The organism is Rhizobium sp. NPDC092011, assembly GCF_044756305.1.
In the GTDB taxonomy this organism is placed as follows: Bacteria; Pseudomonadota; Alphaproteobacteria; order Rhizobiales; family Rhizobiaceae; genus Rhizobium.
This window is the reverse complement of sequence record NZ_JBIVSO010000001.1, coordinates 1256900-1314184: the sequence shown is the minus strand read 5'-3', so window position 1 is coordinate 1314184 and position 57285 is coordinate 1256900. Positions and strand designations below refer to the sequence as shown.

Genomic DNA, 57285 nt, shown 5'->3' with positions numbered 1-57285 from the left:
CAGCCCGAGGATCCACCGCCGACGATGATATAGTCGTAGGTCGCCATCGCTTAGCTCAGCACCGTCTGGATTGTCGTGAATTCCTTCAGCCCCTCAGCGCCAAACTCGACCCCCATGCCGGACTGCTTCACGCCGCCGAAGGGTGCGTTGGGCTGAATGGTGCCGTGCTTGTTGATCCAGACGGAGCCGCATTCGAGCTGCATCGCATAGCGCTTCGCCTTCTGGGCATCCGCAGACCAAACGGAGCCGCCGAGGCCCGCCGGATTCTGGTTGGCGCGTGCAATCACCTCATCGATATCGCTGTATCGGATGATCGGCAGTGCCGGACCGAACTGCTCTTCATCGACCAGCCGCACGCCATGGTCGACATCGGCAACGAGCGTGATCGGATAGAAGTATCCGGGCCGGTCCATCGGCGCGCCGCCGGTCAGGATGCGGCCGCCATTGGCACGCGCATCGTCAACGAGTTCACGCACCTTATTGAACTGCATTTCGTTTTGAATGGGTCCGAGAATGCTCGTCTCATCCAGACCATCACCGACGGCGATCTTGCCTGCGTAATCGGCAAGCCCGCGGCACACATCCTCATAAATGCTGTCATGCACATAGAGGCGCTTCAGCGCTGCGCAGGTCTGGCCATTGTTGATGAATGCGCCCCAGAAAAGCCCCTCGACAATGGCTTTTGGGTCAGCATCCGGCAACACGATACCCGCATCATTGCCGCCGAGTTCCAGCGTCAGCCGCTTCAGGGTCGCGACTGCCGACGCCATGACCTTCTTGCCGGTTTCCGTCGAACCGGTGAAGGTCATCTTGGAAATCCCAGGATGGGCGGAAAGTGCCGCCCCGATGCTGTTTTCGCCGGTAATGATGTTGACGACGCCGGGCGGAAGAACCTCATTCATGATTTCGACGAGGCGAATAGTCGACAAGGGCGTCAGCGGCGACGGCTTGATGACGACGGTATTGCCTGCGCGCACAGCCGGCACGATATGCCAGCAGGCGATCATCACGGGCCAGTTCCAGGGCGTGATCGAACCGACGACGCCGATCGGCTTGCGATGCAATTCGACGCGGCCTTCATTGTCGTCCTGAAGCACCTCAACCGGCAAGTCCAGTTCGGCGGTATGCCGTGTCCAGGCAAGTGCGCCACCGATTTCGAAGCGCGAACCGAGGCCATTGAGCGGCTTGCCCTGTTCCCGAGTCAGGATCTGGGCAAGCTCTTCCGCATGTTCGTTGATCTTCTCTGCGACCGCGCGGCAAGCGCTGGCGCGCTCTTCGTTCGAAGCCTGCGACCAGGTCTTGAAGGCTTCAGTCGCTGCGGCAACCGCCCTGTCAAGATCTGCTTCGCTGCCGAGCGGCATGTAGCCGACCACATCACCGCTTGATGGATTTGCGACCGGTGCATGATGGGACGTGGCGACATGCTCGCCGCCGATAAGCAGGGTATACTGCTTCACGATATTCTCCTCCCGTGACTTTCGGGAGGACTATGGCTTTTGCCACCAGACCCGTCTTGGGGAGAAACGCGCCTCGTCTTGGACTGGAGCGCAGACTGCGTTTCAGTCCAATCTATGCACTGGTTCGGCGGACCGAAGCAGCTCGCTCGGAGCGCAATCGAACAGTTCCTTGAAGCTGCGATTGAAATATGAAATATCGTTGAAACCGGCGGAATAGGCGACTTCGGCTATCGTTGTGGGGTTGCGCCGTTCCTTGAGCTGCTCGATCTTTTCGCGGGCAAAGCGCAGGCGCTTGTCGCGAATGACGGTCGTGCAGGTCATGCCCATGCCCTGGAAATCCTGCTGAAGGGTGCGGATCGACACGCCAAGCCTCGTCGCCAGCCATTTGGCATTGAGGTCGGTATCGGTCAGGTGCTTGTCGATCAGAATATCGACCATCTGCATGCGCCTGCTGGCGCTGTCATGCAGCGAGTTCAGACTGGTCGCCTGGGCGCTCGTCGACAGAAAGGCCTGACGGGTCGTGTCGAACATCAGCTGACGCAGATGCGGAGAAGCCACGTCATTTTCCGGCGTGGTCATTATCTTGGCGATCAGCGCCCGCAGCATCATCGCCATCGGGTCGGATGCGACGAGCTTGCGGGCCACGTCGAAATCGACCTTGCTGTCGGAATACATCAATTGCCGCGGCAAATGCAGCGAGAGATGATTGGAGAAGTGTCCACGGAAATAGAAGGTTGTGGGACGGGTGGAGTCGACGAGAATGCACTCGCCGACGTCAAGAATGTTCTGCTGGCCGGAATGCTCGACGCCACAGACACCTTCAAGCTGCAGGATCAGAAAAAGATGCTCACTAGCATCGCGCCGGATATCGTCCCAATCGCGATGGACATAATCGAGATCATTGGAGACGTGTGCGAACTCCATGCCGCACACATCGATGCGGCTTGCCATGCCGACGACACTATCGCCGCGCGTCACGGTATGCGGGTTGAAATTCCCGCAAATGCTCCGCAAGCCGTCCGCCCATTGATCATAGGGCGTGGGCGACCAGCTCCGTTCGATGAGGCTGCGATTCTGCAACAGGTCCAACTCTGCCTCCCAACAGTATCAGCGCTGATGAAGACTGCTACAGTTCCTCCGGTCCGTCAATTAAATACTTAACACATTAATGAAATTGAGCATGCATTCACTCTTCGCCGACAGAGCCGTTCTCAAGCTTCAGCGACGCCAGTTCCTGCAACATGTCGAGGAGCTGCTCCACGCGCTGCACGCCGAAACGGGCATCGATGTCGGCATAGACTTTCAGGCTCTCCGGCATGACTTCCGTCACGAGGGTCTCACCCGCCGGCGTGATCTGCAAAAGCACCCTGCGGCCGTCTGCCTCGTCCTTGTGCTTGGTGATGAAGCCACGCTCCTCAAGCAGCCGTATCATCCGCGTCAGGCTCGGCGCCAGAATGGATGCCTTGTCAGCCAGCTCAGTGGCATCAAGTTTGCCGCCCTCGTAGAGGACACGAATGACGCGCCATTGCTGTTCGGTGACGTCATGCGCCGCCAGGATCGGCCGGAAATGGCTCATGACCGCTTCGCGAGCGCGCAGCAGCCCGATCGCGAGAGAACGTCGGGGTTCTCGCAGAGGCCGCCTGGGCTTTACAGCCTCGGTATCGAATGCTGATGTCTGTCCGGCGTCGCTATCTGTCTTGTTCGGCATTGTTTCCGCATATTTGCTAGCATCACATTCCCATTGATTAACATGAGAATTTTTCAAAGCAAGGTGGCCGGGAGAGCAAGCCTCATCCGACGGCAGAAACCATCATCCAGCTGCGCGCCCATCGAGGCAGGCTACGGCACCTGCACGAGGCGGCCGCTACCTCTGATCTCGGAACGCCGCAACACCGGACGCCCGTACAATTCGATATTGCCGCTTCCGCTGATCGATATGTCGGCATCGGCCGCTGCAGCGACCTGCGCGTCACCACTGCCGCGAATTCTGATCTTCACGGATTGCGCGGCCAGGTCCTTCAGGCGCGCCGTACCCGAGCCGGACACGTCCAGATCGACGGATCGAGCACTGCCGGCGGCCTTGACGCTGCCACTGCCGGAAATGCGCAGGTGCAGATCGTCCTGATCGAGTTGCGACAAGACAAGGTCTCCGCTGCCGCGAACCTTCCAATCAGTGACGAGCGGCCCGGAGAGGGTGACATCGACTTTGGACATGGACCAGCCCGGATTGCAATCGAGGCTCAGCTTGCCGTCTTCCAATCGTACATGGTCGAGAAGCGCTGAGTTGCCGCTGATGACAGCCTCGGCTTTGCCACCAGGCTGGTATCGAACGGAGGCAGGCATATCGATTGACAGGCGGCCATCCGAATTGAAAGGCAGGACGATCTGCTGCTTGCCCGATCCCGTTGAACCGCACGTGGATTGTATGCCATCCCACCAGTATCGGGCATTGGCCAGATCCGGTCCAGAAAGTCCAAAACCCACCGCAAGAAAGACAAATGCGCAAATCAATCCGGCCGTCGCGACGGTCGCCAGTTTCCGGTTCATTGTCCATTCCTCCAACAATATGCAGCGCACCGATCAAACACGATTTTCGGTTGCTTGCGCCAAGCGAAAATGCAGCCGGGCATACCGCCCGAGCATGCGGATACCGAGGCTAAGTCCCATGAGCAGCAGTGCGCCACCCCCCACGAGGACACTGACCAGCCCAGCCCCGATAAGGAGGCGTGCCAACATGCCGACACTGGGCAGGCCGATGTGAAAAAACACGGTCGTGAACACGATCTTCAGACCAACAATGCCGATCGCAAGGAGCGCGATTGCAAGACCGAACGTGACAAAGACCGCAGCGAACAACAACGGCAACAGGAAGAAGATATCGACGATGGCAAGCCCGGCCAGTGCCATCATCGCCGCCAGAAGGTTCGGCACACTCCAATGAGCCTCGAAACGGCGCAGTCCTGCATCCGCCCGCAACTCTCTGGCTATTCTGGCTGGATCGCCCAGTGCGGCCACGACGTCTTCATCACTACGACCAGAGGCCCCGGATTCGGTAAAATAGGCGGTGTAATCGGCAACGATGTCATCGATTTCGTGAGGCGGAAGCCCGGCAAGGCCCAGTCTCAGCGCACGCAAAAAAGCATCCCTGGTCATGGCTATTCCTCAAGAAGTTTGTCGACAGCGCCAGCAAGCGCGCGCCAATCGCGACGATGCGCCTCGAAAATCGAATGACCCAATGGCGTAAGCCGGTAATATTTGCGCGGCGGCCCGTTGCTGGACTCGACGATACGGGTCGCAACCAGGCCGTCATTCTGCATCCTGCGCATCAACGGATAGATCGTCCCTTCCCCCATTCCAACCGCCGCGACCAAGGTGCTGGCGATTTCATAACCATAGCTCTCGCCGCGCGAAAGCACGGCCAGGACGCATAGATCGAGAACGCCTTTTCGCAGTTGGACTTGGATCGAGTCGGTCATGAATGCCTCAGCTTTACAAGTTAGATATAACAAGCTATCTGTTTATGCAAGGTAGTGAACCAACATTCGAGGCCCTCGCCCCATGGCGGCGCCGTTGCGACAGTCCAAGCTCGCGGGCCGCGCCGTTGCCAGCGCCTGATGCAAGCCCCCCCGCCAGAAGGAATTGCGCAATGATCCACCGCAGCCTTGCCCTCGCAGCCGCCCTCTGCCTTGCTGCATCGTTGTGCCAGGCGGCGGGGTTCAAGTTCATTCGAATTCCGGCCGACGCCGGCGGCCCGGAAATCACCGGGGCAATGTGGTCACCCTGCGCTGGGGCGTCGACGTCGATGAGAATAGGAGCTTTAATATTAGCAGCGACGCCGGATTGTCCGATCATGGGCAAGGATCTGCCGCTCATCGTCATTTCACACGGTTATGGCGGCGACTCGCTCGGCCACCGGGACACCGCCCAGGCGCTGGCGGACGGAGGCTTCATCGTCGTCGCTATCAATCATCCACATGCGAACTACGCCGACATGAGTCAGGCAAACGGCATGGGCGTGCTGGTCGAACGACCGGCCGACATCAAGCGCACCATCGACTTCATGCTCGGGCCATCGCCCGACGCAGCAAGCATCGATCCGCGCCGTATCGGTTTCTACGGATTTTCCCAGGGCGGCTACACAGGACTTGTGGTTGCCGGCGCCAATCCCGACCTAAGCCAACTGCCGCCGCGCTGTGTGAACCCGAACGTTACAGACTGCCCGTCTGTCGAGCAAAGGCGGCCTTTTCAGCGAATCCAGCTACCTCGGACCTGGACACACGATGCCCGCGTTAAGGCGATGGTGATCGCCGACCCCTTGAGCACTGCTTTCTTGAACGCCGACAGCGTGAAAGACGTAAAAATTCCGCTTCAGCTCTGGGGGTCTCAACTCGGCGGCGGCCAGGATGCAGAGCCTGAGAACGTCGCAAAGCTGGCGCATGAGCTGCCGGACAAACCAGATTTCCGGGTCGTCCCTAATGCCAGGCACCTGTCGTTCCTGACGCCCTGCCCGGACGTCAAATCAGCAACGAGGCCCTCCTGCGGCGACGCTCCAGGCTTCGATCGCGCCGCGTTCCACAAAGAGTTCAATGCCGAAGTCCTCGCATTTTTCCGTCAGCATCTGACGGATCAGCGCCAGCCTTGACGAGCCGCATAGATCGGCTCTCCACCAAAAACCGGGATCATGGATCATCCGCTGATGACCCATGATCGCGCCACGAGCGGGCGTGCAGTCAGCGGCGAAACGTCAGATGGATGGTGCCACTCGGCGCCGTTTCCGATTTGACCGAGTAGCCGGCCTCCAGGCCACGCAGATCGTCCCACAGGCGGATGCCGCGTCCGAGCAGGATCGGCGTGATCGCAACATGAAGCTGATCGACAAGACCTGCCTTCAAGAACTCACGAACGACTGTTGGGCCGCCGCCAACCCGGACATCCTTTCCGCCCGCTACCTTTTCCGCCCGCTGGAGCGCGTCGATCGGCGTCGTGTTGACAAAATGAAATGTAGTGCCGCCGGCCATTTCCAGGAAGGGTCGAGCGGTATGCGTGAGTACGAAGACCGGAACCCGGAAGGGTGGCTCTTCGCCCCACCAGCCACGCCAGTTCGGGTCGTCGGGGAAGTTATGGAGCCCGAACATGCCGGCACCCATGATTTCGGCACCCACATTCTCGAAATATTCCCTTGCATAGTCGTCATCGATGCCGGTGGTCCCGGCCCCGCTCATATCCTTGAACACGCGCTCTCTGAAGGTTCGCGTTGCGGTATATGCGCCAACAAGACGCGGCCAGTCTTCGCCGAAGGGGACTTCGGGCGTCTGGTCCGTCGTTGTCGCGAAACCGTCAAGCGAGATCATGAGATCGACACGAACTGCCATTGGAGTTCTCCTTGTGAGTGGTTGCTTAGCCGCTCTCATCTTAAACGGACCGATTAGTAAGGCAAGTACCTAAGTTTCTTGACCGACGCCCCAATTCGTTTTAGGAAAACACATGCCCTATCATTCGACCCCTCTCGATCTCGCCTTTCACGCTCTCAGCGACCCGACCCGCCGTGCGGTGGTATCGCGGCTAGCCGAGGGCGAGGTTCCCGTCTCCGTCCTGGCCGAGCCCTTCGACATGGCATTGCCCTCCTTTGCGCAGCACCTGAAAGTGCTGGAGGATTGCGGGCTGATCGCCAGCGAGAAGCGCGGCCGCAGCCGCTGGTGCAGGCTGGTGCAGGCACGGTTCGACGAGGCGGCAGACTGGATGGAGGCGGAGCGCCGACGCTGGAGCGAGCGGCTGGATCGGCTGGAAGTCTATTTGGACAAGACGAGAGAGGATGACGAAAAACATGACAAATCCGTTTGATACCTGGGCGCTGGACCGCGAAATCGTGCTGGTGAAGGTGCTCAAACACCCGCGGGAGAAGGTCTTCGCCGCGTGGATGGACCCGCGAGCGCTGGCCGAATGGTATGGCCCGACCAGCCTTAAAATCGAGAACCACGAAGCCGATATCCGCGAGGGCGGGGTCTGGCGGTTCGACATGGTGGGTCTGTTCGAAGGACAAGAGCGACGCTTCGCAAATCTTGTGCGCTTTCTGGAGATCGTGCCGAACGAACGGATAGTGATGGATCATGGGACGCCCGATCCGAGCGATCCCGATCGGTTCCGGACTACGGTGACTTTCGATGAGCAGGCCGACGGCAAGACGGTTCTGACCATGCGTCAGCTCCATCCCACCCCCGCACGCCGTAAAATCGTCATTGGCTTCGGCGCGGTCGAATACGGGCTGCAAACGCTGGATGGTCTCGCAGACTGGCTGGAGGCTTGAGCATTTGGCAACGATGCCGCGCGCGACCACAGCAATCAGCAGATCACGCTGCGCTTGATCTCGTAGCGTGGATCCCGATGAAGCGGATGGCCACATGCGGACGTGATGGTGATTGAAACCGGATCGCGAATCCGATCAGATCGTGACATGACGAAAACAATAAGGATAGCTGCGGCTCTGCTATTGCGCCGCAATGGAGATACGCTGCTCGTGCGCAAGCACGGCACCACGGCTTTCATGCAGCCCGGCGGCAAGATCGAGCCGCATGAAGCGCCGGAACAGGCTCTTGCGAGAGAGCTATTCGAGGAATTGGGCCTTGAGATCGACACCAAGGCACTGACGTTCCTGGGTCAATTCCGGGCGCCAGCCGCCAATGAGCCAGGGCATATCGTCGTCGCCGACGTCTTCCGGCTTCAAGTCGGCGATACCACAATCACCGCTGCGGCAGAAATCGAGGAGATCCGCTGGGTATCGCCCGCCCATCCAGGCGCCATATCCATGGCGCCCTTGACCGAACATCACATCTTGCCGCTTCATCGGCAATGAAAACCCTCTACAGCATCGGCCTTCGAATTCAGTCACCCCCACCAAAGACTCTTTGGACTAAGGTGCCTCCGTGGTCTTGGCGTTGACGGTAATTGCGCGCCCGGCAAACCAGCCATTGATGGCGGCACAGAGGCCGAGCAGGACGAACAAGACGGAGCACCAGGCAAAGCTGCCCGTCCAGCCATGGATCATGCCGACAATAAGCGGGCCGATGGCCGCAAGCAGATAGCCGACAAATTGCGCCATGCCGGAAAGATGAGCGGCGACGTGGGCATCCGGCGAACGCAGCACGATCACCGTCATCGCCACGGCGATCAGGCCACCCTGCCCGACGCCTTGCAACACCGCCCAGAACCAGACTGTCCAAAGCGGTGCGAAGAGAAGGCCCAGCAATGCTATGACCGCGATCGCGCAAAGCGTGACGTTGATCACGCGCTGATCCCGGCCTTTGACGGCGATGTGGGGGGCAACCAGACATGATGCCGCCTGAACCATTACGGAGACGGATACGATCGCGCCCGCCGTCACGCCATCAAGACCACGTTCGCGCAGGATCGGAACGAGCCAGCCGAAGACGCAATAGGCGAGCGCCGACTGCAAGCCCATGAACAGCGTCACCTGCCAGGCGATGGGATCTGTCCACAGACCGGTAACGCGAAAGCCGGTGCGACGGGCCTGGTTGCGCGTTCCTATGACCTGCGGCAGCCAGAGGAGCGCGACGGCCAAGGCCGGCAAGGCCCAGGCGGAAAGCGCGCCCCCGAGCGACCCGCCAAGCGCGTGCTCGATGGGGAGTGTCAGCCCTGCAGCACTTGCCGCTCCGGCACATAGCGCCATCGTGTAGCAGCCCGTCATCAGTGCTGCCTTGTCTGGAAAGTCGCGCTTGACGACGCCAGGCAAGAGCACATTACCGATAGCGATGCACGCGCCAGCAAGCGCAGTCCCGAAGAACAGCATGGGAATAGAGGGCAGGCCGCGCAGCGCAGTGCCAAGGGCGAGCAACAGGATCATGCCCAGCAGGACGCGTTCCGTCCCCAGTCGCTGTGCAAGCCTTGGTGCAAGCGGTGAAAACAATCCCAGGCAGACTACGGGCAAGGTCGTCAGAACACTCGTCCCGAAAGAAGACAGGCCAAGCCCGGTTCTGATCTCTGGCAGAAGCGCCGATGCGCTGGAAAAGACCGGCCTGAGATTGAAGGCAATCAGGACAAGGCTCGCGCCCAGAATGAATCTGCCGATCGGCGTTTTCCCCTTATGGGCTTCCGGTGGCGGAATTTCATCGGCCTCGGCGTCGATAAGATCGACGGAGGCTGGGTTTTGCAACGAGGAGGTCATGATAGCAACAACCGATCAAGAGTAGCGATAACGGGCGCCATGAAGCGACGCACAGCGGCATCGGCCGCCTCGGGATCGCCGGCTTCGATGGCGTCGACGACCTCGATATGCGCCTGCATGTCAGGCTCGGGAATTTCTGCGTCGAGCGTCGCCTCGATAGTCTCAGCAATCGACATCGAGAAGAAGTCGTAGAGCTCGACCATCGCCATATTGCGCGATGCGGCAACGACGGCTTTATGGAAAGCAAGATCGCGCTCGATGAAGCCCAGCTTGTCTGCCCCGCCATAGTTTCCGCGCGCAGCGAGCAGCGCGCGCAACTGCGCAATCACCTCGGGAGTGTGACGCAAGGCGGTCAGCCGCGCGGCTTCGACCTCAAGCGCCAACCGCGCTTCGAATTGATCCCGCAGTCCGGCGCGACGCGCCATATCCAGCGGCCGGCCGAAATCAGTGGTGGAGCGGACGTAGGTGCCGGATCCCTGGCGTGTCTCCAGATAGCCTTGCGAGGCCAGCACGCGCACCGCTTCGCGGATGGTGCCGCGGCTGACCGAAAGCATCGAGGAAAGGGAGGCTTCATTCGGCAACTTCTCGCCGACGCTCCAGCGCTGGGCAATGATTTCGCTGCGGATTGCCTCCACGGCAGTTTCCGCCAGCGTCGTTTTGGTGAGGGCGCGCATGGTTCAATTTCATCAAGTCATCAGATGACTTTACAACTATCCGAGCAGCGCCCGTTCGTCAACAGGCAGCCGCGTGGCGCATGATTGGAAAAAATGCCGATAACGTCCATCTGCGCCGCCACAGGCCGTCGCAATGGAGCAGCATGCAAAGCCCTATCAACCCCGCGAAGGGTTTGCAGCAGGTTTAGGATCGCTCGGAACCTGCCATGGCGAAATAAAAGCTGAGCCCGGGGAAGTAGCCATTTTACTCGATAACGCCGCGCCGTGCCATCAGCGCCAAGCCGATCATCGCCAGCAGGGAGAAAATCGCTGGAAGGTAGAAGACATTCGGAAGGCCGAGATAGGCGACACCAAGGCCACCGACACCGCCGCCAAGCGCCATCGCCAGCGCCGAAGAACTCATGAAGATTGCGGAGGCGGTTGCGACGGCATTCGGAAGAAGGCGCTGGGCGACGATCAGCCCCAGCACCATGTAAAGTCCCCAGACGCCACCCATCAGCGTCTGTCCGGCAAACATGCCGACAGCCGTTGGCCAGGCCGCGAAGCATAGATTGGCAATGACACCGCACGCCGCTGCGATGCACATCAGCCAGAGCGTGCCGATCCGCCGCGCCAGCATGACGCTGAACGGCATGAGCAGCAACTCGATCAACGGCTGGGTTCCAATGACCGCGCCGCGCACTCCAGGATCGATCCCGAGATTTTCCTCCATGTAAAGCAGGAGAAAGCCGTATTTGATAGGCTCGCCGGCATAGACAAGCACGTAGAGGCCGGTAAAGGCCAGAAGCGGCGCCATATCCGACCAGCTGAGCGAACTGGCCGTATTGGTCGCATGCGTCACTTTTTGCTTGGGGCTCGACGAAACGTTCAAGGTTCCCAAGGGGACGACCTGCGCCACGAAACAGATAGCCGTCGCCCAGAACATGGTGCGCAACCCTGTTTCAGCCGCCAACCACGCGCCGATAAACGGACCGACGATCCAGCCGGCCGTCAACGCCATCCGGATAAGTGCAACCACACTTTCGTTCGCACCCGCCGGATTTCTCTTCAGATCGTCATGGATGGCAGTAAAAAGCTGGGAGGTAGCGGAGCCGGAGAACGCCAGGACGACAGCGCCGATCACGAACGGCATCCAGGGCGCGTTCGAAAGTGCGAAACCCACCCATCCAAGAAAACCCGCCATGGCACATAGCCGGAACAGGCTGAGGCGCTTGCCTGTCCTGTCAGAATAGCGGCCGACCAGATAGCCGGCAACCGGCGCCGTCAGGCCCGTCAGATAATAGAGCCCGGCCACGGGCATGGATGTTCCGAGTACCTTGACCAAGAAGACGACGATCTGAGGCAATGAAGCCGAGGTCCCCACCCCCGAGAGGAAGAGGGCTAGCGTCGCACCGCGATAGAGCGGAGATGCCCATACCTGCTGAATTGCCGTGGCTCTCCCAGAGCCTTTCAAGGATTGCGCGTCCATTCCATTTCGATCCGTGGTAGCCGGTTGCGTATTTAACCCAGAGCCTTATGCCTCTCTTCGGAGGCCTAAGGCTCTAAGTCTTTGAATCTACGCATCAGGCTTTCCGAAAACCGATTCCGATTTTCGGGCCGATGCTGCAGTCCGGTTCGACGCGCATGACCACCCTGATCGCCAACGACCAGGATCAGCCTTTTTGGACAAACGGAATCACGATTTCGTCCCGGATAACGGGTATCCTTCCGCCAAAGCAGCTGCCATGGCAAATGTTTGCTTCAAGCCACAGCCTTTCATATGATGATTTCCACAGCGATCGCCGTTCAGGCTTCAGCCGGGTATGGCCCTCGAATATGCGGCCAGAATAAACCGCTCGGCCTGATACAGATATTTCTCCAGCGCCTCGGCGGCATTCGCGGTCGCTCCCTCCTCGAGATGAGCGAGAATCGTCGCATTCTGCCCGACATAGGGAGCATGCAGATATTCCGGGTCACGTATCAGGCCGAACACCAGACGCAATTCCAGCGAGATCTGGGCATAGAACGCCGAGAGCCTGGGACTGTCGGCCAACTCGACGATAGCGGCATGAAAGGCGATATCGGCGCTGCCGACATCGAGCCATTCGCTGCGGTCACGGTGCTTTATCGCCGCGTCCACGGCGGCCCGCATCTTGCTGATGCTCGGATGACGATGATGCGCGCCGGAAACCGCCGAACACTCTATGAGCCGGCGGATGTGGAAGATATCCATAATGGTGGAGATGCTCGGCGTGGTAACGAACACGCCTCGATTGGCTTCATGGCGCAGCACGCCTTCCGTGGTCAGCAGGCGAAAAACCTCCCGCAGCGTATTGCGCGAAACCTGCAGCTCCTCGCACAAGGTCGCCTCGGAAAGGTGGCTTCCAGGCGATAGTGTGCCGCTGATGACCCGCTCCCGGATCCGCGCCGCCGTTATCTCCGTCACGGTCTGTCCGGTTTCCGCTGCGGTTGTCGTCGGCTCGATACTCGCAAGCTTCGTCTGCTTCATTTGCTCTCCTGGCGCTTGCGGTTGATGGAGCTGCGACGCCTGTCCATCTCTGCACTCCCCGCCAAACTATGCATCGCTGCGAAGGCTCGCAAGCAATCGGATTTCTGATAACAATTCATTGGGTTAAGCGTCCGGCGAAGCCGCCACGTTGGACGATTCCATGCAAACTCCTCCCAGTTTCCGGCGAACAGCACGAAAATTGTTGAACAATATAGACCAGATTGTTGTTTGATGCTATCTCATGGCCTAAGAAATATATTGGGAACATAGATACGGATGATCGCGGGGCGCCCGATTTGGAGGAAAATGTCGCTTGTTTTCCAGAATCAAATGGTTGCGGGCGCCAACACGCCATCCTCCGATTCTAGCGGCGATCTCGACGAGGGCTCCGGCGTGTTCACACCAAAAGGCGATGTCGTTGCCGTCGGGAACACAATGAAAATGGAAGTGCAGATCGTGTGTATCAAGCCGCCAAATTCCAAAAGCACCTGGAACGACCTGCACAATGCCGAGGTGGGCGCATGACGAAGGCGATGGACACCAACAAACCGCTTCTGTCGATCGCGGATCTGACCGTAAGCTTCGGCCAAAGCCGCGTGGTGGAGGGTCTTTCCTTTTCCGTAGAGCCCGGCCGGACGCTTGCGGTCGTCGGGGAGTCCGGATCCGGAAAATCGGTGACGTCACTTTCGATCATGCGGCTTGCCGATATGATGGGCGCACGCTTCGAGACCGGCAGCATCACCTTCAACGGCAAGGACCTTCTCAGGCTCCCGCAGAAAGAGATGCGCTCTATCCGCGGCAAGGAGATCGCCATGATCTTCCAGGAGCCAATGACCTCGCTCAACCCGGTCTTTACGATCGGCGACCAAATCTGCGAAGTTCTTTTGCTGCATGAAGATATCGGCAAATCCACCGCGATGACAGAAGCCCGCCGGCTTCTTGAAATGGTGCGCCTCCCCGATGCGGAAGCGCTGCTGAAGCGCTATCCGCACCAGCTCTCCGGAGGCATGCGCCAGCGCGTCATGATCGCCATGGCGCTTGCCTGCCGCCCCAAGCTTTTGATCGCCGACGAGCCGACGACAGCGCTCGACGTCACCATCCAGGCGCAGATTCTCAACATCATGCGGGACCTCCAGAAAGATCTCGGCATGGGCATGATCTTCATCACCCATGACATGGGTGTCGTCGCCGAAATGGCAGACGATGTGGTCGTCATGTGGAAAGGCAAGAAGGTCGAAGAAGGGCCGGTTCGCGACATATTCGCCAATCCGAAGCACCCTTACACCCGCACCTTGCTTGCGGCCGTCCCGAAGCTCGGCAGCATGGCTGGCGAAGACTTTCCGAAGCGCTCGCCCCTTATCGTTCTTGAGGGCGGCGAGCCGAAAATCGTCGGTGAGGAGCGGGTTCAAAATACCGCCCGTTACGATCAGCCACCATTATTGTCCGTGCGCGACCTCTTCGTACGTTTCGACATAAAGAAGAACATATTCGGCCAGGCCACACATCGTTGCAGTGCCGTCCAGCAAGTCGGCTTCGACATCCACCCCGGCGAAACGCTTGCCTTGGTCGGTGAATCCGGCTCCGGCAAGTCGACCATCGGCCGCACCATCCAGCAATTGCAGAAGGCCCGAGCTGGCGAAATCACTTTCAACGGCAAGAGTTTTGCTGCGATGTCGGCGGCGGAACGCTTCCGCATGCGTCGGGATGTGCAGTATATTTTCCAGGATCCATTTGCCTCGCTCGATCCGCGCAAGACGGTCGGCTTCTCGATTGCCGAGCCGATCAATACCCATGGCATCATCCTGGGCTCGAAGGAGGTTCGTCGCCGCGTGGACGAGCTTCTGGAACGCGTCGGCCTGACATCGGCCCATGCGGAGCGTTATCCGCACGAATTCTCCGGCGGTCAGCGCCAGCGCGTCTGCATTGCCCGCGCGCTTGCCTCGGACCCCAAGCTCATCATCGCCGACGAGGCGCTTTCGGCGCTCGACGTGTCGATCCAGGCGCAGATCATCAACCTGTTCATGGATCTTCAGGCCGAACGCGAACTTGCCTACCTCTTCATCAGCCATGACATGGCGGTTGTGGAAAAGATAAGCCACAGGGTCGCGGTTCTCTATCTCGGCCAGATCATGGAGATGGGCAGCCGCCGGCAAGTTTTTGAGACGCCGATGCATGATTACACCCGCCGCCTTCTGTCCGCCGTTCCGGTCGCCGACCCAACGGTCGAGCGCAAGACCGCGCTGCTCGAGGGCGAAATTCCAAATCCCGTTCGCCGGGTCGGTGATGAACCGCCCATCCTCGCCCGCGAGGAAATCGGCGCCGGTCATTTCATCGCCAAAAGCGCATAAACGACCACCATCCATGCAACGATCTGAAGAGGAAACAGGTTCGATGAAAAAAATCAAATTGGGGCTGAGAACCGCTCTTGCGGTGCTCGCCCTCTCCGGTGTCACCGTCAATGCCGCCCCGGCGCTCGCAGCCGGAAAGATGACGATCGCTTCGTCGCAGGACCCGGGCAGCTGGGATCCGATCGATACGTTCCTGGTGGCTTGGGCCGCCGTGTCGACCAATATTTTCGATGGCCTGACCTATCGCGGTCCCGACCTCAAACTGGTGCCCGGCCTTGCTGAATCCTGGGAAGAGCTCGACCAGGGCAAGCGCATCCGCTTCAAGTTGCGCCACAACGTCAAGTTCCACGATGGCGAGGCCTTCAATGCCGAAGCGGTGAAATTCACCTTCGATCGCCTGTTGGGCGATGAGGGCGCAAAGGGCCCGCAGCGCTCGAACTACACCGCGATCGAAAGCGTCGACATCATCGACGATTATACGGTCGACATGAAGCTGAAGGCGCCTGATCCGGTGCTGCTCACCAAGCTTGCCGGCTATGGCGCAATGATCGTCCCGCCGAAGTACATCAAGGAAAAGGGCGAGGACTACTTCAACCTCAATCCGGTCGGCACCGGCGCCTTCAAGTTCGTTTCCTATACGCCGAAGGTGAATATCAAGCTCGCAGCCAATCCTGATTACTGGGGTGGCGCGCCAAAGCTTTCCGAACTCGAATATCGCTTCATCAGCGAGCCCGCGACCGCCGTTGCCGAGCTTCAGGCAGGCCGTGTCGATCTCGTCATCCCGCCGATCATCCCGATCGGCATGCTCCCTGTTATCCAGAACGATTCCAAGCTGGAGATTGCCAGCGTTCCCGGCCCGACGGTCGACGCGCTGCGCTTCAATACCCGGGACGGCATCACGGCTGATCCGCGCGTGCGCAAGGCCATCATTATGGCGATCGACCGCGCAACCATCATCAAGTCGATCCTCGTCGGTCAGGCCGTCGAGATCACCAGCTTCCAGGGTGCATCGTCCTTCGGCTACGATCCAGAACTGAAGGCTCTTCCCTACGATCCGGAAGGCGCCAAGAAGCTGCTCGCCGAAGCAGGCGTCAAACCCGGCGCGACAATCCAGATCGACATTCGCGGCAACGACACGACCATGAACGAGGTGTCGCAGGTCATTGCAAGCTACCTGCAAATGGTCGGCATCACCGCGACCCTCAAGCCCTATGAGACCAACGTTCTGCTGAACGACATCATTCCACAGGGCAAGACCGGCGCGATGTTCGAGCAAAAATGGGGCGGCTGGACCTTCGACTTCGACAATACCGCCTATGCGATGTACCACTCCGGCGAAAAGTGGAATCCCTACGAAAAGGATGCGACGCTGGACAAGCTGCTGGAATCCCAGCGTCCGCTCACCGATCGCGCGGAGCGTGAGAAGATCCTCAAGGAGATCGGCAAGTACGTCGCCGACAAGGCGCTGGAGCTGCCGCTCTATAACTCCAACGCGATCTACGGCATCAGCAAGCGCGTGAAGGGCTTCGTGCCCGCGCCGGATAACCGCATCAAGCTGAATGAAGTCACCGTCGAATAATCGTCAATCGTGGCGCCGCCGGACTGTCCGGCGGCGTCCTACTGCAAATTTCGGGAAAAGAACGTGGCCGGTTTTCTCATCAAGCGATTGTTGCAGGCGATTTTCGTCGTCATCGCCATCACACTTCTCGTCTCCTTCGCCATTCGTCTGACAGGCGATCCCGCCATGATGATGTTTCAGGGCGGCGGCAGCATGACGGAAGAGGATCTGGTGCGCATTCGCGCAGCGCTCGGTACGGACCAGCCGTTCATCATCCAGTATCTGACCTTCCTGAAGGGCTTGCTGACACTGGATTTCGGACGCAGCTTCACGGGCGGCACCCCCGTCTCTCAATTGATCGCCGGCGCCCTACCCGCCACCTTGCTGCTCGCCTTCATTGCCATGGCGATATCGATCGTGCTCTCCATCCCGCTCGGGATCAAGGCTGCGACCGCGCGCGGCAGGACGGCGGACCAGATTATCCGCGTTCTCTCTCTGCTCGGGCTTTCCTTCCCGAATTTCTGGCTGGCACTGATGATGGTGCTACTGTTCTCGATCACGCTTGGCTGGTTGCCACCGAGCGGCATGGTCGGGATAGCCAGCTACGTCATGCCGGCCCTGACCATGGGCGTCATCCTGACGGCGACGAATGTGCGCCTGGTGCGCACCGCCATGCTGGAAACGCTGCAGTCGCAATATATCATGGTCGCACGCGCCAAAGGCCTCAGCGAGAGCAAGGTGCTTTACAAGCATGCCCTTCGCAACTGCGCCATTCCGCTGATCACCTATTTCGGCATCCAGTTCGGCGGATTGCTCGGCGGCATCGTCGTCATCGAGCGCGTCTTCAACTGGCCCGGTCTCGGAACCCTTGCCTTCGACGCCGTCGCCGCCCGCGACTATCCGCTGTTGCAGGGCGTGATCACTGTGCTGGCCTTGTTCATCGTCGGCGTAAACCTGCTGGTCGATATCGCCTACGGGCTCGTCGATCCCCGTATCCGCACGGAGTAACCGCCCATGGCCGCCACGACCTCAAGCCGTTCGCGATTCTACAGCTTCGAATTCATCGTCGGAGCGTTACTGACCGTCGTCATTTGCCTCGCCGCCATATTCTCCGATGTCCTCTTTCCGGGTGGAGCCGAGAAGATCGATCTGATGGCCCGGCTTGCGAGACCCTTTGCCAGCCTCGCACACCCGTTCGGAACTGATCCGCTTGGGCGCGACGTGCTTGCCCGCGTCATCGCCGGCGGTAGGATATCGCTGCTGGTCGGCCTCACCTCCGTCATTGGCGGCGTTGTTCTCGGCGTCCTCGTGGGACTGGCAGCCGGCTACTATCGCGGCATCTGGGATGTGCTCCTGATGCGCTTTGCCGATATTCAGCTCGCCATGCCCTTCATTCTGCTGGCGATTACCTTCATCGCCATCGTCGGCGGCAGCCTCACCAACACCATCATCCTGCTGATCGTGTCGCAGTGGGTCCAATATGCCCGTCTTGTCCGCGGATCGGTGCTGACCCTGCGCGAGCGGGAATTCATCCTCTCGGCTCGCGCCATCGGCGTTAGGGATTGGCGTATCATCTTCCAGCATTTGCTGCCGAACCTTCTGGGACCGGTGATCGTGCTGATGACGCTGAACATCGCCAACAATATCCTTCTCGAAAGCAGCCTCACCTTCCTCGGCCTCGGTGTCGATCCGACGATCCCGAGCTGGGGCGGCATGCTGGCCGACGGACGCACCTATTTGCAGACCGCGTGGTGGGTCAGTCTTTTCCCGGGTCTTGCGATCCTGTTGACCGTGCTCGGCCTCAACCTCCTGGGCGACTGGCTACGCGACAGCCTTGACCCGACTGGCAGAACGACAAGGTAAGATATCATGACCATGATTTTCGAGAGAAGCTTTGAACGCACGCTTTCGCGGCTCGCGGCAGATGCCAAGGCTGGCCAGGAATTCGAGGCCTGGACCTTCGACGACAGACGGAGCCGCCAGGACATGGAGCGCAAGCTCAAGGAAAAGGGTGTTCGAGCCCGCATCCGCAGCGCCTATAAGCCCCTCGTTCATGCGTTTCTTGAGGAAATCGACCTGCATGGCGTGGATGCAATCGAGATCCACTATCCCGTACATGCGAACGCGCCCGCCAACCGTTTCCGGTTGGAAGCCTATCCGCTTGCGGCGATGGTGGGAAATCGCGATATCACCTTCGTTGCCAGAGCCGACGGCAATTTCCATTACGACGTTCTGTTGAAGAGCAGTGCGCACAGCGAGCGCAGGGTCAAAGTGTTGGTGCCCAATCGCGTGCACATCGACGCGGCCGGCGAAACGAGCGTTTCGCCAACCGGCTGGTTGGTGCGGGATGACAACACGCCCGGCGAACGGCTGGTCACGGACTACGAGCAGCTTTTCCAAGAGACCATAGCTGCGATTACCCAGTTCGACTGGGGTGCGACCGAGCCCTATTTCGAAGAACTCAATATTCGCGTTGCACTGCCTGCTGTGGACGAGACGCTGCCCGTCGGCGACGAAGTCATGAGCCTTCGAGAAGCACTGCACGAGGACTTCTATTTCTCGCTGCTTGAGTTCTTCCAGAAGAAGTCGGGTCGCCCCCTCGGCGATCGAGGCCTGAAGCCGGGACAAATCGTTCCACAGATCCTGCTATCCCAAGGCGAAATCTCGGTCAGAGTGGAAACACAATCATTGACCTCGCGCTACTGGGACGGCGCCGAGCAGCAGATCGAAACGGCGGCAGAACCTCTGGCCGTGCGGCAGATCGAGGCGGTGCTCGAAGGGGTCGGCGGCGAGGCGTTCGAAGCCGTCACTCGCTCCGGCCGCGCGGTCAAAGCCCGCTATATCAAGGGCCGCGACGCGGCTGTGATGATCAGCGGCGGGCAGCACGCCAATGAGACGACCGGCGGCGTTGGCGCACTGCGCGCCGCGCAGCGGCTCGTGACGATCGAAGGCGCGCATTTCACGATCTCGCCGCTGGAAAATCCCGATGGCTATGCGCTGCACCAGCGTTTGCGCCAGGACAATCCACGCCACATGTATCATGCCGCGCGTTACACCGCGCTCGGCGACGATCTCGAATATCGCACAGAGGACAATGCCGGCCCTCACCTCTACGAGAAGAAAATCCGCTTCCAGGCAGAAAAGCTAAGCGGCGCGCAACTGCATGTGAACCTGCACGGCTATCCCGCTCATGAATGGACACGCCCGCTTTCCGGCTACGTGCCGCGGAACTTCGCCATGTGGACATTGCCGAAAGGCTTTTTCCTGATCGCCCGCTATCATTCCGGCTGGGCAACGCAGGCCGAGCAACTCCTGGATAGGGTTACCAGGCATCTGGGCGCCATTCCGGGACTACTGGACTACAACGACAGGCAAATAGCCCTCTACGAAATCCACGCCGGCGAAACCGGCTTCCGGATCATCAACGGCTTCCCATGTCTTGCGGACATCGACGATCGCCATACCGTGCCGGTGACGCTGATTACCGAGTATCCTGACGAGACCATTTACGGCGACGAGTTCGTCGCCGGTCATACCGCTCAGATGGAAACGGTCATCTCGGCATACGATGCCTGGCAGGACATCACGGCTTCGAGCTGAGCAGAGCGGACTTCGATCGCAGCATATCGAGGAGTGCGACCATCGCACTCGATGTATATGCGTCCCTCCGACGGACGAACAGCGTGTCCACGAGCGATCGTTCCGGCGCGAGCTCGTGGAGCGCAACCCTGCCCTCCTGCCGCGCCGAGGCGACAATACCCTTCGGAAGAAGGGCAATCCCGACGCCCGCCGAGACACAGCTTATGATCGCGTCGAGCGAGCCGAATTCCAGCGGCTTTGCGGTGACGATGCCCATCTCCGCCAAAAGCGTTTCCAGCCGCTGGCGATAGGAACAGCCGATCTGGAAGACGATGGTTCTGAGGTCGGCCATCCCCGGCAGCTCATCCATCGAGCGGACGGAGGAAGAGGTAACAAGAACGAGCTCCTCCTGAAACACCGCCTCCTGCACCAGCTCCGGATGGCTGACCGGCCCCGCCACGAAAGCACCCTCGAGCCTGCATTCGAGCACCTCGTCGAGAAGCCTCCTTGTCGTACCCGTGGTGACGACCAGGCGGACCTCCGGGTAGGTTTTGGCAAATTGGCTGAGAACCGGAGACAGCCTCAAGGCGGTCGTGGTCTCCAGACCGCCCACAAGAAGGGCACCGCTCGGTGAGCCATCGTCCCTGGCGGCGCTTCGGACGTCGGATAGAAGTTTGGTGATGCGGCCAACGAAGGGCAGGATGCGCTGCCCGGCCGGTGTCGTCGACACGCCGCGCGCGTGCCGTTGAAAGAGGCTGACACCCAATTCCTCTTCCAGCAGCCGTATGCGCGCCGTCACATTCGATTGAACGGTATGCAGTTCCTGAGCCGCCCGGTTCATGCTGCCGTGGCGGGACACGGCTTCGAACACCTTAAGATCGGATACGTCCATATATCACCTATCTCTAGAACAGATAGCCATTCTCACAACAAATCAATTTTCATGATATATCTCGCGGCCTACGATCTCAAGCAGTGATAGCTGAGAGAGTTCCCATGACCGACACCACCGCACATGACCTCAATGGAAACCATGCGACAGCACGGATGGTCTGGCGCGCCGTCCTATCGGCATTCTGTGCCAACCTGATCGGCATCGGACTGGCGCGATTTGCCTATACGCCGCTCCTCCCGGCCATTGTTGACGCGCACTGGTTCGATCCATCCGCTGCCGCCTATCTCGGTGCCGCAAATCTTTCCGGCTATCTGGCGGGCGCACTGCTTGGACGCCCCATCACAGCACACATTTCCACCATCGCCATGCTTCGAGCCATGATGCTTGCGGCGACGGCAGCCTTTTTCGCCTGCGCCTTCTCCATCGGATTTACATGGTTTTTTGCGTGGCGTTTTGTCGCCGGCTTTTCCGGCGGCGCGTTGATGGTGCTGGCGGCACCGACGGTACTGCCGCTCATCGCACCAGCCCGCAGGGGGCTTGCAGGAGGTGTGATCTTCATGGGCATCGGTGCAGGCGTCGCACTGTCGGGCACGCTGGTTCCACTGCTGCTGCAAGAGGGGCTGCGCGAAACATGGCTCGGCCTCGGTGCTCTCTCGCTGCTGCTGACTGTGATTGCCTGGGTCGGATGGCCCCGAGACAGCGCAGCATCGCCGTCGCAAACCCGGCATAAGGCTCATGTGCCGGCACGCGGTACGCTACGCGCGCTCTACGTCGAATATGCACTAAACGCCGCCGGCTGGGTTCCCCACATGATCTTTCTTGTCGACTTCGTCGCCCGCGGCATGGGCAAGGGTCTGCAGGTAGGTGCGGAATATTGGGTTCTGTTCGGGATCGGCGCAACGCTTGGCCCAATCCTCGCCGGTCATCTCGCAGATCGCACCGGCTTCGGCGCCGCGATGCGGTTTGCCTTTCTGGTGGAAGCAGTTGCCGTTGCCGCTCCTGCCTTCGGTCTTGGCCAGGCATGGCTTATCGCTTCGAGCCTCGTGGTTGGCGCCTTCGTCACGGGAACCGCGCCTTTGATGCTGGGGCGCATCGCGGAACTCCTGCCGCACCACCCAGCACCGCAGAAAGCCGCATGGAGCACGGCGACCGTGTTCTTTGCATTGTTTCAGGCCGCGGCGGCCTACGGACTTTCCTTCATTTTCGGCCGAACCGACGGAAACTATCAGTTGCTGTTTCTTATCGGGGCGGTTGCGATGCTGCTTGCATTGGCAATCGATTTAGCAGCAGCAGTTTTCCTCCGCACTCCGCAAACGCAACATAGAGAATAGAAGATCGTGAAACCATATTCCGAGGCCCAGAATGCCCGTGGAATATCAGGCGGCAGCTATCCACCTGGAGAAAATCTCGGTGACGCCGCCTGTCCGGAATCCACTGCGATTTCTGTGCAGTTGATCGGCGCGATTTATATCTTCAATGCTTTGTATTCAATATCGACATGGGGAATTTAATGGCGATAACATCGGCTATTATCGCGCTTTCTCTGAAAGTACCTTGAGATTCAATACTGATAGACGGAGTGTATCATCGAAACTTTTATTGATACCTGAACCATCAATATGCCTACGTACTGTTGAACAAATGTATGTCTGGGTGCCATTGCATACATCGATGCTTTGCTAACCTGATATCATGTGAGCGTCATCGTAGGATCTTATCCTCCTCGAAATTTAGGAGGTTTCACCACGTCTTCGTTGCTTTTCCGATAGTGAAAATGACACCTCGATCAAACGATAACCACGTACCACTTGAGTGAGGGAAGTAGCTGCGGAGCGGAACGCATCATCAAAAATATAAAGCCCGCACGAGGCGGGCTTTATTATTATTCTGCAGCGGCATCAGCCTTTGTCTTGCGGCCACGTTTCGGTTTTGCTGCCTCGGCACTTGCCGCCGCCGGAGCAACTTTTGCCTTTGCGGCCTTAGGTGGGGCCTTGCTTGCCACCGGCTTTGTCGCGGTCGACTTCGCTGCGGCTGGTTTTGCTGCCGTCGTCTTTGCCGCAGCGGCCTTTGGTGCGGCCGGCTTTGCCTTCGCCTTGGAGGCAACCGCATCACCACCGGACTTAGCCGCATTCAACAATGCAACACGGCGGCGGCGATTTTGCTCGAGCGCCTGCTGGAAGCCTACGTCTTTTTCCGCATGATACGCCAGATCCTCGAGAAACTCCGCCACATCCTTGACGGTTTCGACGACGATATAGCTCAACCCTTGACCGGCATTGATCGAGTCACGTCCAACGGTGACGCCAAAGCCACCAGGCACACGCTGGAACCACGTGGAGCGCCACTTCTTGAAACCAGCGGCATCTCGCGCGTACTCTTCCAGATATGCTTTCTGCTCCTCTACTCTTGCACGAAAAGTGTCGACGACATTCCGTGCTCCAGCCTTAGGCTTGTCAGCCTTCTTCGAAGACCATTTCTCCAGAAAGTTTGCCATTGTCTGTTTCTCTTCAGGTTTGCGTTTTGTCCAAGTGGCCGTTTGTTCGGGTGAGCGATAACGGGGTTGCTCCACATGGATAGCCGCATAAATGTATAAGATAAGTATATAATGGCAACATCATCCGTCATCGCTGCTCACGGACATGCTTCGGCGCCGCTGCAATCTCCTGTCACCCGCCTCGATAGTATGCGAGTTTAGACCGCCTCCCCGCCGAGATTCCTAGCCGCTCCTGATGATGATTGGCGTGGCGACAAGCTGATACCGCAGCGCAACATCTCTACCTCATCTGGGTCAACTCGATGCGACGTCTGTAGCGATCGAGAAGACAGAACAAGCTCTGTTTTGGGTATGACCGGCGTCTATATCCGGAGAACTCGTGACAGTTCCTGAAAACGATATCGGGCGCCGAGAGAATATCTCCCGGCGCCCGATATTATGCCTATGGCGCAGTGGTCGCGATTGCCGTGCGCCTATGCGGCCTTCACCAGCTCGCCATGCGGATCCAGCACGAACTTGGTCGCTGCGCCCTGGTCGAAGCTCTCATAGCCTTGTGCTGCATCCTCGAGTGATATGATCTTCGCGTTGACGATATCGGCAATCGGCAACCTGTCGTGGAGGATCGCTTGCATGAGCTGCCTGTTGTACTTGATCACCGGTGTCTGGCCAGTGTGGAAGGATTGCGCCTTCGCCCAGCCGAGACCAAACCGCAATGACAGGCTGCCATGCTTGGCCGCGCTGTCGACTGCGCCCGGGTCTTCGGTAACGTAGAGACCGGGAATACCGATCGATCCCGCTGCACGCGTGATCTCCATCATTTGATTGAGGACGATAGCCGGCTGTTCACCACCTGAATGCCCCCTTGCCTCGAAGCCGACAGCATCGATTGCACTATCCACTTCATTGGTGCCGACAACTTCGGCAATCATCTCTCCGAGGCGGTCGCTCTTGGACAGGTCAATCGGCTCGAAGCCCACCTTGGCGGCGTGCGCAAGACGATCCTTGTTGAAGTCGCCGATCATGACGACGGCAGCACCCAGGATTCGAGCGGAAGCAGCTGCGGCAAGACCGACCGGGCCGGCACCTGCAACATAGACCGTCGATCCCACGCCGACGCCGGCACGAACCGCGCCGTGGAAGCCGGTGGGCAGGATGTCGGACAGCATGGTGAGATCGCGGATCTTCGCCATGGCCTTGTCGCGATCCGGGAATTTGAGCAGGTTGAAGTCCGCATAGGGCACCATGACATAGCGTGCCTGACCGCCGATCCAGCCGCCCATGTCGACATAGCCGTAAGCGCCGCCGGCACGCGACGGGTTCACCGTCAGGCAGACACCAGTGTCTTGCGATTTGCAGCAGCGGCAGCGGCCGCAAGCCACGTTGAACGGAACCGAAACAATATCGCCGACGTCGAGCATTTCGACATCAAGGCCTTTTTCGATGACCTGCCCTGTGATCTCGTGACCAAGCACCAGACCGGGCATCGCAGTCGTGCGCCCGCGCACCATATGCTGATCGGATCCGCAGATGTTTGTGGAGATCACCTTCAGGATCACGCCATGCTCGATGCGCCGACCGTCCGGTGCTTCCAGTTTCGGGTCGTCAATATTGCGGACCTCGACTTTGCCGGGCCGCAAATAGACAACGCCTCTGTTCCCAGTCATGCCATCTCCTCCTTGGTTTAACGCTGATCTTCGTTATGAGCGCTCGCACGCTTCAGATCGGCCCGCTCCTCAACGGGCTGAACAGCAGCAAAACGGTCACGGATGTCGCCATGTCAGCGGCATCCCCAACCGGCACAGATATGGCTGACCGAACGAGAAACAAGAGGTGAATGGGGCGATCCAAAGAGCCTTCCATCCGCCTTCAGATCACCCGCCGCGATCAGTCAGGCCTGCTGTCCAGGGTCGGTTCATGCCTGTCAGACATGTCCTTCAGGACATAGCCCGATGCATTCTCACGCGAGAGCGGCCGATTGACGACCTTTCCCGCACCCTGCCATCAAGACACATTTCGATGGCACCTTGGACATGAGCAGAAGATCATGCCTCGGAGCAAGGCGCGCGCAGGAAAGCGACATCAGTGCCTTGCAAGACGACATGGCGTGCTTTCGTCTCCGAGCACAGACCGTACGAAGTACCATTTCAATTTGGGCGATCTTTGAACGCCAATCGAGGCGCGCGAGCGCGGCAGGCCGACACCGGCTGCCTTGCTCGCCTCCCAAGTCCTTGCGGTTTTCCCCGCAAAACTCGCTCCCGGGCAAAACTGCCGATAAAACGGCAGCGCCCGAGATCACCGATGCGGTTGGTTATCCGACAGCAGCATCGCCGGTCGTCTGGATCCAGATCGCAACATCGACGGGTGCAACAAGTCTGCTGCCGACCAGAAAAGTCGCGTCTCCCGCGGCGGGCGCAGTCACTGCCTTGTTGCCGTAATTGAAGGCGAAATGCAGCTTGCCACGTCGGGCAAGACGCAGGTCGCCGAGATCGGGCAGACTGCCGACATCAGCCCATGCGAGCGTGTCTCCCATCAACTTCAGCAGGAACTCTTCGCGGGGAAGCGTTGCGCAATAGCGTGCCTTTTCATTGCCGATCAGCGCGGGTGCATCGGGCCTATAATCCCCCTGGAACGTTGCCAGCACTGTTTCCGTCGTCCGGATCGTTTCCCGCCATCCGGTCGTCTGGTGGCTGGTATTGCCGTAAAGGACGGTCTCGGACTGAAACGCCGGCAAAGATTCGACGCGCGTAACCCGGAAGTCAAGAAGATCGCCAAGCACGCCCGGCGGCAAATCGCCCGGAATATGCATGTCGCGCGTCTTGCTGCCGCTGCGGGGGCCGAACAAGACCTTCGCTTTTGATGCGTTGAGCCGCGTAGTGAAATCCGCATCAGGAATGACGAGATCCGGCGCCAGTACGAGCTTATATCCGTCGAGATCGGAATGCTGCCCGATGAAATCGATATCGACACCGAGGCGCGAGACGGCCGAATACCAGTCGAGCGCAATGGCGGAGGCAGCATAGTCGCGCCCCTGCGGCAATGCGCGGGTCGCAAAACGCGAGTCGTAATCGAGCAGCAAGGCGACGGAAGCCTTACCGCGCTTTTCGCCCTTCGGCAGCAGCTTCATCTCCTTGATGACCTCGGCCACTTCCTTATAGCCCTGATCCTCTTCGCTGTTGGGCAGCAGAAGGCCGGCATGGAATTGCTCCTGCGCAAAGGGCGCCTGGCGCCAGCGGAAATAGGACACCATGTCGACGCCGTGGGCATAGGCAAGCCAGGTCCACAGCCGCACCATGCCATCGGCCGGCGACTGATTGTGCGACGCCCAGTTCACCGGTCCGGGCTGCTGTTCCATGACCCAAACGCGGCCGCGGCCGACTGCACGATAAAGATCGTGGTTGAAAGCGGGCTGATCGGGGTCGCCGACGCGCAGATAGCGCTGCTTTTCCTCGGCACTCAGTCGGCCATTGATGAGCCCACCCATGGGATAGACGTCCCACGAAGCGATATCGATATCTTCGCCGACCTTATAGTGATCGAAGTCGGTGTTCTGCGACATGAAGTTATGCGTCACCGGCCGGCCTGGAGAATGGCGGCGAATGATGTCGACCTGCACCTTGTTGAAGCTCTGTACCTCATCGGAGGCGAAGCGGAAGTAATCGACAAGATGCGTCGGCGTCGGCTCTTCGACCAGATTGTTGGGCAGATCGACCTCCTCGAAGCTATTGTAATGCATGCTCCAGAAGGTGGTGCCCCAAGCCCGGTTCAGTTCCTCGATGGTGCCATGTCGAGCGGCAAGCCATTCGCGGAAGGCGTGGAGCGCCCCTCTCGAATAGCTATGGATCGTATCGTGATCGCCATACTCGTTATCTGTCTGCCAGGCATGAACGAAGGGATGATCGCCATAGCGCTGTGCGACGGCTTCGGTGATGCGGGCCGCTTCGAGACGATAGCGGCGGCTGGAGAAACAGTAGTGCCGGCGCGCACCGAATTTGCGAACAACGCCGCGTGCATCGACGGGAAGAATGTCGGGATAGCGATCCACCAGCCACTTCGGCGGTGCGGCGGTCGGGGTACCGATGATTACCTTCAATCCCGCCTTACCGAGCACTTCGACGGCCTCGTCGAACCACTCCCAATGGAAGACGCCGGATTGCGGCTCGATACGCGACCAGGCAAACTCGCCGATGCGCACCCAGGCGAGCCCGAGTTCCACCATGCGAGCGGCGTCCTCTTCCCATTTCGCCCGTGGCCATTGCTCCGGATAGTAGCAGACACCAAGCTCCAGCATACCGGCATCCTGCCGGCTTGCATCGAAATTGTTCTGTCTGGCGAGCGGCTTGTGCACTGTCTTGTCCTTCATCATTCAAGTCGCCGAACGTCGGGCATCACCCTTGTCGCAGTCGAAATTTAAACGTTTATATCGCCGCGAAAGCGTTCACGGCTTGATCTCTATTGTGGGGTGGAAGCTTACCGGCCCGGCAGGCTGGACAGAATCTCGTCCAGCGCCTCCAGGAACCGATCGCAATCCTCCGTGCTGAACGGCGCCGGCGGCTTCACCTTCAGCACGTTATGGTGCGGGCCTTCGCTGCTAAGCAGGATGTGGTGCTTGCGCTTCATCTCGGCGATCACGAAGTCGAGTTCGGTCGCCGCTGGCGCCAGCGTCTCGCGATTGCGCACCAGTTCGACACCGTTGAAGAGCCCGTGCCCACGCACATCGCCGATGATCGCGTGGCGCGCGGCAAGCGAACGCACGCCGTCCATCAATCGGTCGCCGACGACACGGCAATGGTGCATCAACCGCTCGTCGCGAATGACATCGAGAACCGCCAGGCCGATCTCGGCGGAAACGGGGTTGCCGCCAAAGGTATTGAAATACTCCATGCCGTTGGCGAAAGAGGCGGCAATGGCTTCCGTCGTCACGACAGCCGCCATCGGATGTCCGTTGCCGATCGGCTTGCCCATGGTGACGATGTCGGGCACTACGCCCTGCAACTCATGCGCCCACATGTGGCTGCCGACACGGCCGAACCCGACCTGGACTTCATCTGCAAGGCAAAGACCGCCCGCTGCCCGTACATGGGCGTAGGCTTCCTTCAAGTAATTGGCCGGGAGTGTCAGCTGACCGCCAGTGCCTAGAATGCCCTCGCTGAAGAACAACGCGGGACGACGACCTTCGACGGCAAGAGCGGCAACCTGGTTGCGCACGTCCTGCGCATATTTGCTACCGGCATCCGCATCGCCGTAGCGGAATCGGCCGCGATAAAGATCCGGCATCTCCGCCACCCGGACATGCCGCGGACGCCCTTCTCCGCCCTTGCCGGCGAACTTGTACGGACTAACGTCGATCAGGCTTGAGAGATGCCCATGATAAGCATGATCGACCGTGATGATATCGTGGTTGCGGGTGTAGGCACGCGCAAGCCGGATCGCGAGATCATTCGCTTCGCTGCCGGAATTGACGAAGAAGCAGACATTAAGGGGATCGGGAAACAGGCTCGCCAGACGGCGGGAATATTCCACCAGCGAGTCATGCAGATAGCGCGAGTTGGTATTGAGCTTGCCGATCTGCGCCTGCGCCGCCTTCACCACGCGGGGATGGCAATGACCAACGTGGCAGACGTTGTTGACCATATCGAGCCAGCGCGTGCCTTCCTCATCGATCAGATAGGCTCCCTCACCGCCGACGATTTTCAGCGGCGTCGCAGAATAGGCGATGCTGAGCGAACGGCCGATGCGGCGATGACGCTCGCGCACCAGAAAATCCTTGTCCCGCGCGACGACGACCGAGGCAGGCTTGGAGAAACCGAAGACGGCGCTCGGATCGGCACTGATAGCCCGCCACACCTGCCATTGATCGCGCACGCCGACACCGTGCATCTGCGCACCGAGACCGAGATGATCCGTGACGATCTGGAAATGCAGATGCGGAGACCAGTTGCCGTTTTCCGAGGCATCGCCGAGTGTGGAGAAAGCCTCGCCCTTCGCGATTGCCTGCCCCACCGAGAGCTTGGCCACACTTTCCCGCGAAAGATGGCCGTAGAGGCTCCAGAAGACATCTCCGTCATCCGTGCGATGTTCGAGCAGCACCGTAGGGCCAAAGCCGAACGCGACGGCATCGTCGTGAATGGAAGCGACCGTCCCGGCAAAAGGCGCATGCACAGGCTCTTGCGCTTGCCCGAAGAGATCGACACCGAGATGAATGCTGCGGCGCTGGCCGGCGGTCGGCGTCCGATAGGCATCGCTCTTGTAGATGTTCCGATCTTCACCGTAGAGACCGATGGCGAAGTCGGCCCCAGCCTGTTCGACACGCTCCTCGATCAAGCGGGCCGCGCCGGCGGCATCGAGCGACGCCCAGCTATCCGCATCCGGTCCCGCCGCGGTGAAATCGAGCGCCAGTACCTCCGGCTTCGCGACCGAAGACCGGAAGATCGCGGCAAAGTCATGCGCGTTCCGCTCCAGCCAGCGCTCGATGCGGGGGCCATGCGGGATAGGATCGAAGCCGCAGGCATCGCGGATGCGAGCAATCGCCAAGGAGCGGTTCTCGCGCTGGAGACGCTGCAACTCGCGCCAGACGTCTTCCTGACTGACGAGAAGATAGGTGTTTTCCGGATTTTCGCGGATCTGCTTGGCCGCCATGCACATGCTGACGGCATAGCGCGTGCAGGTCAGATCGAAGATCAACTCGGCTTCAGTCTCGCTGATCGGATTGACGGCGTGATAGGCGCCGGCGAGACGACCGATCGTCTCGACCGGATCTTCCGTACCGATCAGCGCATAGGCACCGGCAACCGCGATTTCGACAACCCGCCAGGTTTCGACCATATCGCCGAAGTCGAGCAGGCCGCTCACGGCACCGGTCTCGCCAAGCAGGACGTTGTAGTCGTTGGCGTCGTTATGGATGACCTGGCGCGGGCATTGCTGCAATCGCGGCAGTATCTCGACAACGAAACGCTCAAGGATAGCCCTCACGGTTTCGCGCTTTTCGGTATCCGTAATGAAGGCAAGGTTTTCCAGATGCATATGCGCACGGCCGATATCCCAGGCGTAAGTGCGCTTGGCGCCGGGATGGCTGAAGCCTTCGAGACTGCGATCCATCTCGCCGAGCAGGCGACCGAGCGTAACGACGCTTTGCATGCCACGCGCAGCAGATTTCGACCACACGCTGCCATTCAGCCACGTCAACACGCGCGCGGTACGTTTGCCGCGCAGCTCCGCTGCAATCGCGGTGGCACCATTCCTGTCCGCCAGCGCGCGGGAGATCGGAAGCTGCGGCGCGACGCGCGCCAGATGATCGAGCACGGCAATCTGCATAGCGAGATCGTCGGCATCGCCCGGCGCGTGCAGCTTGAGCAGGAAGCGGCTTCCATCTTCCGCTTCGACACAATAATTGAGATCGTGTTCGCCCGGCAGAGCGGTTATCTTGCCCGAGACGCCATAGCTGTCGCGGAGCAGTGCATCGATCGCCCGGATCTCGCCGTCATGCTGGCTGTTCGCGTCGGTCATTGCCAAACTCTTTCCCTTACCAAGATATTGTTTTGCCATCGTAGGCGCGGAAACTGCCGGTATCGGCCATCGTCGTCGCGTCGATCAGGTCCTTCAGTCCTCGCGCGCTCCGCTCGATGTCGACGACCGCGTCCGGACCGCCCATGTCGGTGCGGATCCAGCCGGGATGCAGCGATAGGACCGCGATATCCTCGCACCGAAGATCCTGCGCGAGTTTCACCGTCGCCATGTTCAATGCGGCTTTCGAGCAACGATAGGCATAATCGCCGTCGTCGTCGTCCAGCGTCCCCTCCGCGAGCGATCCGGCCCGGCTGCTGATATTGACCAGCACCTTACGTCGCCCGAGGCAAAGATTTTCCCTAAGAGCTTGAGCAATCAGCAACGGCGCCAGCGCGTTGATCCGCATGACCTCCATGAAGTCATCCGTCCGCAGCGACGCGAGCCCGCCAGTGTCGCCGCGAACCGCCGCATTGTTGATCACGATGTCGATCGTCGTGCCCTTGAGCATTTTTCCGAGCGTTTCGATCGACGCCGCATCGTTGACGTCAAGCGGATAGAACAGCATGGAAGCCATCGCCTTCGGCAGCTCCTGACGCGCGCAAGCCAGTACCCGCCAGCCTTCGCCGGCATAGAGTTCCGCGAGCATTCGGCCGAGACCGCGCGAAGCGCCGGTTACCAGAACCGTGCCCGGCCCCTGTATCCGCGACGAACTGTTAGCGGTGCTTGACGTCATATTTCTTCTCGATGAGGCTCACGAAGCTTGCAGCCGCAAGCGTCAGCAGAATGTAGAGAACCGCTGCGGAGTTATAGGGCGCGAAAGGCAGGAAACTTGCCGATTGGAACTCGCGCATGCGCTGGGTGATATCGCGGATCGACAGGATCGACAGAAGCGACGTGTCCTTCAAGATGGCGATGAGTTCGTTGCCAAGCGGCGGAATGATGATGCGGAATGCCTGCGGGATGATAACCAGCCGCGCAGTCTGCCAGCGATTGAGGCCGATGCTTGCCGCAGCCTCTATCTGGCCGACAGGGATCGCATTGATGCCGGAACGGAAAATTTCGGCGAGATAGGCCGAATAGGCAAGAGCCATGGCGACGATGCCGCGCATCAGGTTCGGAGGATCGAATACGCCCTGCGTCGCATCCTTCAAGGCGCCACTCAACGGAAGGCCGACATAGAGAACGATGACCAGCATCGGAATGCCGCGGATCGTATCGACAATGAATTCAGAACCGATCGACAAAGGATGACGGCGATGGAGGAAACCACCGAGGGTCAGGAGGCCGATCACGATGGCGACGACAGAGAAGGTGATGCCCGCTGCGCGATCACGATCGTTCAGTGCCTGGGTACGCCAGATAACCGGCCAGTCGGACGGGACGGATGCCTCCGGCAGCAATGCACCACTGACATCCTGCTTCTTGCCGACGGCCTCGATGGCCTGCGGAGGAGCGACAAAGGTCCTGAGCGGCGTTTCCGCCCTCGGCGCACCCTCGTACTGGCCGAAGCGCACTGCGCTGATCAGACCCGATGGCGTGTTGGTGACGATGCCGATCTTGCCTTCAAGAGTGCCGGCCAGAACGTAGTTGTCACGCGGCTGCAGCAGGAACCAGGTGGAAAGTGCAGCAAGACCAAACGTCATCGCCACAAAAAAGATCAGGCTTGAACGCGTATAGCGCAGCTTCTGCAGGCCGACCCAGATCAGGCCGAGGACCGCAGCCAGAAGATAGGCTGCAATCGCGGCGCGGATCGTGGTCGCGAGACCGGACGCAAAGGCGATATAGGCGAACAGAAAAATGAAGGCGAGGCCGGCGCCGTTGACCGCTCCGAGCAGCCATGCACCTATCCGGCGCACAACACTTTCGGCCGCGACGGCTGCGCGATTGCCGATCGCGAGCAGTGCGAGACCAACCACGAGCAACAAGGCATAAGTTGGCCAGATCCAGGCTTCGATTTGCCGCACGATCACGTCGGCAGCCGGCGTCAACTGACGCGGCGTCACGCCCTTGACGATGAGATCGGACTTGAAGGGATCGACGCTGTTGGCGACCACCGAAGCGATGAAGGGATGGACCATATCGCCCGCCAGGATCGCAGCGGTTGCGATGAGGCCAAGAAGCGTCACGGCAATGGTCAGGCGCGGCCGTGCAACTTTCGCCCGCGACAGGAAAAGAACAGCAATAGCGGATGCGAAAGCGGCCGACAGTAACAGGAAGCCGGGCACGAAAGCCGAGGATCCCGGCTCCACGCCGAGGATGGCCTGCAGCGACCGCAGATAGTCCGGCGAGGACGCAAACAGATAGACGATGAAAGGCAGCGCCGCGAGAATGATCAGATTGCTGGGCCGCACGCTTTTTATGAACAACATTCCGGCCTCCAGCGCCAGATCGAGCAGACGAGGTCGGGAGCGCGGCAGCGCGCTCCCGACAGGAACTTACTTGAGGCCCCAGTACTTGGCGATCAGCTTGTCGAGCGTCCCATCCTTCTTGATCTCCTGCAGGCCCTCATTGAAGGCTGCGAGGTTCTCGTCGCCCTTGCGGAAAACGAGGCCGATCGGATCGGACTGCAGACCCTTGATGGCTGCAACCAACTGGCCGGCGAACTCACGTTCATAGGCGGCGGCGTTGGCGCCATTGATGACGACGCCGTCGACATCCTTGTTCTTGAGCGCGATGATCGCCGCGCTGAAGGTATCGTAAGCAGCAACGTTTTCCTTGCCGACGAGGCCTTCCGCAACCTGCGCATCGGTCGTATTGGCCTGTGCCGAGAGCTTGCGGCCCTGTGCCTTGAACTGCTCGAGCGTGATACCCTGATCTTCTGCGCGCGTCAGGATGACCTGGCTGTTAACAATGTATGGATCGGAAAAGTCCATCGCTTTCTTGCGCTCGTCAGTGATCGACACGCCGGAAGCCACGAGGTCGAAATTGCCCTGATCGAGTGCTGCGAAGATGCCGTCCCAGCCTGTCGTCACGAACTCGGCCTGGCAATGGATCTTGGTGCAGATGGCGTTGACGACATCGACGTCAAAACCGACGATCTGGCCACTCGCCGGATCGATGCTTTCCATCGGCGGAGAGGTCGTGTCCGAACCGATCTTGAGCAGCTTGCCGCCGAGATCCGCGGCCTGGGTGGCGCCTGCAGCCAATATGGCAAATGCAAGCGTCGCGACAAATTTCTTCATTTCTTCCTCCTCAATCGTCGGAACCGCCACCTTGGCAACCCGCGACAAAACCCTAAAGAAGATCCGGCCCCCTCGACGCCATCAGTCAGATCCTCGCTTCACGCCATTTTACCTAGCAAGGAATATAAACGTTTTCAATGCAAAATATAAACGTTTTTATTTCTGCACTGGAGGAGCTGTGCACAAACATCTGCGGGACGAAAACCCGACATGGACGGGTTTCGGATGCCGATTGAAAATGCGGAATACGCCCGGACAGCCCAAAGCATGGCGTCGCATTGATCAGCGCTTTGTTGTGATGCGATCGTCGGAGCGTTCGATGAGCTTGGGCATGATGAGGGCCTGCAGTGCCTGCGGCTTCTCGCCTTCCATGCGCCTGAGGATGTAGCTGCCCAGAAGCTCGCTCGGCTCGTGGATCGGCAGGAAATAGGTGGTGATCGGCGGCGCGAAATACTGGCTGACATTCAGGTCGTCCGTCGCGTTGATCACCGCATCGCGGCCATGCACCAGACCACGCTCGTGAAAGCCGGAGAAGGCGCCGAGCGCCGAGGCTTCGTTGGCGCAGATATAGGCAGTCGGCGGATCGGGCAGACGCGACATGACAAGCACGCTTTCGCGCCCGAACGCCGGCGTCAGCCGGTCATGCGCCACCAGCACCGGATCGAAGGCAAGGCCGGCGACATCGAGCGCCTGCCGATAGGCTAAAAGCCGGGTGATGGCATAGCTCAGATCGGCCATCGGATTGATGAGCGCGATACGGCGATGGCCACGCTCGACCAGCCGCGCCACCGACCGGCGGATCATCTGCTCGTTGTCGGCATCGACGAAGGCATGCGCATCATTGTCGATCGTCGTGCCATAGGTGACGAAGGGAAAATCCGCCGCCTGCATGATGCGGATGCGCGGATCGTCGGCGCGTGTGCCCGAGACGATGATGCCGTCGGCCTTCTTCAGCGAGACGATCTGCCGGATGGTTGCCAGGCTCTCCTCGAAATTGCGCACCGCATAAAGCGAGACGCGATAGGGGCTGTCCTCCAGCGCCCAGGAAATGCCGCTCAAGAGCTGGGCATATTCGACGCCTTCCCATTCCTGCTGCTTCGGCCCGGGTGCCGTCATGATCGCGGCGACCTGATAGGTCTTGCCGGTGCGCAGCTGCACGCCATGCATGTTCAGCTCATAGCCGACGCGCTCGGCAGCGGCAACGACGATCGCCCGCGTCTCCGGCCGCACCTGCGGCGAACTCTTCAGCGCCTTCGACACGGTGGCAATCGAAAGGCCGGTTTCCTGCGCGATGGTCTTGATCGTCGGTCTCTGCATCCGGTCCGGCTCGCTACGACTTCATCTTACTCAGGGAGTTCGCCAGCAGGATATAGACCGCCGACGTCCAGGCGAAGGCCCGGTCGCGCAATCCCATCCCCGACCGGGCGTCGAAGTTCTCGGCCATACCGCTTCTCGCTGCAACTGAACAGAACTTTTCCGCGATACCACACGATAGTTCTCGCTCACCTTGTTTTTGTAGCCCGTCCCAAAGCAGCATAGTGGTCGGCGCCCAGATCGGTCCGCGCCAATAGCCATCGTCTTCGTAGAGCGGACTCGTCGGGCTTTCGGTCGCCGGCCCCCATTCAGTGATGAAGCCGCCGTCGACGAGCCTAGCCACGAGCTTCTGCGCCATATCGCGCGGCAGTCTTTCACCCAAAAGCAGCGGCATGAACTGAATGAGGTTGTGGCCGGGTAGTTCCCTCCCCGGATCATCCGTCAGCCGCGCGCGGAAAGTTTCGCCCGTCCAGAGATCCCGAAACAGCAGCGCTTGCAGCCGATCTGCCTTGGCGCGCCATTCCTGCTGCCGCTGTCGATCGTCTTCCAGCAGCGTTGCGAGCACATCGCAGGCAAGGATCAGGAAAACCGGCAAGTCCGGCGTTATCACGGGACCACCTTCCGCAAAGAAGGTGGAGTTATCCCAGCCGCTATCATTGCCATGGAAGTAGCAGGGTAACGTATCGTCATCGGAGCGCGCGTGACGCAACCAGTAATCGACCTGACGTCCGATCGCGTTTTTCAGATAGGCCTTGCGCTCCGCCGTCAAGAAGCCCGGCTGCGTCGCCTCGATCAACGCGACTGCCCAGCCATGCACGGGCGGCTTGGTAAAGGCAAAGAGCACGTCGCGGTCATTGACGTAGTCGGGCAGTAGACCCGAGGCGTCCTGATGATCGAAGATGACGGCAAACTGGTCGAAGGCGAGAGCAGGATCGACGCCGACGACGCCGAGCGCCGAGAAGGCATTGTCCCAGCTCCAGACATTGATCATATGGTTCTTCGACATATAGATCGCCGGGCGGGTAAGCGCACCACCGGCAGGAACCGTATTTGCCCAGAGCAGGTAGCTTGCAAGCAGATGCGCCTCTTCCTGACCCGCGATGCCAGCAGGCATGTGCCGATGCCATGCCGCAAAATCCGCCTGGGCGCCTGAAGAAGCCTCATCGAAGGTGCCGGGTCGTTCTTCCGGCGGCACTCTCCGGAAGAAATCGACACTGCCTTCGAACACCGTTTCTCCGGAAAAGGTGAAACTGACCTTTTCCGAATGATCGCGCTGCCAGGAGCCGGTGACGTCCAGCGCGCCGAGATCTGCGCGCGGGATGAACTTCACGTTTTCGACGGCCGCAACGAGACAGGGCTCGCCCCTGGGCGTGCGATAGACGTAGTCGTAACGAGACCCTTCGAGATGGAAGCGCACGCCGCCACCAGCTCCGCGAATATGCAGTTGCTCGCCTTGGCCAATGACAAATTCGACCTTGCTGCTATTACCGCGGGCAACCAGCCGCTGCGGAGTCAGCTCGAGAGCCGGCTTTGTCACATTGCCCGACGCGTCCAGGAAATCCATGCGGCACAGCCGCCCGAGAGAGGGCCGCTCGTCGCCGCCGGCGACAAAACGCAGGTAAAGCGCCTGTTCGCCGCTGCCGCCGGGGACCGGCATCATCGACAGGGTCAGAAAGCGCCCTCGGCGGCTGAAGGGGATATGTGCGATATCGAACAGCATGATTATCCCTTGACCGACGACCCGACGGCGCCATCCATGATGTAACGCTGCGCCAGGAAGAAGAGCGCCAGCGGCGGTAGGCAGAGCACCACGGTAATCGCGGCAATCGAGGTCACATCCACCTCATGCAAGCCCTTGAACATCGAGAGGCCGAGCGTCAGCGTGTATTTCGATTGATCGTTGAGGAAGATCAGCGGCCCGAGATAATCGTTCCAGGCATTCATGAAATGGAACGTGCCGACAAGAACGAGCGCCGGCATCATCAACGGCAGGTGAATGCGCCAGTAGATATCGAAGGAATTGGCCCCATCCATACGGGCCGCTTCGTCGATTTCGATCGGCACGGTCATGATGTACTGGCGCAGCAGGAAGACGAAGAAGGCATCGGCGAAATAGGCCGGCACGATCAGCGGTTTTAACGTATTGATCCAACCAAGCAGGTTGAACTCCATATAGAGCGGGATCATCTTCACATCCCACGGGATCATCATCGTGGCCAGCAGCAGGATGAACAGCGGATCCCGACCCGGAAACTTGAAGCGGGCGAAGCCATAGGCGACGAGTGAGCTGGAAATGAGCTGGCCGATGGTCGAAAGCACGACGACGGTTAGCGAATTCTGAAAATAGGTGCCGAAAGGCTGCTTATTCCAGGCAATGGCAAAGTTTTCCCAATGCCATTCCGAGGGCCAGAAGACCGGCGGAAACTGGTAGAGATCGGCCTCACTCTTGATGGCCGTCATGAAGGTCCAAAAAAACGGTGCGATGAAGAGAGCCGATAGCAGGATCAGCGCGGAGTAGAGCAGCGTCTTACGCATGGTTGTCTCCTCCCTTTTCGCGAACCTCGCCCTCGTAGTAGACCCATGCCGCCGACCAGCGCATGACCAGCAGGCTGAGCGCCAGCACGATGAGGAACATCACCCACGAGCCTGCAGCCGCGTAACCCATGTCGAAATATTTGAAGGCGTTGTCGTAGATGTACATGGCGAAGAAGTAGGTTGAGCCCAGTGGGCCACCTTTTGTCAGCAACAGCGCAATCGTCAGCTGCTGGAAGGCGGCGATGATCGAGGTGATGAAGGTGAACAGCAGCATAGGCCCGAGCATCGGCAAGGTGATGAACAGCATCTGCGCCCAGCCGGGAATGCCCGACACAGTCGCAGCCTCATAGAGCTCCTTGGGGATCGCCTTCAGACCCGTCAGCAGGATCAGCATCGTGCCGCCGAAACCCCAGAGGCTGGCGATCAGAATGGCGATGATCGCAAGACCCGGATCACCGAGCCAGTTCGGCCCATCGATGCCTACCAACGACAGCATGAAGTTCAAAAGGCCATACTGCCGGCTATAGATCCAGCTCCAGATCGTCACCAGCGCGACACCGGAGATGACGCTCGGCAGATAGAAAGCGGTGCGAAAGAAACCGCTCCATACCGTGGCGTGATGCAGCAGAAGCGCGATCAGAAACGACATAACGATGTTGAAAGGCACGTAGATCGCGGCGAACTTCACAGTGATCCACAGGCTGTCCCAGAACTGGGGGTCGTCGAAAAGCATCGTGCGATAGTTCTTCAGGCCGACGAATGTACGCGCGCCAACCACCGGCCAATCATAGAAGCTCATGGTCAGCGAGAAGATGAGCGGGCCGAGCGTGAAGAACAGGAACCCCAAGATCCACGGGGAGATGAAGAGATAGGCTGGCCAATGGCTCCGGAGAGCCGATTGCCGTTTCTGCGCTGCCCGTTTTGCGGCGTCTTTGTAGCTCACGTTCACCTCCCGCTTCCGTCTTACTTCAGGAACCGCTGCGAACGCTTGACGGCATCATCGAGATGCTGCTTGGCATTGCCCTGGTCGATCATTGTCGCTTCGATCGCGCGGGCGAGATTGTCCTGGATCTTGCCCCAGTTCGCATTCTTGAGGAACGCATGCGTCTCCTTGTCGGAGGTCGCGAGAATGTCGAAGAACGGCTTGTAGACCACATCCTTCGTCATGCCCTTGGCTTCGGCAACGCTGGTGCGTACCGGAAGATCGTTGGTGCGCATCGCAACAGCTTCCGTTGAGGAAAAGAACTTCACGAACTCCCAGGCGAGATCCGGATGGGCCGCATCCTTGGCGATCGAGATCGCCGAAACGCCGAGCGCGGAATGGGCCGGTCTGTCGCCGAATTTCGGCAGAGGCGCCACACCATAGTTGAAACCGGCGGAATCGATGCCAGCCTTGGACCACATCGCGCTCTGGAACATGGCAATCTTGCCGCCCTTGAACAGCGTGAGGCCGGTGGTGTCGTCGCCGACATTCAGGGTGACCGCCTCTTCCTTCTTCGCCATGTCGGCGAACATATCAAGCACCTGCGCCGAGGCATCGCTATTCATGTAGCCGTCAATCGTCTTGCCGTCGTCGGAAATGTATTTGGTGCCATTCGACCACAGGAACTGCTCGAAATCATAGGGGTCTGGCTTGGCATCGACGGCAAAGCCATAGATCTTCTTGTCCTTGTCGCGAAATTTCGCGGCCCTGGCACGAAGGTCGTCCCAGGTCCAGCCATCCTTCGGCGCTTCGACATTGGCAACCTTGAACATGTCCTTGTTGTAGAACACGACCTGCGTCGTAAAGCCGGCCGGCATGCCGTAGGTCTTGCCGCCGACGCGGGTGGTATTCATCAATCCCTTGGGGAAATCGTCCGGCTTGATCTCAGCGGCATCGCGCGCAATCAGATCATCGAGAGGCATCAGCGATGTGTAGTATTGCGGAAAGTTCCACATATACATCACGTCGGGCGGGTTGCCGGCGCCGAAGGCCGCCACCAGTTTCTGATCGAAGCCATCGGCATAGGGCTCGACCTGCACCTTTACGCCCGGATGCGTCTCTTCGAATTTGCTGGCGATCTTCTGCTCGATCGCCAGGCTTTCTCCCGAATCCCAGGTGGCGAACCGCAGCACCTGATCCGCCCGCGCCGCCGAGGCACCGGCAAGCGTCAAAGCGATCAGCGAACCCATAAAGATATTTGCACTCTTCTTCATTCCTCTACTCCCATTTCGGGTCAGGCGACCCGCTTCCCCTTTTCATGATCGACAAGAGCCTGCGTCTCGGCATCAAGGCGGCGGCGCACCGCATTCCCCTCCGCGTCGAACAGGTAGCAATGCTGCGGCGGCAGCCGCAGATGGACCGTTTCGCCATTGGCGACCGGATGAGTGCCACGCACCACCGCCGTCATCGCACGACCGTCTTCCAGGCTGATATGCACATGACTTTCAGTGCCCAGCCGCTCGACGAGACGAACGGTTCCGCCGATATCGCCTTCGCCGGGATTGACGATCTCGATCTTGTCCGGCCGGATGCCGAGCGTGAACTTGCCGTTTGTGCGGCTCGCCGGCTGATCGGCTTCGAAGGTCAGCGGCCGCATCAGACCACCGCCCGACAGAGTGATGCCGGAGCCTTCAGCGGATGCCCCGAGCACATCGAAGAAATTCATGCGCGGCGAACCGATGAAGCCGGCAACGAAGAGATTGGCGGGCTGGTAGAAGAGTTCGAGCGGCGTGCCGAACTGGCTGACCTTGCCCTTGTCCAGAACGACGACACGGTTCGACAATGTCATCGCTTCGACCTGATCATGCGTGACATAGATCATGGTCGTGCCGAGGCGGGCATGCAGCGCCGCAAGCTCGACACGCATCGTCACGCGAAGGCCTGCGTCGAGATTGGATAGCGGTTCATCGAGCAGGAAAAGCTTCGGCTCACGCACGATGGCACGGCCGATGGCAACGCGCTGGCGCTGGCCGCCGGACAGCTGGCGCGGCTTTCGAGCCAGCAGCTCTCTGATGCGCAGGATCTCGGCGACATTGTCCACGCGGCGATCGATCTCAGCACGCTTCATGCCGTTGAGCGCGAGACCGAAGGAGAGGTTCCGGCGGACGTTCATATGCGGGTAAAGCGCATAGTTCTGGAATACCATGGCGATATCGCGCTTGGCCGAAGGCTCATGCGTGATATCGCGCTCGCCGAGACGGATGGTGCCGCCATCGAGCTTTTCGAGGCCCGCAATCGACCGCAGCAATGTGCTCTTGCCGCAGCCGGAGGGACCAAGGAAGCAGACGAACTCCCCATCGGATATGTCGAGGTCGATGCCCTTGAGCACCTCCAGCGAACCAAAGCCCTTGCGGAGATTATCGATACGAATGGGTGCCAACGGTTCCTCCCTGTCGGCGATGCAGGCATCTTGTTAAACGTTTATATCAAAATAAAAACGTTTAACTTCTTTGTAAAGAGCATGGATGCACTTTATGTGCGGACATGTCGGAAAGCGTGGGAATGCCTCGGCGGCCATCTTCGAACGACGAAATACAACCGAGCTTTATCGAGATGCGACCGGAAGGAAACAACCGAAGCAGCGTCGCTGAAATGAGGGATGGGAGCACCTAGCCTGATTGCAACAAGGCGCATTGCAGCCTTCCGTCCGGAATGCGTAGAAAAACCGCAGGAGGGGGTATTTTGCGATACGAAGAAAGGTAGAAGCGCTCTAAAAAGAAAGCGTCGCGGGACGGACCACGATATCTTAGGCAGGCTGCCTACGCAGCCCACCTTTCCCATCGTCAACTGCCAGCCAGGAAGATCCTACGGACGTCGCAACAACGGCCGCGCTGCTTGCTTTACTTGCCCAACCAATGAAACTCTTCGATCGAAGCCTTGCCCGTCTTCTTATCGTATAGGCAGATCATATTGACGTTCTGAACCTTTGATTTGCCCTTGCCGATCGATCCCTTGAGAAGGATGGCGACCTTCCCAACGGAATCGTCGAATACGACCGGCGCACTGGCCTCCGGCGTATTCATGCGCGACTGACCGATGCATGTCCCGTTTGCCTTTGCAAACAATGCCTTCCAAGCCTCATCGCTAGACGCACTTGCGCTATAGGCAGTTGCCAACATCAAGGTGGCGGCAATCACTATTCTCTTCATCATGACGTCTCATCCCAACCGTGAATCGCCCTTTGCGAGCACTCTCGTTGTGATCAACCCAGCCGGCGAAAACAAGGCGAAATGCCCTATTGATCAACAGAAGCGGTTGCAACCCAGGGCAACCGTGTCAGGTGCGCGCGCACCAATCCATGCTGGCGCGCCGAGACGAATAATCGCGGGGAAATGAGCGCCTGAATACCGATGCCATCTATGAGGCAGAAGAGCAGCGCCGCCTCTTCATCGGCATCGATCGGCTCGGAGAAGGCACCCGCCTCCGAGAGCGAAACCAATCTCTTCGACCAGTGATCTCGTATTCCTTCATAGAGAAGGTGATGGCGGCGATGCTGCTCGGGTCGACTGAGCGAAGCAGCGGTAAAATTGATCCAGACCTTCCACAACTGCCTGTTGTCGAGACTATCGGGAAGCGCACTCGATACCTCGGCAGCAAACTGATCGAGGGTCAGCACGCCGGTTGCGCCCTCGCCTGAACTCTCCACCGCATTGATGATCGACTGAAGGGCAAAGTCCAGAATGGCGTCCTTATCGCGGAAATAGTGCGTCAAGACCCCGGTCGAGCAGCCGATCTCCTGTGCGATTCCTCGCATGGACGCACGATCGAGGCCATCGCGAGCAATAACCGCAAGAGTCGCCTGCGCAACTTCTTCACGCCTCGCGTCGGAGGCATCTCTCTTTCCGCTGCGGGAACTATCGATCTTCTGATTCTTCTTCGGCATGGCGTCAGAATAGCCGAATGCCGGACAGGGGCACAACGGAAAAAGCATTGACAACATAACAACTGTTGTGATTTTTAAAGTCAGCTTTCAAGGAGATCATGGTGCGTGTGCTTATATTGGGTGGGGCGGGTGAAATGGGGCGCATCGCCGCCACCGAGGCAGCTTCCTACGAGTTTGTGGAGCGGGTCACTGTTGCCGACGTAAAGTACGGTGCGGCGGTGGCGATCGCCCAGACCATAGGCCCGAGGGCCGAGGCGGCTTATTGTGACGTCACCGACTTCCGCGCTCTGCGGCATCTGATGGCGGCACACGATGTCGTTCTCAACACGGTGGGGCCGTTTTACAGGTTTGGCTTGCCAATTCTCCAAGCCGCAATCGCCGCCGGCAGAAACTACGCCGACATTTGCGATGATTGGGAGCCGACGCTCCAGATGCTCGATCTGAATGCCGCGGCCCGATCGAACGGCGTCACCGCGATCATCGGTATCGGCGCGAGCCCCGGTGTCACGAATCTCCTGGCGATGACGGCGGCGTCATCGCTCGATCGGGTCGACGAGATCCTGACCGGCTGGTCCATCGATATTGACGAGGAAACTTACCCGGAAACCGAGGGCCAGTCGGGATCATGCGATGTACCGAATGCCGCCAACGTCCATTGGCTGCAGCAGCTGACGGGCAAGATCCGCCAGCAGCAAGGCGGTAAGCTTCAGGATGTGCCGCCGCTTCAGCACCGCGATATCCAATATCCCGGGCTTGGCGCGATGAGCGTCTGGACCGTCGGCCATCCGGAGGCCGTGACCTTGCCTCGCATGTTCCCGGGGCTTGTTTCCTGCGCCAATGTGATGATTGGCGAGGATGAGGATTTTCGCGAGCTGAGATCATTGGCGAAGCTCGTTGATACCGGCATTTTGTCACGCGAAAGAGCGGCCAGATATTTTGAAGAGGGCTCCAGCCGTCCAAGGCCGATCGCGAACGCAGCGATACCGTCCCGACCACAGCTGTTTGCCTGGGCAAAGGGCATCCATGACGGCCGGGAAATCATAGCCGGCGCCCATCTTTGCACGCTGCCCTCCGGGAGCATGGGCGGAGCAACAAGTATTCCGCTGGCCCTCACCCTGCCCTTTTTCGCAGCGGGCTTTAGCGGTCGCTCCGGCGTATTCACGCCCGAGGAAATTCTGGAGCCGGCGGTTTTCCTTGACGAGCTCTCGCGCCGTTGCACCGATCCGTTGGGCAACAGGACGTCTCTCGTTGTCCACGCGCGGGAATATGTGGAACTTTAACGTCGATCCGTGTCGCAACGCTCGGGCCTTAGGAGGCAGCAACATTTTGCATCAGAGAACATCCGGCGATGAGCCAATCACAATAGAGATGACGCAGGCCGATCAGATCATCGTGACAATGGTCGCGACCATTGGTGGCGCAATTCTGCTGTTCTTGTTGCCGAAAGGCGCCGTTTGGGCACTCGCCAACCTGCCTTGGGTGCCATGGGACGGCCCTCTCAAGCTGCTCATCGCCGGCGAGCAAATGGTGACCAGATGGGGTGTCGCTGCGATCGGCGGAGTGCTTGGCTTCCTAGCCGGCGTACTCCTCATTCATGACGAACCGACCCTCACCATATCCAGTTCGGAACTCCTAGTGTGCAAGGGCGATAAGCGTCACCGTTTTGCCCGCGCCCAGGTGGGCGCGGTTGGAATCATCAACAAGCATTTGGTCATACGCGACCATTCGAACGTGGAATTGCTCTATGTGAAGATCGATCAACGCAACAGGGTCGAGGCTGCTTTGCGCGCCGGAGACTGGCCGCAACTGCATGGCAGATAGGCGGATGGTGGAAAGCGGCATCAGCAAACGAACGAAGGAAGCATGACCGTCGTTCGAAACAAACCGCATGCGTCGTTTCGTCGATCGCTGGGGCAACGCCCGACCGGCCCGACGGCCCTCGCAGCCGATCGAAAGCAACAGGGGCGCATGTCGCTTATTTCATTGGCAGCAGCGGTGAAACCGCATGAACCAGATGGCTTAGCGCTGCCGTATCCTTGACGGGATCGTCCGAGGACTCGAATTCGGCCAGCTCTATTCCGACAATCTGATCACTCGGAATAGCCTCGAAAATGGCACGCAGCGTGTCGGGGACAAGGCCACCGCCGATTGAATAGGCTGCGGGAACGTAACCCGGCTCGAGCACGTCCCAATCGACATGGATCCAGACTGGAGCGTCGCCGACCACCGCCAATATTTTCTCTGGGCTGGTGTCTGCAGGTGAGAGAACCCGCACGCCCGACTGCCGCAGCAATCCCTCCTCTGCGGGATCGATGTCGCGCGCGCCGGCGACCACGACCCTCGTCGGCTCGACGCCGCCGCCAAAGCCACTGTCCCAGCATCCGCAGGCCGCAGCAAGGACCATGCCGCCGAGATAGCCGCTTTCCGTCGTCTCAGGCGTGTTAAAATCGCCATGAGCGTCGATCCAAAAGATCACCACGCCAGGATTTATTCTCGCAACAACCGGAAGAGTGGCCAGGCTCGCCGAGCAGGTGTTGGCGACGACAAGCGGCCTGTTGCCGCGATCGAGAATATCCGAAACTGTCTCCTGCAGCGCCCCCAGGGTTTCCTTGGCCTCAGGAAGACTCGACGACCAGTCGTCGGTCTTCGGCGGCGATGCCGTTCCGATGACGACCGGCGTCAGTCCCGTGATATCCCGGATGACCGCCGCGGCCAATGCTGCGCCCGGAATAGCGCCGGGACTGCGGTCGGCGATGCGTCCCTGGGAAACGATGAGTTCGAGGGCCAAAGTCTGCTCCTTGCTGGCGACACGATCTTTCACGGCGGATTTCGACACCCAACACGTCGTCGCCGGTCGTGAAGGAAACGATATATCTGAATGGATATATCGATGACCGTAGATGTTGCAATCGCAGGCTGCCGAGAGAATCTTGCGCGGGAACCATAGCCCACAGAAAGGCTTGGCGAATGAGATGAAGCCATCACCAGGTCGGCTTGGCCTGTGCGGTTTAGAACAATGGAATAAACATTGAAGCAAATTCGGTAAACGGAATACAAATTCCGTTTTTGAAACTATTCAGTTCATACATTCCATTTTCTCTTGCGCATTCGTTTGAGTTCGTTTTAAATTCGCTTGCTTTCGCTGCGAAAGCCCAGCGCATAATCTGGGAGAAGCGACGCAAGCAGAAATCGCCTTTGCCGTCTTTGAGTGGGAGGAAACACCATGGCACGCTTCAATCGGACCCTTGCGGCCACATCTGCGCTTTTGCTTTTTCATGCAACCGGCGCCCTTGCGGCCACGGAGCTTGCATGGTGGCACGCGATGACCGGCGCCAATAACGAGGTCGTCGAACAACTCGCCAAGGAATTCAACGCAAGCCAGAGCGACTATAAGGTCGTTCCGGTTTTCAAGGGCACCTATGGCGAAACGCTGAATGCCGGCATTGCCGCCTTCCGCGCGAAAAAGGCGCCGGCCATTCTGCAGGTCTTCGATGCGGGTAGCGGCGTGATGCTCGGCGCGGAAGGCGCCGTCGTTCCCGTGGCGGACGTGCTGCAGAAGGGCGGCTACAAGTTCGACAAGGGTCAATACCTGCCGGGTATCGTCTCTTACTATTCCAAGCCGGACGGCACGATGCTGTCCTTCCCTTTCAATTCCTCGTCCCCGGTTCTGTTCTATAACAAGGACGCCTTCGCCAAGGCGGGTCTCGATGCCGAAAAGCCGCCAACGACCTGGCCGGAAGTCTTCGCCGCCGCCAAGAAGATCAAGACGAGCGGTGCGGCCAGCTGCGGCTTCACCTCGACCTGGCTGACCTGGATCCAGACCGAAAATTTTGCTGCCTGGAACAATGTCTCCTACGGCACGAAAGAGAATGGCCTCGCCGGCCTTGATGTCCAGTTGAAGATCGACGCACCCATCTTCGTCGATCACTTCCAGGCGATCGCCAATCTGAGCAAGGACGGCACCTTCCGTTATGGTGGCCGAACCTCCGAAGCCAAGCAGTTCTTCACGTCAGGCGAATGCGCGATCCTGACGGAATCCTCCGGCGGCCTCGGCGATATCGTCAAGTCCGGCATCAATTATGGCGTCGGCCAACTGCCTTATTATGAAGGTCACGGCCCACAGAACACCATTCCCGGCGGCGCAAGCCTCTGGGTCTTCGCGGGCAAGAGCGATGCGGAATACAAGGGCGTAGCCGAATTCTTCAACTTCCTCTCGAAGACCGACATTCAGGTGCGCCTGCACGAGGTTTCCGGCTACCTGCCGGTAACGGTGGCCGCCTACGAGGCAACGAAGAAGTCCGGCTTCTATGACAAGAACCCCGGCCGCGAGACCCCGATCAAGCAGATGATGGGCAAGGCTCCGACGGAAAACTCCAAGGGCGTGCGCCTCGTCAACCTGCCGCAGGTCCGCGACATCCTCAACGAGCAGTTCGAGGCGATGCTCGCCGGCCAGAAGGATGCAAAAGCCGCTCTGACCGAGGGCGTCCAGAAGGCAAACGCCGCCATCGCCGCCGCCACAGGCAACTGATCCTTCGAACCATCGTCCCGCGCCGCCCTGCGGTGCGGGACCCTCATCTGCCGAAGGGAGCGCTATGCAGCCTGTCGTCTTTCCCAACAAGGTCCTGCCGTATCTGCTGCTCGCGCCGCAGATCATCCTGACCGTTCTCTTCTTTTTCTGGCCGGCGAGCCAGGCGCTCTATCAGTCCGTCTTGCGCGAGGATCCGTTTGGCCTGAAATCCGGTTTCGTCGGACTTGCCAACTTTCGCGCCATCCTCTCCAATCCGGATTACGTGCATTCGCTGAAGGTCACCGTCGTCTTCAGCGTCGCGACGGCGCTGCTGTCGATGGCCGTGGCACTGCTGCTTGCAACTGCAGCCGAGCGTGTCGTGCGCGGGCGCAACATCTATCGCGCCCTGCTGATCTGGCCCTATGCTGTCGCTCCGGCCATTGCCGGCATGTTGTGGCTCTTCATGTTCAATCCGGCGATGGGAACATTCGCCTATATTCTGCGCCGCAACGGCTTCATGTGGGATCCGCTCCTGAACGGCAATCAGGCGATGATGCTGGTCATCGTCGCTGCTGCCTGGAAGCAGATCAGCTATAATTTCCTGTTCTTCGTTGCCGGCCTGCAGGCTATCCCGAAATCACTGATCGAGGCGGCCGCCATCGATGGCGCACGCGGCGCGAAGCGCTTCTGGACCATTGTCTTTCCGCTCTTGGCGCCAACGACGTTCTTCCTTCTTGTCGTCAACACCGTCTACGCATTTTTCGACACCTTCGGCATCATCCATGCCGTCACCGGCGGCGGCCCGGCAAAGGCCACGGAGACCCTGGTCTATAAGGTTTACAACGATGGCTTCGTCAACCTCGACCTTGGCAGTTCAGCCGCGCAATCGGTGATTCTGATGATCATCGTCATCGCGCTGACCGCTTTCCAATTCCGCTTCGTCGAGAAGCGGGTGCACTATTCATGAGGCGCCCATGATCGAGAACCGTCCCATCTCAAGCCTGATCAGTCATTTCCTGCTCATTATCGGCATCCTGATCGTCGCGCTTCCCATCTACTATACGTTCATCGCTTCGACGCACAGTTCGCCTGATATCATCCGGCCCCCGATGTCGCTTGCTCCGGGGGAGCATTTCTTCGACAACTACGCGGAGGCGATGGGCGGCGGCGTGGAACGTGTCGTCGGCGTCAGCCTGGAGCGGCTGCTGTTCAACTCGACCGTCGTCGCGCTTGCAATCGCCATTGGCAAGATCGTCATCTCTTTCCTTTCCGCCTTTGCGATCGTCTTCTTCCGCTTTCCCCTGCGGATGGTCTTTTTCTGGATGATCTTCGTAACGCTCATGCTGCCGGTCGAGGTGCGAATTTTGCCGACTTACAAGGTCGTCGTCGATCTCGGCCTGATCGATACCTATGCCGGCCTGACCTTGCCGCTCATGGCGTCCGCAACGGCGACCTTCCTCTTCCGGCAGTTCTTCCTGACGATCCCCGGCGAGCTGGTCGAAGCCGCACGCATCGACAATGCCGGCCCTTTCCGCTTCATGCGCGATATCCTGCTGCCGCTCTCGGCAACGAATATCGCCGCGCTCTTCGTCATCCTGTTCATCTACGGCTGGACCCAGTATCTCTGGCCGCTACTCGTCACCAATGATGCGAAGATGGATACGATCGTCATCGGCCTTCGCCGGATGGTGGACTTCACCGATGCGTCTACCCCGTGGAACTACGTCATGGTGACTGCGATCCTCGCAATCATCCCCCCTATTCTCGTCGTGTTGCTGATGCAGCGCTGGTTCGTCAAAGGCCTCGTGGAGACCGAAAAGTAATGGCTGAGATCACCCTCAACAACGTCCGCAAGTCTTATGGCAACGTAGAGGCGATCAAGGGCGTTTCGCTCGACATCAAGGACGGCGAGTTCGTCGTGCTCGTCGGCCCCTCGGGCTGCGGCAAGTCCACGCTACTGCGCATGATAGCCGGCCTTGAAGGCATTACCGGCGGCGACATTCAGATCGGCGCACGAAGGGTCAATGACGTTGAACCGGCCGAGCGTGACATTGCCATGGTTTTCCAGAACTATGCGCTCTATCCGCACATGACGGTGCGCCAGAACCTTTCCTATGGCCTCAAGAACCGCAACACGCCTGCGGCAGAGATCGATCGCCGCATCGCTTCTGCCGCCAAGACCTTGGAAATCGAGCAATATCTCGACCGCAAGCCGCGCCAGCTTTCCGGCGGCCAGCGCCAGCGCGTTGCGATGGGCCGGGCAATCGTCCGCGAGCCCGCCGCCTTTTTGTTCGACGAACCGCTCTCGAACCTCGATGCGAAGCTTCGCGGCCAGATGCGTATCGAGATCAAACGCCTGCAGCGCGCACTCGGCACGACGAGCGTCTACGTGACGCACGATCAAATGGAGGCGATGACCCTCGCCGACCGGCTCGTCGTTGTCAATGCAGGCCGCATCGAGCAGGTCGGCACGCCGATCGAACTCTATGAAAAGCCGGCGACAACCTTCGTCGCCACCTTCATCGGTTCGCCCTCGATGAACCTGCTGCCGAGTGAGGCCGCCGCAGCCAGCTGGTCCCTCGCCGGCCATGTATCACCGCAAGGCAACTTTACGCTCGGCGTGAGGCCGGAGGATCTGTCGCCGGTCTCTTCGGAAGGTAAGCCTTTCGACTTCGAAACCACCGCGCGGATCGATGGGATCGAACTCGTCGGCGCGGAAAGCCTGCTGCATGGCAAATTGTCGAATGGCGCAGATCTGGTTTTTCGTGTCTCGGGAAGGGCACGCAACGAATTGGGCGATATGGTGAAGGTCGGCGCCAGCGCCGATGCCCTCCACATTTTCGATGCGAGCGGCCAGCGGCAGGAGCTCGGCTCATCCGCCAATCTCAAAGCAAGCTTTTGATCCTTCCGCTTCGAGCATTCTCAGAAAAGCGCGCAGCAATTTCCGTCCGGAATTTCCAGGAAAACAAGGGGATAGAGCGTTTTCGCGACTCAAGGGAAAGCGGAAACGTTCGGGCGCTTGGAGGTTCTGTTCCTCACGCCCGGAACGGCAGTCGGTCAGCTGCCATTCTGCACGAGACCAGCGGCACCTTATAGATGTAATTCACTCTTCCAAATACAATCAAAATAGGTAGTGTGGAGCCCATCAACCTGCATTCCAGTAAACTCTAGCTTCGTGAGATCCCACATGGGTCACCACAATTCGACTCTCGCCGCGCTGGCTCGATTTGAGGACGGTATCGCAGCGACCTCCAGCCCGGCGTTGCGCCAGGCACCGATTGCAATATTGCAGCGCCATCTCCTCCATTTGTGGTCAACGGTTCCGCGGACCTCGTCCAGCAGACATGCCGTGGAATTGGCAGTGGTGAGCTGCGGCGTTGTCACCGCCCTTGAGCGACTGCAGGCGATTTTCGAACGGGCAAGCTTTTGACCCGCTTGACCACGCCTATAACGATACTAAGCTGTTGATGATTCACGTCAGCGGGGAGACGTTAATTGAGGCAATCACAGCCGCTTTTCATAGCGGAATTATCGGAGCCGGTCGCGCCTGAGGCCGGGATTTACGCGTGGGATATCGAAAAGAATCTGGTCTTTGCCGATGCTGCCTTGGCCAGCCTGTTCGGTCTCGATGCCACGGAAACCGTTCACGGATTGCCGATAGAGACATATCTCGATCGCGTTCATCCTGAAGACCGTCCGCCGCTGGCGAAGGTTATCCATAACACGATCATCACCGAAACGCCCCTGCAATCCACATATCGTGTCCGTGATCGGAATGGAGTCTATCGCTGGGTCGCAGCCTTCGGCAGAGCCTTTCGAGATAGGTCGGACAATCCGACGCTGTATTCAGGTATCGTGGTGCCGGCGCTCCAAATGGAGCGCAACGGGCAAAGTCAACAATCGGCCAATGATACCTGAAGCGCTTCAAGAAAGGCGCATAGCGCGCTTTCAACCCGGAATGCGTGAGAAAACAGAAGCATAGAGCGCTTCCGGGATTCAAGGAAAAGCAGTGGCGCTTGAGCTTGCGTCATGTAGCAGGTAGACAGCAGCCTACCGCTGGGCGACGAAGCTTGCTCCCCTCCGCCCACTGTCGGAGGGCACAGAATTTTTTGCGATTGCCGGACGAACCGGCAACCCAAGCGCTCGCCATTGTTTCGAAAACGTCTATCCGCAAAAGGCGCGGATAATCTTCCGGTTTTTCGGATTCGTTTCGATGGTGACGCGCTCCTGCCGATAGTCCATCGTCACGCCTTGTCCGGGCTTGATCTGGCGGACGATCGATGCACCCGTTAGCCGCCGCGCCTCGGCATCGCTGACACGTTTCCTGCCTATCAGTGCATCCGCCGCATCCCGCCGGCATATTCCCGGCGCGGCCTTGCGCTTTGCCTGCTGCGCTTCCCCTTGGCCGACCATCAGCGCGACCATAGCCAGGGCCAAGGCACTGGCGGCGAACAGTTTCGAACGAAGCATCAGAGCAATTCCTTTCTCAAATTGCGATCGCCGACCGATCCAGGCATTTGAACATGCTGTCATGGGTTGGCAATGTCAGGAGCCTATCTTGATGCCGACGCGATGTCATCGCTGGAAATCTCCTATTGGTTGCCGGAACCGCAACAGAGATTGCCGATTAAAGCGTCGGCTCGAATGGTGTAGCGATGGCGACCCTAGACGGCGCAACCTGGAAATCGGGCGGCAACATCCGGTGATAGGCGAGCATGAGCTGGCAGGCGCTTCTGGCGTCGTGACGCAAATCGTGGTGGATGACGAACGTGATCTCACCAGCGGCGAGCAGTGCGATATTATCCTGGTCGAGGTCATGGGCGGCAAAGACGCTGCATTCACGTCTGGCTTCCGCAAAGGCCTTCAATATCGCCCGATTGCCGCCGCCGGCCGAATAGACCGCCCGGATGTCCGGTTCGCATTCCAGGGCAACGCGGACGAGACGCTCCGTCTCGCGATCGACGCCGAAGCCTTCGGAAACCTGTACGACAGAAAGATGGGGGAAGCGCTGCGCCAGTGCGTTGCGAAACCCCTGCTCGCGCTCGTCTTCGCCGGCAAAGAGCCTGCTCGACAATGTCACCAGCACCTTGCCCGGTCGTTCTCCGGCCATGCGTCCGAGCAGATAAGCAGCCGTCGCCCCGGCGACGCGGTTGTCCATGCCGACATAGCCGATACGCGAATTTTCCGGCAAATCGGTCACCAGGGTGACCACGGGAATCTTCGCCATCATGAGCTGGACAGCAGACGCGGCAATCGCAGGCGTGGAAGCCGCTTTCAGAACGACGCCATGGCTGCCGCGCCGGCGTATTGCGCTCAGAATCGACAGAAGCTCCTGCTCGCTCATGGTCTCGGCGACATGAAATCGCGCGAGGAAGGAGGCGGGCCGCATGCCGGGCAACTCCGCCTCGAAGGCGTTGCGTACGGCCGCCGAGAAACGCTGCGGCGTGTCCATGACCACATCGATGACGAGACGCCGTCCAACGAGGCCGGACTGTACATATTGCCGTTCCAGCTCCGATATGGCCGCAGCGACGCGCGCCCGGGTGATTGCCCGAACGCCATCGCGTTCATGCATCACCCGGTCGACGGTCGCGAGGCTGAGGCCGGCCTGTAGCGCGATATCTTTGAGCGGAAAGCGCGACTTCACCGATGTTCCTTCTGAGGTGTTTTTGAGGGGTTTTGCGCCTTTTTCATAGGGCGCATCACGGCTACGATCAATGCTTGGGTCCAACGTCATTTCGGGAGGAGATCACCATGGACGCTCAAACGCTCGCCAGCCGCCGCAGCCAAAAAGTTTGGCTGTCTGCCGATTGCGGCAATCTCGACGCCTTAAAGCCCCTCGTCGAAAAGACAGCCACTTCGGCAGACTGGCCTTTGGCCACCGAGATCGAGAAAAATATCCTCATCTATGATGGCGACAAAGTTCGTCATGCGGCTGAAGTTGAAGATGAACGCCATGCTTTGACGGCCGAATGGGTCGAAGCCTTCACCTCCGGTCCCGGTATCATCGTCATCAAGAACGCCATGCCGGATGCCGCCGTCGTCGATCGCGCCACCACGGTGTTCGAAGAGATCGTTCGTGACGAGCGCGAGAAGGGCAAAGGCGCTGGCGATCATTTCGCCAAGCCCGGCGCCAACGACCGTATCTGGAATTCGCTGGAGAAACATTGCCTGGCGGATCCGGCGAATTTTGCCCATTATTACGCATCGACTGCCATTGCCATGGTATCGGAGGCTTGGCTCGGAGCAGGCTACCAGATGACGGCGCAGATGAATCGGGTCAACCCGGGTGGCACCGCGCAAAAGCCCCATCGCGATTATCATCTGGGTTTCATGTCTCCGCAGCAGATGCAGGCCTATCCCGGCCATATTCATGCCGTTTCACCGCTTTTGACGCTGCAGGGCGCGGTAGCGCATTGTGACATGCCGCTCGAAAGCGGTCCGACACTGTTTGTCCCCTACTCTCAGACCTTCTTTGAAGGCTACATCGCTTTCGGCCGTCCGGAGTTTCAAGAGTATTTCGCGGAACATCACGTGCAATTGCCGCTGCAGAAGGGCGACGCCGTCTTCTTCAACCCCGCCGTTATGCATGGCGCAGGCAACAATGTCTCGAAAGACATCTATCGCATGGCCAATCTTCTTCAGGTCTCCTCGGCCTTCGGTCGGGCGATGGAGAGCGTCAACCGCAATCGAATGGCGGTAGCAGTCTACCCCGCCCTTGTCGCAGCTCTCGCTACGGGCGTGCTGAGCCGTGCGGAAGCTGCCAACGTCATCGCCTCAACGGCCGAAGGCTATGCCTTTCCCACAAATCTCGACAGCGACCCGCCCGTTGGCGGCCTTGCGCCGAAAACCCAGGCGCGGATCATGATGGATGCTATCGACGCCGGCATGGGTGCCAAAGAGTTCGCAGAGTTGATCGCCGCCCATGCGGCACGCAGGGAGGCTTGAAATTCATGAGCAGACTGGATGGAAAACTCGCCGTCGTGACCGGCGGCACGCAGGGCCTCGGCGCCGAAGTCGCCCGCCTCTTTGCCGAGCGCGGGGCTGCGGGCCTTACGATCTGCGGTCGCAGCACGGCCAAGGGTGAAGCCAAGGCACGCGAAATCGGCGATCGCTACGGAATACCGGTCGCATTCGTCACGGCCGACCTCGGCGAGGTGGAGGATTGCCGCAAAGTCATCGCGACAGCGGTCGAGAAATTCGGCCGCATCGATGCTCTCATCAATGTCGCTGCCATCACCGATCGCGGCACCATCCTCGACACCGATCCGGACCTGTTCGATCGCATGTTCGCCGTCAATGTGCGGGCGCCGTTTTTTCTGATGCAAGATGCGATCAAGGCCATGATCGCCAATGGTATAGAAGGCACCATCGTCAACATTTCCTCCATGTCATCGATGGCCGGCCAACCCTTCATCAGCGCCTACTGCTCGTCCAAGGGGGCGCTTGACACCCTGACCCGGAATACGGCCTTCGCGCTGCTTAGAAACCGCATCAGGGTCAACGCCCTCAACATCGGCTGGATGTCGAGCGACGGCGAGGATCGCATTCAGCGCGAGTATCACGGCGCCGATGAGGATTGGCTGGCGCGGGCTGCGGCCGAACAGCCATTCGGCCGACTGGTCTCTCCTGCGGAGGTTGCCCGCGCAGTCGCCTATCTGTCCTCGGAGGAATCGGGGCTGATGACCGGTGCCACCATCAACCTGGATCAATCTATCTGGGGCGCCTACGAGGGATCGCCACACCCAGAGAAAGCAATGTGAGGCGGCTGCGATTGAAGCTGCCTCGACGGGCGAAAGGCGCAGAAGGAATTTTGGACGACCGTCGCAAGACCTGAGAAACATGAAGTGCCGCCGGCATTCCGCTGCCTGCCACTTCCGCCCGAGTGTCCTCCTTTCATCGACGCCGTTTCCGGCGTCCGAAGGTCTGTCACATCCATGTCATGAAATACGTCGACACCTCGTCCCTGGTTTTAAATGCGGGTACCGAGATGGATTATTTCAGACGCTTCAACTTTCTGTTCGCAACGCCGGCCTTCGACAGCGAGGATCTGGAGGGCGCCCGCTACAATCAGATCGTGGAGGAGATCGAGCGCTCAGGCTTTGAGGTCGTACGTGCTCGCAATATCGAAGACGCGGAGATCGCCGTCCAGACGGACGCCGCCATCGGCTGCATGCTGGTCGACTGGGGCAAGAAGGGGCTTGAAGGCAAGACGGCCTCCCTCATCAATCTGATGCGCCGGCGCGGTCTCGAATTCCCCATCATCCTTTTGATCCGCCGCAAGCGTTTCGAGGATGTCCCGGTCGAGGTGCTCGATTTCATCGATGGCTATGTCTTCCTCTCGGAAGAGACGCCTGCCTTCATCGCCAAAAGCCTGATCAGCCGGCTCAAGCAGTATGCCGAGACGCTGAAGACGCCGTTCTTTGGCGCCCTCGTCGATTATGCCGAAGAAGGCAATCAGCTCTGGACGTGCCCCGGGCACAATGGCGGCATCTTCTATAGCCGCAGCCCGATCGGCCGCGTGTTCATGGAACACCTCGGCGAAGCCGTATTTCGTGACGACCTCGACAATTCCGTGCTCGATCTGGGCGATCTTCTGACCCACGAGGGTCCGGCGCTCGCGGCGCAGAAAGAGGCGGCCAAGATTTTTGGCGCCGAGAAGACCTATTTCGTCCTGAACGGCACCTCCACGTCCAACAAGGTCGCGCTCTCAGCGCTCGTCACCGATGGCGATCTCGTGCTGTTCGATCGCAACAATCATAAGGCCGCCCATCATGGCGCACTGATGATCTCCGGCGGCATCCCGGTCTATCTGCCGACCAGACGCAATGTCTACGGCTTGATCGGCCCCATGGATTTTGCGGCTATGGACGAGGAAGCTCTGCGCGAGCGCATCCGCACTCACCCGCTGGTCAAGGATCCGGAAGCCCACAAGAAGCAGCGCCCCTTCCGCGTCGCCGTCGTGGAGCAGTGCACCTATGACGGCACGATCCACAACGCCGAAATGATCCTCAAGCGCATCGGTCATCTGTGCGACTACATCCTGTTCGACGAGGCCTGGGCCGGCTTCATGAAATTTCATCCGCTCTATGCCGGTCGGTTCGCTATGGGCCTTGCCGAACTCGGCCCGGACGCGCCTGGTATCATTGCCACGCAATCCACCCATAAGCAGCTAGCAAGCTTCTCCCAGGCCTCGCAGATCCACATGAAGGACCGGCACATCACCGGCCAGAAGCGCCGCGTCGAGCATCGACGCTTCAACGAAAGCTTCATGCAGCACGCTTCGACCTCGCCCTTCTATCCGCTGTTTGCCTCGCTCGACGTCGGCGCGCAGATGATGAAGGGCCGCTCGGGCGAAGTGCTTTGGGACGACACGATCCGTCTCGGCATCGAGCTGCGCAAGAAGATCCGCGCCGTGCGCCGCGAATTCGAGGAGAAGGAGCATCGCCCAGAGCGTCGCTGGTTCTTCGAGCCTTTCGTGCCGGATCGCGTGGCAATCCCGGATGTCTCGAGCGCCGGCGCCGTGCACGACGTACCTTGGGAGAGCATCGCCACCGACCAGCTTGCGACCAATCCGGCCTTCTGGCATCTGACGCCCGACGCTGCGTGGCACGGATTTGCCGGCATGGAACCGGGCTTCGCGATGACGGACCCGAACAAGCTCACACTGCTTACCCCCGGCTTCGACCGGGCGAGCGGGAAATACA

At 59.4% G+C, this 57285-nt stretch carries 52 protein-coding genes (2 of these 52 only partly in view); 21 read left to right on the top strand and 31 right to left on the bottom strand.

The genetic code is table 11. The features are described from left to right. From ACIQJ2_RS06020 to ACIQJ2_RS05990, 7 genes are all read right to left on the bottom strand, one after another. Positions 1 to 47, bottom strand: partial view of a GMC family oxidoreductase gene (locus ACIQJ2_RS06020; RefSeq protein WP_400667816.1) — the 5' end (the start) only. 1549 nt of this gene lie to the left of the window's left edge; the window shows 47 of its 1596 coding nt (coding positions 1-47); it begins with the start codon at positions 45 to 47; its stop codon lies off the left edge, out of view. Positions 48 to 50: 3 nt separating this feature from the next. Further along, complete coding sequence (locus tag ACIQJ2_RS06015) at positions 51 to 1457, bottom strand: aldehyde dehydrogenase family protein (RefSeq protein WP_400667814.1); 1407 nt, start codon at positions 1455 to 1457, stop codon at positions 51 to 53. Between the two features lie 102 nt (positions 1458 to 1559). After that, the gene (locus tag ACIQJ2_RS06010) at positions 1560 to 2546 is read right to left on the bottom strand and encodes a helix-turn-helix domain-containing protein (RefSeq protein WP_400667812.1); all 987 of its coding nucleotides are present in this window, start codon (positions 2544 to 2546) and stop codon (positions 1560 to 1562) included. A gap of 97 nt (positions 2547 to 2643) precedes the next feature. Beyond that, positions 2644 to 3165 carry a homoprotocatechuate degradation operon regulator HpaR gene (gene hpaR / locus ACIQJ2_RS06005; protein ID WP_246762050.1) on the bottom strand — a complete coding sequence of 174 codons (522 nt, stop codon included), beginning with the start codon at positions 3163 to 3165 and terminating at the stop codon, positions 2644 to 2646. A 131-nt stretch (positions 3166 to 3296) separates the two neighbouring features. Beyond that, positions 3297 to 4004, bottom strand: a complete 708-nt coding sequence (locus ACIQJ2_RS06000; RefSeq protein WP_400667810.1) for a GIN domain-containing protein — start codon at positions 4002 to 4004, stop codon at positions 3297 to 3299. Between the two features lie 33 nt (positions 4005 to 4037). Then, positions 4038 to 4610, bottom strand: a complete 573-nt coding sequence (locus ACIQJ2_RS05995) for a DUF1700 domain-containing protein (protein ID WP_400667808.1) — start codon at positions 4608 to 4610, stop codon at positions 4038 to 4040. Positions 4611 to 4612: 2 nt separating this feature from the next. After that, positions 4613 to 4933 carry a PadR family transcriptional regulator gene (locus tag ACIQJ2_RS05990; RefSeq protein ID WP_199148267.1) on the bottom strand — a complete coding sequence of 107 codons (321 nt, stop codon included), beginning with the start codon at positions 4931 to 4933 and terminating at the stop codon, positions 4613 to 4615. 170 nt (positions 4934 to 5103) lie between these two features. On the opposite strand from ACIQJ2_RS05990, the gene ACIQJ2_RS05985 reads away from it, so the two are divergent. Further along, positions 5104 to 6099, top strand: coding sequence for an alpha/beta hydrolase family protein (locus tag ACIQJ2_RS05985; protein WP_400667806.1), 996 nt, complete (start codon positions 5104 to 5106; stop codon positions 6097 to 6099). 88 nt (positions 6100 to 6187) lie between these two features. On the opposite strand, the gene ACIQJ2_RS05980 is transcribed toward ACIQJ2_RS05985, so the two are convergent. Then, entirely contained in the window at positions 6188 to 6829 is a 642-nt protein-coding gene (locus ACIQJ2_RS05980; protein ID WP_400667804.1) for a dihydrofolate reductase family protein, read from the bottom strand. 112 nt (positions 6830 to 6941) lie between these two features. On the opposite strand from ACIQJ2_RS05980, the gene ACIQJ2_RS05975 reads away from it, so the two are divergent. The 3 genes from ACIQJ2_RS05975 to ACIQJ2_RS05965 all read left to right on the top strand — a co-directional run bounded on the left by ACIQJ2_RS05975 (position 6942) and on the right by ACIQJ2_RS05965 (position 8307). Continuing rightward, the gene (locus tag ACIQJ2_RS05975) at positions 6942 to 7298 is read left to right on the top strand and encodes an ArsR/SmtB family transcription factor (protein ID WP_400667803.1); all 357 of its coding nucleotides are present in this window, start codon (positions 6942 to 6944) and stop codon (positions 7296 to 7298) included. Continuing rightward, entirely contained in the window at positions 7282 to 7761 is a 480-nt protein-coding gene (locus ACIQJ2_RS05970; protein ID WP_400668681.1) for an SRPBCC family protein, read from the top strand. The genes ACIQJ2_RS05975 and ACIQJ2_RS05970 overlap by 17 nt, the downstream gene beginning before the upstream one ends. Positions 7762 to 7908: 147 nt before the next feature. After that, complete coding sequence (locus ACIQJ2_RS05965; protein ID WP_400667801.1) at positions 7909 to 8307, top strand: NUDIX domain-containing protein; 399 nt, start codon at positions 7909 to 7911, stop codon at positions 8305 to 8307. A gap of 57 nt (positions 8308 to 8364) precedes the next feature. Here the strand turns inward: ACIQJ2_RS05965 and ACIQJ2_RS05960 are convergent, their stop codons facing one another. The 4 genes from ACIQJ2_RS05960 to ACIQJ2_RS05945 form a co-directional block, all read right to left on the bottom strand. Then, entirely contained in the window at positions 8365 to 9636 is a 1272-nt protein-coding gene (locus tag ACIQJ2_RS05960; RefSeq protein WP_400667799.1) for a CynX/NimT family MFS transporter, read from the bottom strand. Continuing rightward, positions 9633 to 10310 (bottom strand): FadR/GntR family transcriptional regulator, encoded by a 678-nt coding sequence (locus ACIQJ2_RS05955; protein WP_400667797.1) that lies wholly within the window; start codon positions 10308 to 10310, stop codon positions 9633 to 9635. The genes ACIQJ2_RS05960 and ACIQJ2_RS05955 overlap by 4 nt, the downstream gene beginning before the upstream one ends. 244 nt (positions 10311 to 10554) lie before the next feature. Next, positions 10555 to 11778 (bottom strand): MFS transporter, encoded by a 1224-nt coding sequence (locus ACIQJ2_RS05950; protein ID WP_400667795.1) that lies wholly within the window; start codon positions 11776 to 11778, stop codon positions 10555 to 10557. Between the two features lie 324 nt (positions 11779 to 12102). Then, positions 12103 to 12798 (bottom strand): GntR family transcriptional regulator, encoded by a 696-nt coding sequence (locus ACIQJ2_RS05945; protein WP_400667793.1) that lies wholly within the window; start codon positions 12796 to 12798, stop codon positions 12103 to 12105. 306 nt (positions 12799 to 13104) lie between these two features. On the opposite strand from ACIQJ2_RS05945, the gene ACIQJ2_RS05940 reads away from it, so the two are divergent. The 6 genes from ACIQJ2_RS05940 to ACIQJ2_RS05915 all read left to right on the top strand — a co-directional run bounded on the left by ACIQJ2_RS05940 (position 13105) and on the right by ACIQJ2_RS05915 (position 20304). After that, entirely contained in the window at positions 13105 to 13323 is a 219-nt protein-coding gene (locus ACIQJ2_RS05940; RefSeq protein WP_400667791.1) for a hypothetical protein, read from the top strand. Further along, positions 13320 to 15146 (top strand): ABC transporter ATP-binding protein, encoded by a 1827-nt coding sequence (locus ACIQJ2_RS05935; RefSeq protein WP_400667789.1) that lies wholly within the window; start codon positions 13320 to 13322, stop codon positions 15144 to 15146. Before ACIQJ2_RS05940 ends, ACIQJ2_RS05935 begins: the two co-directional genes overlap by 4 nt. Before the next feature lie 43 nt (positions 15147 to 15189). Next, complete coding sequence (locus ACIQJ2_RS05930; RefSeq protein WP_400667787.1) at positions 15190 to 16725, top strand: ABC transporter substrate-binding protein; 1536 nt, start codon at positions 15190 to 15192, stop codon at positions 16723 to 16725. Between the two features lie 63 nt (positions 16726 to 16788). Next, positions 16789 to 17712: an ABC transporter permease gene (locus tag ACIQJ2_RS05925; RefSeq protein ID WP_199148256.1), complete on the top strand. Its 924-nt coding sequence runs from the start codon at positions 16789 to 16791 to the stop codon at positions 17710 to 17712. A 6-nt stretch (positions 17713 to 17718) separates the two neighbouring features. Further along, positions 17719 to 18567, top strand: coding sequence for an ABC transporter permease (locus ACIQJ2_RS05920; protein ID WP_400667785.1), 849 nt, complete (start codon positions 17719 to 17721; stop codon positions 18565 to 18567). Positions 18568 to 18573: 6 nt separating this feature from the next. Further along, positions 18574 to 20304, top strand: a complete 1731-nt coding sequence (locus ACIQJ2_RS05915; RefSeq protein WP_400667783.1) for a M14 family metallopeptidase — start codon at positions 18574 to 18576, stop codon at positions 20302 to 20304. Here the strand turns inward: ACIQJ2_RS05915 and ACIQJ2_RS05910 are convergent. Then, positions 20288 to 21175, bottom strand: a complete 888-nt coding sequence (locus ACIQJ2_RS05910; protein WP_400667781.1) for a LysR family transcriptional regulator — start codon at positions 21173 to 21175, stop codon at positions 20288 to 20290. The genes ACIQJ2_RS05915 and ACIQJ2_RS05910 overlap by 17 nt on opposite strands. A gap of 104 nt (positions 21176 to 21279) precedes the next feature. On the opposite strand from ACIQJ2_RS05910, the gene ACIQJ2_RS05905 reads away from it, so the two are divergent. After that, positions 21280 to 22509 (top strand): YbfB/YjiJ family MFS transporter, encoded by a 1230-nt coding sequence (locus tag ACIQJ2_RS05905; RefSeq protein WP_400667779.1) that lies wholly within the window; start codon positions 21280 to 21282, stop codon positions 22507 to 22509. Between the two features lie 551 nt (positions 22510 to 23060). Here ACIQJ2_RS05905 and ACIQJ2_RS05900 read toward each other — a convergent pair. From ACIQJ2_RS05900 to ACIQJ2_RS05830, 15 genes are all read right to left on the bottom strand, one after another. Continuing rightward, complete coding sequence (locus tag ACIQJ2_RS05900) at positions 23061 to 23672, bottom strand: hypothetical protein (protein ID WP_400667777.1); 612 nt, start codon at positions 23670 to 23672, stop codon at positions 23061 to 23063. 473 nt (positions 23673 to 24145) lie between these two features. Then, positions 24146 to 25336, bottom strand: a complete 1191-nt coding sequence (fdhA, locus tag ACIQJ2_RS05895) for a formaldehyde dehydrogenase, glutathione-independent (protein ID WP_199148249.1) — start codon at positions 25334 to 25336, stop codon at positions 24146 to 24148. 644 nt (positions 25337 to 25980) lie between these two features. After that, the gene (locus ACIQJ2_RS05890; RefSeq protein ID WP_400668678.1) at positions 25981 to 28017 is read right to left on the bottom strand and encodes a beta-galactosidase; all 2037 of its coding nucleotides are present in this window, start codon (positions 28015 to 28017) and stop codon (positions 25981 to 25983) included. Positions 28018 to 28139: 122 nt separating this feature from the next. Continuing rightward, a complete protein-coding gene (locus ACIQJ2_RS05885; RefSeq protein ID WP_400667775.1) occupies positions 28140 to 31175 on the bottom strand; it encodes an aminotransferase class III-fold pyridoxal phosphate-dependent enzyme in 3036 nt (1011 codons plus the stop codon). A 16-nt stretch (positions 31176 to 31191) separates the two neighbouring features. Beyond that, positions 31192 to 31908, bottom strand: a complete 717-nt coding sequence (locus ACIQJ2_RS05880) for an SDR family oxidoreductase (RefSeq protein ID WP_400667773.1) — start codon at positions 31906 to 31908, stop codon at positions 31192 to 31194. After that, positions 31889 to 33544: an amino acid ABC transporter permease gene (locus ACIQJ2_RS05875; protein ID WP_400667771.1), complete on the bottom strand. Its 1656-nt coding sequence runs from the start codon at positions 33542 to 33544 to the stop codon at positions 31889 to 31891. Before ACIQJ2_RS05875 ends, ACIQJ2_RS05880 begins: the two co-directional genes overlap by 20 nt. A gap of 66 nt (positions 33545 to 33610) precedes the next feature. Continuing rightward, positions 33611 to 34357: a transporter substrate-binding domain-containing protein gene (locus ACIQJ2_RS05870; protein ID WP_400667769.1), complete on the bottom strand. Its 747-nt coding sequence runs from the start codon at positions 34355 to 34357 to the stop codon at positions 33611 to 33613. A gap of 282 nt (positions 34358 to 34639) precedes the next feature. Further along, positions 34640 to 35674 carry a LacI family DNA-binding transcriptional regulator gene (locus ACIQJ2_RS05865; RefSeq protein WP_400746467.1) on the bottom strand — a complete coding sequence of 345 codons (1035 nt, stop codon included), beginning with the start codon at positions 35672 to 35674 and terminating at the stop codon, positions 34640 to 34642. A 13-nt stretch (positions 35675 to 35687) separates the two neighbouring features. Further along, positions 35688 to 37391: an amylo-alpha-1,6-glucosidase gene (locus ACIQJ2_RS05860; RefSeq protein WP_400675414.1), complete on the bottom strand. Its 1704-nt coding sequence runs from the start codon at positions 37389 to 37391 to the stop codon at positions 35688 to 35690. 2 nt (positions 37392 to 37393) lie between these two features. After that, positions 37394 to 38206 carry a carbohydrate ABC transporter permease gene (locus tag ACIQJ2_RS05855; protein WP_199150814.1) on the bottom strand — a complete coding sequence of 271 codons (813 nt, stop codon included), beginning with the start codon at positions 38204 to 38206 and terminating at the stop codon, positions 37394 to 37396. Continuing rightward, a complete protein-coding gene (locus tag ACIQJ2_RS05850; RefSeq protein ID WP_400675416.1) occupies positions 38199 to 39149 on the bottom strand; it encodes a carbohydrate ABC transporter permease in 951 nt (316 codons plus the stop codon). The genes ACIQJ2_RS05855 and ACIQJ2_RS05850 overlap by 8 nt, the downstream gene beginning before the upstream one ends. 20 nt (positions 39150 to 39169) lie before the next feature. Then, positions 39170 to 40402 (bottom strand): ABC transporter substrate-binding protein, encoded by a 1233-nt coding sequence (locus ACIQJ2_RS05845; RefSeq protein WP_400675418.1) that lies wholly within the window; start codon positions 40400 to 40402, stop codon positions 39170 to 39172. 20 nt (positions 40403 to 40422) lie between these two features. Then, positions 40423 to 41568 (bottom strand): ABC transporter ATP-binding protein, encoded by a 1146-nt coding sequence (locus tag ACIQJ2_RS05840; RefSeq protein WP_400675420.1) that lies wholly within the window; start codon positions 41566 to 41568, stop codon positions 40423 to 40425. A 460-nt stretch (positions 41569 to 42028) separates the two neighbouring features. Continuing rightward, positions 42029 to 42340, bottom strand: coding sequence for a hypothetical protein (locus tag ACIQJ2_RS05835; RefSeq protein WP_199150818.1), 312 nt, complete (start codon positions 42338 to 42340; stop codon positions 42029 to 42031). Between the two features lie 83 nt (positions 42341 to 42423). Next, on the bottom strand, positions 42424 to 43071 hold the full coding sequence (locus tag ACIQJ2_RS05830; RefSeq protein ID WP_199150819.1) for a TetR family transcriptional regulator C-terminal domain-containing protein: 648 nt from the start codon (positions 43069 to 43071) through the stop codon (positions 42424 to 42426). A gap of 98 nt (positions 43072 to 43169) precedes the next feature. Between ACIQJ2_RS05830 and ACIQJ2_RS05825 the strand changes: the two genes are divergently transcribed. Further along, positions 43170 to 44351, top strand: a complete 1182-nt coding sequence (locus ACIQJ2_RS05825; RefSeq protein ID WP_400675423.1) for a saccharopine dehydrogenase family protein — start codon at positions 43170 to 43172, stop codon at positions 44349 to 44351. Between the two features lie 46 nt (positions 44352 to 44397). Continuing rightward, on the top strand, positions 44398 to 44892 hold the full coding sequence (locus tag ACIQJ2_RS05820; RefSeq protein WP_400675425.1) for a hypothetical protein: 495 nt from the start codon (positions 44398 to 44400) through the stop codon (positions 44890 to 44892). Positions 44893 to 45046: 154 nt separating this feature from the next. Here ACIQJ2_RS05820 and ACIQJ2_RS05815 read toward each other — a convergent pair whose 3' ends face one another. Beyond that, complete coding sequence (locus ACIQJ2_RS05815; protein WP_400675427.1) at positions 45047 to 45892, bottom strand: arginase family protein; 846 nt, start codon at positions 45890 to 45892, stop codon at positions 45047 to 45049. 402 nt (positions 45893 to 46294) lie between these two features. Here ACIQJ2_RS05815 and ugpB point away from each other — a divergent pair, with 402 nt between their 5' ends. The 5 genes from ugpB (at position 46295) to ACIQJ2_RS05790 (ending at position 51496) form a co-directional block, all read left to right on the top strand. Then, the gene (ugpB, locus tag ACIQJ2_RS05810) at positions 46295 to 47599 is read left to right on the top strand and encodes a sn-glycerol-3-phosphate ABC transporter substrate-binding protein UgpB (RefSeq protein WP_400675429.1); all 1305 of its coding nucleotides are present in this window, start codon (positions 46295 to 46297) and stop codon (positions 47597 to 47599) included. 64 nt (positions 47600 to 47663) lie between these two features. Further along, on the top strand, positions 47664 to 48545 hold the full coding sequence (gene ugpA / locus ACIQJ2_RS05805; RefSeq protein ID WP_199150824.1) for a sn-glycerol-3-phosphate ABC transporter permease UgpA: 882 nt from the start codon (positions 47664 to 47666) through the stop codon (positions 48543 to 48545). A 7-nt stretch (positions 48546 to 48552) separates the two neighbouring features. Further along, a complete protein-coding gene (ugpE, locus tag ACIQJ2_RS05800) occupies positions 48553 to 49401 on the top strand; it encodes a sn-glycerol-3-phosphate ABC transporter permease UgpE (protein WP_400675431.1) in 849 nt (282 codons plus the stop codon). Beyond that, positions 49401 to 50480, top strand: coding sequence for a sn-glycerol-3-phosphate import ATP-binding protein UgpC (locus ACIQJ2_RS05795; RefSeq protein WP_400675433.1), 1080 nt, complete (start codon positions 49401 to 49403; stop codon positions 50478 to 50480). The genes ugpE and ACIQJ2_RS05795 overlap by 1 nt, the downstream gene beginning before the upstream one ends. A gap of 593 nt (positions 50481 to 51073) precedes the next feature. Then, positions 51074 to 51496 carry a PAS domain-containing protein gene (locus ACIQJ2_RS05790; RefSeq protein ID WP_400675435.1) on the top strand — a complete coding sequence of 141 codons (423 nt, stop codon included), beginning with the start codon at positions 51074 to 51076 and terminating at the stop codon, positions 51494 to 51496. A 246-nt stretch (positions 51497 to 51742) separates the two neighbouring features. Here ACIQJ2_RS05790 and ACIQJ2_RS05785 read toward each other — a convergent pair whose 3' ends face one another. Both ACIQJ2_RS05785 and ACIQJ2_RS05780 read right to left on the bottom strand, forming a co-directional pair. Beyond that, positions 51743 to 52048: an I78 family peptidase inhibitor gene (locus tag ACIQJ2_RS05785; RefSeq protein ID WP_400675437.1), complete on the bottom strand. Its 306-nt coding sequence runs from the start codon at positions 52046 to 52048 to the stop codon at positions 51743 to 51745. Positions 52049 to 52205: 157 nt separating this feature from the next. Beyond that, on the bottom strand, positions 52206 to 53225 hold the full coding sequence (locus ACIQJ2_RS05780; RefSeq protein WP_400675439.1) for a LacI family DNA-binding transcriptional regulator: 1020 nt from the start codon (positions 53223 to 53225) through the stop codon (positions 52206 to 52208). Between the two features lie 107 nt (positions 53226 to 53332). Between ACIQJ2_RS05780 and ACIQJ2_RS05775 the strand changes: the two genes are divergently transcribed. From ACIQJ2_RS05775 to ACIQJ2_RS05765, 3 genes are all read left to right on the top strand, one after another. After that, positions 53333 to 54526 carry a phytanoyl-CoA dioxygenase family protein gene (locus ACIQJ2_RS05775; RefSeq protein ID WP_400675441.1) on the top strand — a complete coding sequence of 398 codons (1194 nt, stop codon included), beginning with the start codon at positions 53333 to 53335 and terminating at the stop codon, positions 54524 to 54526. 5 nt (positions 54527 to 54531) lie between these two features. After that, positions 54532 to 55341, top strand: coding sequence for an SDR family oxidoreductase (locus ACIQJ2_RS05770; RefSeq protein WP_400675443.1), 810 nt, complete (start codon positions 54532 to 54534; stop codon positions 55339 to 55341). A 227-nt stretch (positions 55342 to 55568) separates the two neighbouring features. After that, on the top strand, positions 55569 to 57285 hold the 5' portion of the coding sequence (locus tag ACIQJ2_RS05765; RefSeq protein WP_400675444.1) for an Orn/Lys/Arg decarboxylase N-terminal domain-containing protein. The gene runs 641 nt beyond the window's last position; 1717 of the gene's 2358 nt are visible here — the first part of the coding sequence; the start codon lies at positions 55569 to 55571; its stop codon lies beyond the right edge, outside the window.

What these genes read in the sequence shown, in the direction of transcription:
- hpaR (WP_246762050.1), bottom strand. Translation starts at nt 3,165, where the DNA reads ATGCCGAACAAGACAGATAGCGACGCCGGACAGACATCAGCATTCGAT.
- ACIQJ2_RS06000 (WP_400667810.1), bottom strand. Translation starts at nt 4,004, where the DNA reads ATGAACCGGAAACTGGCGACCGTCGCGACGGCCGGATTGATTTGCGCA.
- ACIQJ2_RS05995 (WP_400667808.1), bottom strand. Translation starts at nt 4,610, where the DNA reads ATGACCAGGGATGCTTTTTTGCGTGCGCTGAGACTGGGCCTTGCCGGG.
- ACIQJ2_RS05990 (WP_199148267.1), bottom strand. Translation starts at nt 4,933, where the DNA reads ATGACCGACTCGATCCAAGTCCAACTGCGAAAAGGCGTTCTCGATCTA.
- ACIQJ2_RS05985 (WP_400667806.1), top strand. Translation starts at nt 5,104, where the DNA reads ATGATCCACCGCAGCCTTGCCCTCGCAGCCGCCCTCTGCCTTGCTGCA.
- ACIQJ2_RS05980 (WP_400667804.1), bottom strand. Translation starts at nt 6,829, where the DNA reads ATGGCAGTTCGTGTCGATCTCATGATCTCGCTTGACGGTTTCGCGACA.
- ACIQJ2_RS05975 (WP_400667803.1), top strand. Translation starts at nt 6,942, where the DNA reads ATGCCCTATCATTCGACCCCTCTCGATCTCGCCTTTCACGCTCTCAGC.
- ACIQJ2_RS05970 (WP_400668681.1), top strand. Translation starts at nt 7,282, where the DNA reads ATGACAAATCCGTTTGATACCTGGGCGCTGGACCGCGAAATCGTGCTG.
- ACIQJ2_RS05965 (WP_400667801.1), top strand. Translation starts at nt 7,909, where the DNA reads ATGACGAAAACAATAAGGATAGCTGCGGCTCTGCTATTGCGCCGCAAT.
- ACIQJ2_RS05960 (WP_400667799.1), bottom strand. Translation starts at nt 9,636, where the DNA reads ATGACCTCCTCGTTGCAAAACCCAGCCTCCGTCGATCTTATCGACGCC.
- ACIQJ2_RS05955 (WP_400667797.1), bottom strand. Translation starts at nt 10,310, where the DNA reads ATGCGCGCCCTCACCAAAACGACGCTGGCGGAAACTGCCGTGGAGGCA.
- ACIQJ2_RS05950 (WP_400667795.1), bottom strand. Translation starts at nt 11,778, where the DNA reads ATGGACGCGCAATCCTTGAAAGGCTCTGGGAGAGCCACGGCAATTCAG.
- ACIQJ2_RS05945 (WP_400667793.1), bottom strand. Translation starts at nt 12,798, where the DNA reads ATGAAGCAGACGAAGCTTGCGAGTATCGAGCCGACGACAACCGCAGCG.
- ACIQJ2_RS05940 (WP_400667791.1), top strand. Translation starts at nt 13,105, where the DNA reads ATGTCGCTTGTTTTCCAGAATCAAATGGTTGCGGGCGCCAACACGCCA.
- ACIQJ2_RS05935 (WP_400667789.1), top strand. Translation starts at nt 13,320, where the DNA reads ATGACGAAGGCGATGGACACCAACAAACCGCTTCTGTCGATCGCGGAT.
- ACIQJ2_RS05930 (WP_400667787.1), top strand. Translation starts at nt 15,190, where the DNA reads ATGAAAAAAATCAAATTGGGGCTGAGAACCGCTCTTGCGGTGCTCGCC.
- ACIQJ2_RS05920 (WP_400667785.1), top strand. Translation starts at nt 17,719, where the DNA reads ATGGCCGCCACGACCTCAAGCCGTTCGCGATTCTACAGCTTCGAATTC.
- ACIQJ2_RS05915 (WP_400667783.1), top strand. Translation starts at nt 18,574, where the DNA reads ATGACCATGATTTTCGAGAGAAGCTTTGAACGCACGCTTTCGCGGCTC.
- ACIQJ2_RS05910 (WP_400667781.1), bottom strand. Translation starts at nt 21,175, where the DNA reads ATGGACGTATCCGATCTTAAGGTGTTCGAAGCCGTGTCCCGCCACGGC.
- ACIQJ2_RS05905 (WP_400667779.1), top strand. Translation starts at nt 21,280, where the DNA reads ATGACCGACACCACCGCACATGACCTCAATGGAAACCATGCGACAGCA.
- ACIQJ2_RS05900 (WP_400667777.1), bottom strand. Translation starts at nt 23,672, where the DNA reads ATGGCAAACTTTCTGGAGAAATGGTCTTCGAAGAAGGCTGACAAGCCT.
- fdhA (WP_199148249.1), bottom strand. Translation starts at nt 25,336, where the DNA reads ATGACTGGGAACAGAGGCGTTGTCTATTTGCGGCCCGGCAAAGTCGAG.
- ACIQJ2_RS05885 (WP_400667775.1), bottom strand. Translation starts at nt 31,175, where the DNA reads ATGACCGACGCGAACAGCCAGCATGACGGCGAGATCCGGGCGATCGAT.
- ACIQJ2_RS05880 (WP_400667773.1), bottom strand. Translation starts at nt 31,908, where the DNA reads ATGACGTCAAGCACCGCTAACAGTTCGTCGCGGATACAGGGGCCGGGC.
- ACIQJ2_RS05875 (WP_400667771.1), bottom strand. Translation starts at nt 33,544, where the DNA reads ATGTTGTTCATAAAAAGCGTGCGGCCCAGCAATCTGATCATTCTCGCG.
- ACIQJ2_RS05870 (WP_400667769.1), bottom strand. Translation starts at nt 34,357, where the DNA reads ATGAAGAAATTTGTCGCGACGCTTGCATTTGCCATATTGGCTGCAGGC.
- ACIQJ2_RS05865 (WP_400746467.1), bottom strand. Translation starts at nt 35,674, where the DNA reads ATGCAGAGACCGACGATCAAGACCATCGCGCAGGAAACCGGCCTTTCG.
- ACIQJ2_RS05860 (WP_400675414.1), bottom strand. Translation starts at nt 37,391, where the DNA reads ATGCTGTTCGATATCGCACATATCCCCTTCAGCCGCCGAGGGCGCTTT.
- ACIQJ2_RS05855 (WP_199150814.1), bottom strand. Translation starts at nt 38,206, where the DNA reads ATGCGTAAGACGCTGCTCTACTCCGCGCTGATCCTGCTATCGGCTCTC.
- ACIQJ2_RS05845 (WP_400675418.1), bottom strand. Translation starts at nt 40,402, where the DNA reads ATGAAGAAGAGTGCAAATATCTTTATGGGTTCGCTGATCGCTTTGACG.
- ACIQJ2_RS05835 (WP_199150818.1), bottom strand. Translation starts at nt 42,340, where the DNA reads ATGATGAAGAGAATAGTGATTGCCGCCACCTTGATGTTGGCAACTGCC.
- ACIQJ2_RS05830 (WP_199150819.1), bottom strand. Translation starts at nt 43,071, where the DNA reads ATGCCGAAGAAGAATCAGAAGATCGATAGTTCCCGCAGCGGAAAGAGA.
- ACIQJ2_RS05825 (WP_400675423.1), top strand. Translation starts at nt 43,170, where the DNA reads ATGGTGCGTGTGCTTATATTGGGTGGGGCGGGTGAAATGGGGCGCATC.
- ugpB (WP_400675429.1), top strand. Translation starts at nt 46,295, where the DNA reads ATGGCACGCTTCAATCGGACCCTTGCGGCCACATCTGCGCTTTTGCTT.
- ugpA (WP_199150824.1), top strand. Translation starts at nt 47,664, where the DNA reads ATGCAGCCTGTCGTCTTTCCCAACAAGGTCCTGCCGTATCTGCTGCTC.
- ugpE (WP_400675431.1), top strand. Translation starts at nt 48,553, where the DNA reads ATGATCGAGAACCGTCCCATCTCAAGCCTGATCAGTCATTTCCTGCTC.
- ACIQJ2_RS05795 (WP_400675433.1), top strand. Translation starts at nt 49,401, where the DNA reads ATGGCTGAGATCACCCTCAACAACGTCCGCAAGTCTTATGGCAACGTA.
- ACIQJ2_RS05785 (WP_400675437.1), bottom strand. Translation starts at nt 52,048, where the DNA reads ATGCTTCGTTCGAAACTGTTCGCCGCCAGTGCCTTGGCCCTGGCTATG.
- ACIQJ2_RS05775 (WP_400675441.1), top strand. Translation starts at nt 53,333, where the DNA reads ATGGACGCTCAAACGCTCGCCAGCCGCCGCAGCCAAAAAGTTTGGCTG.
- ACIQJ2_RS05770 (WP_400675443.1), top strand. Translation starts at nt 54,532, where the DNA reads ATGAGCAGACTGGATGGAAAACTCGCCGTCGTGACCGGCGGCACGCAG.